Origin of the sequence: Exiguobacterium sp. s149, assembly GCF_018618395.1 — a bacterium.
GTDB lineage: Bacteria > Bacillota > Bacilli > Exiguobacteriales > Exiguobacteriaceae > Exiguobacterium > Exiguobacterium chiriqhucha.
Window position 1 is genome coordinate 1 of sequence record NZ_JACSLZ010000011.1, and the last position, 57671, is coordinate 57671.

General features: G+C 52.7%; 52 protein-coding genes. 13 read left to right on the top strand and 39 right to left on the bottom strand.

Going from position 1 to position 57671, the window contains the following annotated elements; genetic code table 11:
- Positions 1-113 precede the first annotated feature (113 nt).
- Both KNP81_RS12820 and KNP81_RS12825 read right to left on the bottom strand, forming a co-directional pair.
- Positions 114-1583: a catalase gene (locus KNP81_RS12820; protein WP_214720237.1), complete on the bottom strand. Its 1470-nt coding sequence runs from the start codon at positions 1581-1583 to the stop codon at positions 114-116.
- A gap of 108 nt (positions 1584-1691) precedes the next feature.
- Positions 1692-2273: a DUF2238 domain-containing protein gene (locus KNP81_RS12825; protein WP_021066644.1), complete on the bottom strand. Its 582-nt coding sequence runs from the start codon at positions 2271-2273 to the stop codon at positions 1692-1694.
- Positions 2274-2427: 154 nt separating this feature from the next.
- Between KNP81_RS12825 and KNP81_RS12830 the strand changes: the two genes are divergently transcribed.
- Complete coding sequence (locus KNP81_RS12830) at positions 2428-2841, top strand: VOC family protein (protein WP_214720238.1); 414 nt, start codon at positions 2428-2430, stop codon at positions 2839-2841.
- Between the two features lie 218 nt (positions 2842-3059).
- Complete coding sequence (locus KNP81_RS12835) at positions 3060-3608, top strand: GrpB family protein (protein ID WP_214720239.1); 549 nt, start codon at positions 3060-3062, stop codon at positions 3606-3608.
- A gap of 153 nt (positions 3609-3761) precedes the next feature.
- Here KNP81_RS12835 and KNP81_RS12840 read toward each other — a convergent pair whose 3' ends face one another.
- From KNP81_RS12840 to KNP81_RS12890, 11 genes are all read right to left on the bottom strand, one after another.
- Complete coding sequence (locus tag KNP81_RS12840) at positions 3762-4487, bottom strand: class I SAM-dependent DNA methyltransferase (protein ID WP_214720240.1); 726 nt, start codon at positions 4485-4487, stop codon at positions 3762-3764.
- Positions 4487-4834 (bottom strand): ribosome silencing factor, encoded by a 348-nt coding sequence (rsfS, locus tag KNP81_RS12845; protein WP_021066647.1) that lies wholly within the window; start codon positions 4832-4834, stop codon positions 4487-4489. The genes KNP81_RS12840 and rsfS overlap by 1 nt, the downstream gene beginning before the upstream one ends.
- A gap of 10 nt (positions 4835-4844) precedes the next feature.
- Positions 4845-5402 (bottom strand): bis(5'-nucleosyl)-tetraphosphatase (symmetrical) YqeK, encoded by a 558-nt coding sequence (gene yqeK, locus KNP81_RS12850; protein WP_214720241.1) that lies wholly within the window; start codon positions 5400-5402, stop codon positions 4845-4847.
- Positions 5392-5961 carry a nicotinate-nucleotide adenylyltransferase gene (locus tag KNP81_RS12855; protein WP_214720242.1) on the bottom strand — a complete coding sequence of 190 codons (570 nt, stop codon included), beginning with the start codon at positions 5959-5961 and terminating at the stop codon, positions 5392-5394. The genes yqeK and KNP81_RS12855 overlap by 11 nt, the downstream gene beginning before the upstream one ends.
- Positions 5958-6254, bottom strand: a complete 297-nt coding sequence (yhbY, locus tag KNP81_RS12860; RefSeq protein ID WP_021066650.1) for a ribosome assembly RNA-binding protein YhbY — start codon at positions 6252-6254, stop codon at positions 5958-5960. Before yhbY ends, KNP81_RS12855 begins: the two co-directional genes overlap by 4 nt.
- Before the next feature lie 5 nt (positions 6255-6259).
- Complete coding sequence (gene aroE / locus KNP81_RS12865) at positions 6260-7045, bottom strand: shikimate dehydrogenase (RefSeq protein WP_214720243.1); 786 nt, start codon at positions 7043-7045, stop codon at positions 6260-6262.
- Positions 7042-8154 carry a ribosome biogenesis GTPase YqeH gene (yqeH, locus tag KNP81_RS12870; RefSeq protein ID WP_214720282.1) on the bottom strand — a complete coding sequence of 371 codons (1113 nt, stop codon included), beginning with the start codon at positions 8152-8154 and terminating at the stop codon, positions 7042-7044. The genes aroE and yqeH overlap by 4 nt, the downstream gene beginning before the upstream one ends.
- A 134-nt stretch (positions 8155-8288) precedes the next feature.
- Positions 8289-8915: a YqeG family HAD IIIA-type phosphatase gene (locus KNP81_RS12875; protein WP_021066653.1), complete on the bottom strand. Its 627-nt coding sequence runs from the start codon at positions 8913-8915 to the stop codon at positions 8289-8291.
- Between the two features lie 128 nt (positions 8916-9043).
- On the bottom strand, positions 9044-9826 hold the full coding sequence (locus KNP81_RS12880; protein ID WP_214720244.1) for a phosphatidylserine decarboxylase: 783 nt from the start codon (positions 9824-9826) through the stop codon (positions 9044-9046).
- The gene (locus tag KNP81_RS12885; protein WP_021066655.1) at positions 9823-10242 is read right to left on the bottom strand and encodes a thioredoxin family protein; all 420 of its coding nucleotides are present in this window, start codon (positions 10240-10242) and stop codon (positions 9823-9825) included. Before KNP81_RS12885 ends, KNP81_RS12880 begins: the two co-directional genes overlap by 4 nt.
- A 66-nt stretch (positions 10243-10308) precedes the next feature.
- A complete protein-coding gene (locus KNP81_RS12890) occupies positions 10309-10503 on the bottom strand; it encodes a YjzD family protein (protein WP_021066656.1) in 195 nt (64 codons plus the stop codon).
- Between the two features lie 164 nt (positions 10504-10667).
- Between KNP81_RS12890 and KNP81_RS12895 the strand changes: the two genes are divergently transcribed.
- Entirely contained in the window at positions 10668-11480 is an 813-nt protein-coding gene (locus KNP81_RS12895) for a Cof-type HAD-IIB family hydrolase (RefSeq protein WP_214720245.1), read from the top strand.
- Between the two features lie 56 nt (positions 11481-11536).
- Here KNP81_RS12895 and KNP81_RS12900 read toward each other — a convergent pair whose 3' ends face one another.
- From KNP81_RS12900 to KNP81_RS12950, 11 genes are all read right to left on the bottom strand, one after another.
- Positions 11537-12208 (bottom strand): 5'-methylthioadenosine/S-adenosylhomocysteine nucleosidase family protein, encoded by a 672-nt coding sequence (locus tag KNP81_RS12900; RefSeq protein ID WP_214720246.1) that lies wholly within the window; start codon positions 12206-12208, stop codon positions 11537-11539.
- Between the two features lie 74 nt (positions 12209-12282).
- Positions 12283-13131, bottom strand: a complete 849-nt coding sequence (locus KNP81_RS12905; RefSeq protein WP_021066659.1) for a YitT family protein — start codon at positions 13129-13131, stop codon at positions 12283-12285.
- Positions 13132-13276: 145 nt separating this feature from the next.
- Positions 13277-15574, bottom strand: a complete 2298-nt coding sequence (locus tag KNP81_RS12910) for a glycoside hydrolase family 65 protein (protein ID WP_214720247.1) — start codon at positions 15572-15574, stop codon at positions 13277-13279.
- A gap of 210 nt (positions 15575-15784) precedes the next feature.
- Positions 15785-16192, bottom strand: coding sequence for a general stress protein (locus KNP81_RS12915; protein ID WP_214720248.1), 408 nt, complete (start codon positions 16190-16192; stop codon positions 15785-15787).
- On the bottom strand, positions 16189-16998 hold the full coding sequence (locus KNP81_RS12920; protein ID WP_214720249.1) for a YsnF/AvaK domain-containing protein: 810 nt from the start codon (positions 16996-16998) through the stop codon (positions 16189-16191). Before KNP81_RS12920 ends, KNP81_RS12915 begins: the two co-directional genes overlap by 4 nt.
- 87 nt (positions 16999-17085) lie before the next feature.
- Positions 17086-18057 (bottom strand): YsnF/AvaK domain-containing protein, encoded by a 972-nt coding sequence (locus KNP81_RS12925; protein ID WP_251128896.1) that lies wholly within the window; start codon positions 18055-18057, stop codon positions 17086-17088.
- A 235-nt stretch (positions 18058-18292) separates the two neighbouring features.
- Positions 18293-19336, bottom strand: coding sequence for a LacI family DNA-binding transcriptional regulator (locus tag KNP81_RS12930; protein WP_214720251.1), 1044 nt, complete (start codon positions 19334-19336; stop codon positions 18293-18295).
- A gap of 51 nt (positions 19337-19387) precedes the next feature.
- Positions 19388-20899, bottom strand: a complete 1512-nt coding sequence (locus KNP81_RS12935) for an alpha-amylase family glycosyl hydrolase (RefSeq protein WP_214720252.1) — start codon at positions 20897-20899, stop codon at positions 19388-19390.
- Between the two features lie 23 nt (positions 20900-20922).
- Complete coding sequence (locus tag KNP81_RS12940) at positions 20923-21756, bottom strand: sugar ABC transporter permease (protein ID WP_214720253.1); 834 nt, start codon at positions 21754-21756, stop codon at positions 20923-20925.
- A gap of 1 nt (position 21757) precedes the next feature.
- A complete protein-coding gene (locus KNP81_RS12945; protein WP_052090084.1) occupies positions 21758-23110 on the bottom strand; it encodes a carbohydrate ABC transporter permease in 1353 nt (450 codons plus the stop codon).
- A gap of 105 nt (positions 23111-23215) precedes the next feature.
- Positions 23216-24481, bottom strand: a complete 1266-nt coding sequence (locus KNP81_RS12950) for an extracellular solute-binding protein (RefSeq protein WP_214720254.1) — start codon at positions 24479-24481, stop codon at positions 23216-23218.
- A gap of 373 nt (positions 24482-24854) precedes the next feature.
- On the opposite strand from KNP81_RS12950, the gene KNP81_RS12955 reads away from it, so the two are divergent.
- Positions 24855-26639, top strand: a complete 1785-nt coding sequence (locus KNP81_RS12955) for a glycoside hydrolase family 13 protein (protein ID WP_214720255.1) — start codon at positions 24855-24857, stop codon at positions 26637-26639.
- A gap of 155 nt (positions 26640-26794) precedes the next feature.
- Complete coding sequence (locus tag KNP81_RS12960) at positions 26795-28153, top strand: MATE family efflux transporter (protein WP_021066671.1); 1359 nt, start codon at positions 26795-26797, stop codon at positions 28151-28153.
- Positions 28154-28199: 46 nt separating this feature from the next.
- Here KNP81_RS12960 and KNP81_RS12965 read toward each other — a convergent pair whose 3' ends face one another.
- Positions 28200-28934 (bottom strand): enoyl-CoA hydratase/isomerase family protein, encoded by a 735-nt coding sequence (locus tag KNP81_RS12965; protein WP_029595950.1) that lies wholly within the window; start codon positions 28932-28934, stop codon positions 28200-28202.
- Positions 28935-29089: 155 nt separating this feature from the next.
- On the opposite strand from KNP81_RS12965, the gene ybaK reads away from it, so the two are divergent.
- From ybaK to KNP81_RS12995, 6 genes are all read left to right on the top strand, one after another.
- Positions 29090-29554: a Cys-tRNA(Pro) deacylase gene (ybaK, locus tag KNP81_RS12970; RefSeq protein WP_058763054.1), complete on the top strand. Its 465-nt coding sequence runs from the start codon at positions 29090-29092 to the stop codon at positions 29552-29554.
- 20 nt (positions 29555-29574) lie between these two features.
- Complete coding sequence (pssA, locus tag KNP81_RS12975) at positions 29575-30273, top strand: CDP-diacylglycerol--serine O-phosphatidyltransferase (RefSeq protein WP_021066674.1); 699 nt, start codon at positions 29575-29577, stop codon at positions 30271-30273.
- Positions 30274-30360: 87 nt separating this feature from the next.
- The gene (locus KNP81_RS12980) at positions 30361-31113 is read left to right on the top strand and encodes a carotenoid biosynthesis protein (protein WP_021066675.1); all 753 of its coding nucleotides are present in this window, start codon (positions 30361-30363) and stop codon (positions 31111-31113) included.
- A complete protein-coding gene (locus KNP81_RS12985) occupies positions 31079-31777 on the top strand; it encodes a lysophospholipid acyltransferase family protein (protein ID WP_214720256.1) in 699 nt (232 codons plus the stop codon). The genes KNP81_RS12980 and KNP81_RS12985 overlap by 35 nt, the downstream gene beginning before the upstream one ends.
- Complete coding sequence (locus tag KNP81_RS12990) at positions 31774-32841, top strand: glycosyltransferase family 2 protein (RefSeq protein ID WP_029595952.1); 1068 nt, start codon at positions 31774-31776, stop codon at positions 32839-32841. Before KNP81_RS12985 ends, KNP81_RS12990 begins: the two co-directional genes overlap by 4 nt.
- A gap of 14 nt (positions 32842-32855) precedes the next feature.
- Complete coding sequence (locus KNP81_RS12995; protein ID WP_058763052.1) at positions 32856-34322, top strand: phytoene desaturase family protein; 1467 nt, start codon at positions 32856-32858, stop codon at positions 34320-34322.
- A gap of 429 nt (positions 34323-34751) precedes the next feature.
- Here the strand turns inward: KNP81_RS12995 and KNP81_RS13000 are convergent, their stop codons facing one another.
- From KNP81_RS13000 to addB, 9 genes are all read right to left on the bottom strand, one after another.
- Complete coding sequence (locus KNP81_RS13000; RefSeq protein ID WP_214720257.1) at positions 34752-35591, bottom strand: phytoene/squalene synthase family protein; 840 nt, start codon at positions 35589-35591, stop codon at positions 34752-34754.
- Positions 35560-37038: a phytoene desaturase family protein gene (locus KNP81_RS13005; RefSeq protein WP_214720258.1), complete on the bottom strand. Its 1479-nt coding sequence runs from the start codon at positions 37036-37038 to the stop codon at positions 35560-35562. The genes KNP81_RS13000 and KNP81_RS13005 overlap by 32 nt, the downstream gene beginning before the upstream one ends.
- Positions 37035-38561 (bottom strand): phytoene desaturase family protein, encoded by a 1527-nt coding sequence (locus KNP81_RS13010; RefSeq protein WP_125318023.1) that lies wholly within the window; start codon positions 38559-38561, stop codon positions 37035-37037. Before KNP81_RS13010 ends, KNP81_RS13005 begins: the two co-directional genes overlap by 4 nt.
- Before the next feature lie 73 nt (positions 38562-38634).
- Positions 38635-39636, bottom strand: coding sequence for a class I SAM-dependent methyltransferase (locus KNP81_RS13015; RefSeq protein ID WP_021066683.1), 1002 nt, complete (start codon positions 39634-39636; stop codon positions 38635-38637).
- A 102-nt stretch (positions 39637-39738) separates the two neighbouring features.
- The gene (locus KNP81_RS13020) at positions 39739-40119 is read right to left on the bottom strand and encodes a YisL family protein (RefSeq protein WP_029595956.1); all 381 of its coding nucleotides are present in this window, start codon (positions 40117-40119) and stop codon (positions 39739-39741) included.
- A gap of 144 nt (positions 40120-40263) precedes the next feature.
- Positions 40264-42822: an ATP-binding protein gene (locus KNP81_RS13025; RefSeq protein WP_214720259.1), complete on the bottom strand. Its 2559-nt coding sequence runs from the start codon at positions 42820-42822 to the stop codon at positions 40264-40266.
- Positions 42819-43181 (bottom strand): response regulator, encoded by a 363-nt coding sequence (locus tag KNP81_RS13030; protein ID WP_021066686.1) that lies wholly within the window; start codon positions 43179-43181, stop codon positions 42819-42821. The genes KNP81_RS13025 and KNP81_RS13030 overlap by 4 nt, the downstream gene beginning before the upstream one ends.
- Positions 43182-43296: 115 nt before the next feature.
- Complete coding sequence (addA, locus tag KNP81_RS13035) at positions 43297-46899, bottom strand: helicase-exonuclease AddAB subunit AddA (protein ID WP_214720260.1); 3603 nt, start codon at positions 46897-46899, stop codon at positions 43297-43299.
- The gene (gene addB / locus KNP81_RS13040; RefSeq protein WP_214720261.1) at positions 46883-50323 is read right to left on the bottom strand and encodes a helicase-exonuclease AddAB subunit AddB; all 3441 of its coding nucleotides are present in this window, start codon (positions 50321-50323) and stop codon (positions 46883-46885) included. The genes addA and addB overlap by 17 nt, the downstream gene beginning before the upstream one ends.
- Before the next feature lie 159 nt (positions 50324-50482).
- On the opposite strand from addB, the gene KNP81_RS13045 reads away from it, so the two are divergent.
- Positions 50483-50863 (top strand): truncated hemoglobin, encoded by a 381-nt coding sequence (locus KNP81_RS13045; protein ID WP_021066689.1) that lies wholly within the window; start codon positions 50483-50485, stop codon positions 50861-50863.
- A 55-nt stretch (positions 50864-50918) separates the two neighbouring features.
- On the top strand, positions 50919-51275 hold the full coding sequence (locus KNP81_RS13050; RefSeq protein ID WP_021066690.1) for a hypothetical protein: 357 nt from the start codon (positions 50919-50921) through the stop codon (positions 51273-51275).
- A gap of 27 nt (positions 51276-51302) precedes the next feature.
- On the opposite strand, the gene KNP81_RS13055 is transcribed toward KNP81_RS13050, so the two are convergent.
- From KNP81_RS13055 to KNP81_RS13075, 5 genes are all read right to left on the bottom strand, one after another.
- A complete protein-coding gene (locus KNP81_RS13055) occupies positions 51303-51713 on the bottom strand; it encodes a hypothetical protein (protein ID WP_021066691.1) in 411 nt (136 codons plus the stop codon).
- Between the two features lie 130 nt (positions 51714-51843).
- A complete protein-coding gene (locus KNP81_RS13060) occupies positions 51844-54912 on the bottom strand; it encodes an efflux RND transporter permease subunit (protein ID WP_214720262.1) in 3069 nt (1022 codons plus the stop codon).
- 108 nt (positions 54913-55020) lie between these two features.
- Positions 55021-55470, bottom strand: a complete 450-nt coding sequence (locus tag KNP81_RS13065; protein ID WP_251026131.1) for a competence protein ComK — start codon at positions 55468-55470, stop codon at positions 55021-55023.
- A gap of 121 nt (positions 55471-55591) precedes the next feature.
- Positions 55592-56971, bottom strand: a complete 1380-nt coding sequence (locus KNP81_RS13070; protein WP_214720263.1) for a sensor histidine kinase — start codon at positions 56969-56971, stop codon at positions 55592-55594.
- Positions 56968-57630 (bottom strand): response regulator transcription factor, encoded by a 663-nt coding sequence (locus tag KNP81_RS13075; RefSeq protein WP_214720264.1) that lies wholly within the window; start codon positions 57628-57630, stop codon positions 56968-56970. The genes KNP81_RS13070 and KNP81_RS13075 overlap by 4 nt, the downstream gene beginning before the upstream one ends.
- Positions 57631-57671 lie beyond the last annotated feature (41 nt).

Here is a 57671-nt window from a genome sequence, read left to right on the forward strand (position 1 = left end):
CGCAAAAACACCTCCGATGCTAGCACTTTTTTTAAGTGTACCACTGCGAAGGTGTTTTTATATTGTCTCAAAAATTTAGGTTAGCCCAGTGTTTTCCCACTCTGCTTACGTGTTTATTCTGTGACTTGATTCAAAAACGGTGTGATATCGACGTTGAGTGCTTCTGAGAGACGCGCGCCGAGGTCGCGGTCGGCCCGATAGAAGTTGCAGATCAAGAGGAGCACCGTGTTTTCATGGCGGACTTCTTTAATGTGCGCCACCAAGTTGTTCACGAGTGCCGTCTTCTCTTCTTCCGAGTAGCGACGGTACACTTCTCCAGCTTGACCGAAGTCATTTGTCTTCTCGATTTTTTGACGTCCAGCCACTCCTGAGATTGGTTGTTCCGTCTCGATATAAGCCGCGTCCGGTTTCGGTGCGTCCTCATAGCGGTTCGGTTCATAGTTGACCGGGCTCGTCTGTTGTTTGAACGGCATCACGCCATCACGCTGATTGTTCGACACTTGTGCGAACGGACAGTTGATCGGGAGCTGCAAGTAGTTCGCCCCGATACGATAACGTTGCGTATCCGAATAGGAGAACAAGCGACCTTGGAGCATCTTGTCTTCAGACGGTTGAATCCCAGGTACGAGCACGCCCGGGTTGAATCCGACAGATTCCGTCTCGGCAAAATAGTTGTCGACGTTTTTGTTAAGCGTCATCGTACCGACGAGTTGATACGGGATGACATCTTCGAACCAGTCTTTTGTCGCGTCGAGCGGATCGAAATCGAAGTTATCCATATCGGCCGGGTCGAGGATTTGGACGTAGAGATCCCATTCTGGGAAGTCGCCTTCCTCGATGGCGTTGAACAAGTCGCGTGTCGCATGGTTGAAGTCTTCGGCCTGTACTTTCGCCGCTTCTTCCATCGACAAGTTTTTAATGCCTTGTTTCGGGACCCAACGGAGTTTTATGTACACCGTGTTTCCGTATTCGTTGACCCATTTGAATGAGTGGACCGATGAACCGCGCATATGACGGTATGAGGCTGGAATCCCTTCATCGCTGAACAAGTGGATGAGCATGCTCGTCGATTCCGGCGTGAGCGACATGAAGTCGAAGAAACGGTCTGGGTCTTGCAAGTTCGTCCGTGGGTCCGGTTTAAGTGAGTGGATCACGTCTGGGAATTTGATGGCGTCACGGATAAAGAAGACCGGTAAGTTGTTTCCGACGAAATCATAGTTCCCTTCTTCCGTGTAAAACTTGACCGAGAATCCACGTGGGTCACGAAGCGTCTCTGGTGAGCCAAGACCATGGATGACGGTTGAGAAGCGAGCGAAGATTGGAGTCTCTTGCCCTTCTTCCTGCAAAAATTTGGCTTTTGTATATCGTTTCATGCTATTTTTAACTTTGAAGACACCGTGTGCTCCGGCACCACGAGCATGAACGACCCGCTCCGGCACGCGCTCACGGTCAAAGTGGGCGAGTTTTTCAATGAGTTGATAATCTTCGAGAAGTGTGGGGCCGCGGCGACCCGCTGTGATGGAGTTGGCGTTATCCCCGATTGGGACGCCTTGGTTAGTAGTTAGACGACGATGTTGATCCATATTGTTGCCTCCTCTTTATAATCATTCTTACAAAGTTAATGATATTAAAAGATAATAATTATTACAAATAAAACGCTCGAGCAATACTCGGGCGTTTTGCAATCGCTTTCAGTTTTTACGTTTCTTATGTTGTTCTTTTCGGTGAATCTCGGTCACGAGCAAGGCCGCGATGATGCCGCCGAGTGATCCGGCAACGAGATCGACCATCGTGTCGTCGTTCCCGTTCCCTTGCATCGTCGTGTTCAATAGCAAGTCCGATGTGAATTCATACATTTCCCAAAGTGCCGCCCCGGCCATCGCGAAGACGACGATATAGACGAAGACGAACCGCTTCGGCATCTCAAGTCGGATGTCCTCATCAAGTCGACTTAAGAAATCGAAGCCGAGAAACGCCAAAAACACCCCACTCAACACGTGAAGAAACGTGTCCCACCAACCGTTCGAATACAATCCGACAATCGACCCCAAGTACTGCGACGCAAACAAGAATAAGATATAGGCGACTTTCATTTTAGCGTCGAACTCGGTTTTGAACGTCTTCTCGAGGATGAACGGAATCAAACCCGACACGATCCCCGCCCCGGCGACGCTCGCGTCAAACCACTCTCCTTCGATGATCGACGTGACGAGTATGACCGCCATGAACAACACGAACCCGAATTCTAGTAGACGTCCTCGTGTCAGTTTCATCTCCTTACGCCTTCTTTCGTAAGAATGTCTCATCTACTCCATTCCCGTTTCAGCGACCGTTTCAACAACCTTATCCGAAAATTCGTGCTTTTGTCGGATTCTTCCGTCATCCGTTTGTCTCATACTGAAAGAAACGATTCGAGGAGGAACACTCATGCCGATCAACCCTTATCTCAATTTCAATGGCGACTGTCGCGACGCCGTCCTGTTTTATGCCGACGTCTTCGCCGAGCCCGCCCCGGACATCATGACGTTCGGTGCCCAGCCTGGACCGGACGGTGAACCTGTACCGGACGAGCTGGCCGACCTCGTCCTCCATGCCCGTCTGAGCGTCCATGGTACATCGCTCATGTTTTCGGACGCTATGCCGGACGGTCCGGTCACGTTCGGGCAGAACATCACACTCGCCGTCGTGACAGATGACCTCCACGCCATCCGTCGAGAATTCGAGGCTTTATCTGCCGGTGGCCGTGTCCTTATGCCGCTCCAAGAGACGTTCTGGAGCAAGGCGTATGGCATGGTCGAAGACCGTTTCGGTGTCCAATGGCAATTCAGTCACGAGGCTTGACCATGACAAAGACCCCATGCTACTTGCAATGGGGTCTTTCGACTCTTTTTATGATTAGCATTATGACGGGGCCATGAATCAACATTGAATTACTTGTGAACGGAGAAACAAGGCTGTAAGCAAAATGAGATAAAAATTATCTGGTTCTCTATATCGCGTTTAAAAATGAGGTTCTGGGTATAAAGTGAAAAAAACTTTCAGGGAGATGGGATAAACTCATGAAAGAAGACAAACACGAGCACTCAAATATTCCAATTTGGGCTTATGAGACTATTGAAATAGAAGATTCTAACGTGCAGTGGGCACGGTTAGGTCTACAAGAAACAAGAGAGTTGTTCGACTTACTTTCAAAGTTTGACATCAAGGAAGCAGAACACATAGGTAGTACGGCCGTTCCTGGTCTACCCGCAAAACCTATTATAGATGTGATGATTAGTATCGAATCGTTTGAAAAAATCCACGATATTGTTGATACATTAACGTTGCATGATTGGCACTATGTACCACCTGAACTAGATGGACAAACCTGGCGGAGATTTTTTGTGAAAGTAAAAAATGATAAGCGAGTTGCTCATTTACACATCATGAAAGTGGCAGAAGATCGTTGGGGAAAACAGATTGAGTTTCGAGATAAATTACGAGACAATCCTTCGCTTGTAAAAGAGTACGGGCTTCTTAAAAGGCATTTAGCAAAAGAATTTCGTAATGACCGAGAAAAGTATACTCAAGCTAAAGCTGCCTTTATAAGTCAAGTATTAAACACCTGACTTGGAGGCACGGAAACACGAATTGGGCAAACATGACTGCAACAATGCTTCACTTCGGGCAGAACCATCAATAAAAAAAGAATCAGACCGCATGTTGCGATTTGATTCGTTAACAGCTCGAGACCCCATCGCAAATCCGCGATGGGGTCTCGTTTATTTCTGGGCGACAAAAAAGATTCGTTCTGCGTTCGGGCCCGGAGCTTGGTCCGTGAAGTCAGCGGTGACCGATTTCACATGGAAGCCGACCCCGATGAGCCATTGCATATACTGCCCCGACTCATACGTCCGTTGCTCATGCGTCTCCTCGACGCGATCATACGTGCCATCCTCGAGGGCGACGAAGAACGTCAAATCGTGAACGACCGAGAGCGGTGCTTCGCCCGGGTCGGCGAACCAGATATACGAACAATCTTCCCCGTTCGAGGCATACGTCTTCTGATTGAAGAGCGTCTGCATCTTGTTCGGCGAATGCACATCAAAGATGAACATGCCGCCCGGTTTCAATTGTTCGTACACCGCCTCGAACGTATCGATGACATCGGCCTCATCCTCGAGATAGCAAAGCGAGTCACAGAGGATTGTCACGGCGTCGACTGGGTGTGGCAATTCAAGCTCCCGCATATCCTGTTGCCAGAGCGGAAGCATGATGCCTGCCTCGAGCGCTTTCTCTTGGGCGACTTCGAGCATCGACTCAGATAAGTCGAGTCCGATTGTCTCGTAATGCTCCGCCAAGCGAATCGTCGCCGAGCCCGTCCCGCATCCGACGTCAGCAAGCGATGCACCGTCTTTGACATGGCGACGCACGAAGGCGACCCAGTCCTCGTACGGGGCATCTTTCATCAACTCATCGTAGACGTAGGCGAACCCTTCGTACGCCATTAGCCGACTTCTACTTCCACTTGTGGCGCATCTGCCCACAATTTTTCAAGGTTGTAGTAGTCACGGTCATCGCGATGGAAGATATGGACGACGACGTTTTCGAGGTCAGCGAGCACCCAACGTGCCGAGTCCATGCCTTCGAATTTGTGGAGCGGGAGCTCATGCTCGCCGGCCACGTCTTTGATTTCGCGCGCGATTGCTTGGACTTGCTTCTCTGAATTACCGTGGCAGATGACGAAATAATCTGCGACCGGTGAGATGCCTTCCATGTCGAGGACGACGATATCTTCGGCACGCTTATCGTCAGCGGCCTTCACGATCAATTCTAATTCTTCTTTTACAGTCATACTGTACCTCCTAGGGTGTTTTCACAAAATGGTTATACGTCTCAATCGTCAGCGGGAAAATCCGCACCGACTTGTTCAATAAATAAGCAATCGTATGGCGCAACGTCGCGACGACGGCCGCTTCGAGCGAACGATCCGCGAGGTCACGCAAGACGTCGACGCCCGGATACGACCGATTCGGTTCGATCGCGTCCGCGACGAATAAAATCTGGTCGATCCGGGACATGCCCGGTTCTCCTGTCGTATGATTCTTGATGGCCGACACGACGGCCGGGTCAAGGTCGTACGCTCGGTCTAACAGGATGGCCCCGACCGGCGCATGCAACAGCTCGTCATCGAACTCAAGCAAGCTCGGATTGAGGTTCTCCTCGACCACGACTTGCCGCATCATGTCGGCATCCAAATATTTCGCATAGTCGTGCAACATCGCCGCGAGTCGCGCCGCTTCCACATCGGCCCCGTACAAGCGGGCCAACCGGTCGGCCGTCTCGACGACACCGAGCGTGTGGATGTAGCGTTTCTCGGGCAACGTCGCCTCAATCAATGATTGTGCTTCCTCATACGTCATACAAGTCGCGCTCCTTGATATAAGTTTCGACATCGAGCGGGACGAGATATTTGATGGACTTGTCCCGTCTCGTCCGCTCCCGGATATCGGTCGACGAGATCTCGAGTTGCGGCATATCGATCGTGCGCACATCTGCCTGTTTCGGGATGCGGTATCGGCTGCCCGGACGCGCGACAGCCCCGAACGTGACGAGGGTGACGAGCGTCTCGTAATCGTACCACTTTTCGAGTGATTCGAGCGAGTCCGCCCCAATCAAGAAGAAGAATGTGTCGTCCGGATACAAGTCCCGCAACCGTCTCATCGTCTCGACCGTATAGGACGGTTCGTCACGTTCAAACTCAATCAAGCTCAGTTTGAACGCAGGTTGATCCGCAATCGCCCGCCGAGTCATTTCGATTCGGTCTTTAGCCGGGCTGAAGCCCGCCTTGTGCGGCGGAATCGCCGCCGGCAGAAACCAGACCTCATCGAGTTCCAACTGTTCGCGCGCCTGTTCGGCGATCAATAAATGACCGAGATGTGGCGGGTCGAACGTGCCTCCCATCAGGCCGATGCGGCTCATGGGAGTTTGATTTGGCGATTTTCTTTCTCAGTCGCCTGTTTGTACAAGACGATGACTTTTCCGATGACTTGAACGACTTCGGCTTTCGTGCCTTCAGCCAATTCTCCGGCTACGTCTTTCGGCGTATCGGTACAGTTTTGAAGCACTTGAACTTTCAAGAGCTCACGTTTTTCGAGCGCGTCGCTAATGTCTTTGCACATCGCTTCACTCACTCCATTTTTTCCGACTTGATAAATCGGCGAGAGGTGGTGTGCCTCGGCACGTAAAAAGCGTTTTTGTTTACCTGATAACATACTATTTATTCCTCCAATAAGCGTTCAATTAACTTCATTCCGACAAGTTGATCCGGTCTCACACCTGTCCAATATTCAAACGCCAAAGCGCCTTGTCCGACGAACATGGCAGTTCCGTTGACGATTTTCGCGTCTGCTTTGGCGGCTTCCTTTAAAAACGGTGTGACGAGTGGACGATATATGATATCACAAACGACAGTGTTTTGTCGTAAACCTTTTAACGATCGTGGTGAATCGACGCCGTCCATGCCGACCGATGTCGTCTGGATGATGACGTCATACCGTGCGATCTCGACATCTGTGAGCGCCTGCGCCTCAATCCCGAACGCGTCCGCGAGACTCTCCGCCCGTTCCATCGTTCGATTTGTGACCGTAACGTCACGGGTCGGCAAGGCACTGATGATGCCGCGCGCTGCCCCACCCGCCCCGATGACGAGCACATGGCCCGTCCAATCGGTCCAGCGGTCGAGCGCGGCGACGAGGCCAGCCCCGTCCGTATTCGTCCCAATCAGCTTCCCGTCCCGCTTATACACCGTATTGACGGCACCGGCGGCTTCGGCCGCCTGATCAAGCTCGTCCAGGTACGGGATGACAGCCTCTTTATACGGGATGGTGACGTTGAAACCGTCCCAGACGCCGTCACGCATCTTTTGAAACAAGTCCGCGAGTTCGTCCGGGGTGACGTCAAGCGCCTCATAGCGCCCGAAAAGCCCAGACGCTCTCAGCCACTGCTCGTGCAGGACGGGAGAGAGCGAATGAGCAATCGGGTGACCGATGACGGCCAGTCTCATACGAGCGCCTCACGTAATGTGACGGCAACTCCTTTTGGTGCCCACGCGGCGATGCGTCCACCTTTTCCGTGAATCGCGACCCAACCGAGTCCGCTGAAGACGATGTCTGTCTTGACGCCGTCACGGAGACTGAACTCGTGACGCACGAGCGGAGGCAACAATTGCAACGTTTTCTCGTTCGGCGGATTGAGCATTTTACCGATATGGTTTTCGTATAGTTCATCTGCTTTGTCGAGCTTGGTCCGGTGTGTCTTCAACTCGTTCGACATGTAGACAACGAACGAGCGCTTGTTGCCTTCCATGTAGTCGAGACGGGCGAGTCCACCGAAGAAGAGCGTCTGCTGCGGGTTCAACTGGAACACGTGCGGCTTAATCTCTTTTTTCGGGGTGATCGTCTTCAAATCTTTCGCATCGACATAATGCGCCATTTGATGACGGTTGATAATCCCCGGCGTATCGTACAGGTTCGCATCATCGTCGAGCGGGACGTCAATCAAATCGAGCGTCGTTCCCGGGAAATGACTGACCGTGATGATGGCCTCGTCTTCTGCTCCGAAACGCTTGATGATTTGGTTGATGAGCGTCGACTTCCCGACGTTCGTACAACCGACGACATAGACGTCCTTGCCTTTACGATAGTACTCAATTTTCTCTGCGAGCTCGTCGATGCCGTGCCCTTTTTTGGCACTGATCAAGTGCACATCGACCGGGTTCAAGCCGAGCTCTTTCGCTTCAGACTTCATCCAGTTGGCCATCCGGTTCGGGTTGACCGACTTCGGTAATAAGTCGACTTTGTTTCCGACCAAGAGGACCGGGTTCGTGCCGACTGAGCGTTGAAGCCCTGGCAACCAGCTACCGTTGAAGTCAAAAATATCGACGATTTTAATGACGAGCGCTTCTTTAGCACTGATGCCGTTCAAGATGCGCAAGAAGTCGTCATCTGTCAATTCGACGTCTTGAATTTGATTGTAGTGCTTCAATTTGAAGCAACGTTGGCAAATGACGATCTCGCGATCGAGTGCCGATTTTGGTGCATAACCGGCACCGGTCGGGTCTTCCGTTTGAATAGCGACACCGCAACCGGCGCAATAACGTGTTGTTTCTTCCATAATGTTGTCTGCTGTCATTTAAGTTGCCTCTTCTTCATTCACTGTAGCGCCTCGCCGCTACTCCTGAAGCGTTAATTCCGACGCCTTACGCGCCGTACATGGACAGCCTCCTTCTTCCTGTGCGTTCGAGGTCCTTATTCATCTTTTTTATGTGAATCTTCGGAACGTGAGTGCATCGCTTCACCGATTTTCTCGGCGACGGCCACTTTGGCGCGCTTCGCATCGACGGCGAGCTCCTCAACTTTTTTCGTGATCAACACGTACTTTCCGCGACGTTTCATATGGGCGAACACGACTTTTTCAAGCATGCGATTGAACTTCGTGACGAGTCCGTCCGTCTTGACGACCGGTTGCACGTGGATGACATGAATCCCGGCCATGTTGGCACCGAGTACGTCCGTGAACAATTGATCGCCTAAGAAAATGGCTTCTTTCGTCGAATAGCCATATTTTGCGAGCGCCTGTTTGAATCCAGACGGTAACGGCTTTTTCGCACGTGCCACATAGTGAAGGCCGAGCGGTTCCGTGAACGTACGTACGCGGTTCTCGTTATTATTCGAGACGACGATGACATCGAGGCCGTGTGACTTCACTTTTTCAAGCCATAGCAAAAGAAGCTCTGGTGCGTGCGGGACATCCCAGGCCACGAGTGTATTATCAAGGTCCGTCAAAATTACACGTACCCCACGGTCTTTCAATTCTTCAAGGTCGATGTCAAATACTGACGCGACGAACTGTTTCGGATAAAGTCGATTAAACACGGTTAAATTCCTCCAATTAGCTAAAGCGATTCAACTACTATACATGTAGTGATATCCCTTCTATGGTAAACGAAAACCGACCAAACGACTAGTGTATCGTTCGGTCGGCCTGAAAAAGTTTTAAAAAATCAACCGTTTTGCATCGTCCCGATGACTTCTCCGAGTCGAACCGGGCCGATTTTGGCTGGGTCGATGGTGACGCGGCCTTTCTCAAAACAAAGGATGACGGTCGAGCCGAATGAGAAATAACCGACCTCGTCGCCTTTGCCCGCGTGTTCGCCTTCAAGCGTCCATTCGATCGTATTGACGTTCAACGCCCCGACCATGATGTGCTCGTATACTCCAACGGCCGTCTCGAAGCGCGTAACGCGACGATAGTTGCGTGAGAGCGGACGAACCGTCTTCGTCAACCCGATGTCATTCACCGGTGCCGAACGGTCACCGAGTTCATAATGACTGAGCACCCGCCCGGCGAGCGGGACGTGTACGCGGTGATAGTCACGCGGGCTCAAATAAAGGACACAGACCGTACCGCCGGCGTAACGTCTTGCTTCTTGTTGCGAGCCGAGCAGCTCGGCGAGCGTGTACGACTGACCTTTGACCTCGAAGCGGCTGTCGTCCGTAATATCGGCCACGATGGACAGTTTGCCGTCGCATGGTGAGACGACCGAGTTCGGGTTGGCGTCAATCGGCCGGACCCCGTCTTTCAAATGACGTGTGAAAAAGGCGTGCAGGCTCGGATAAGCCTCAATCGGTTCCGCCGCTTCATCAACGTTGATTTGATACGTTTTCGCAAACGACGGGATGAAAGCCCGGCTCGCTGACGATTCAGCGAAGGCACGGAGTCGCTTGGCAATGACCGGGGTCGCGTTCAATTCAAACAAAGTCTGATATAAGCGGCTTTTGATCACTGTGTGCCCTCCTCGTTTTTAAAGAACGTTTCATACTGTTGCTCAGAGACCGCTCCTTCAACACGTCCGACTTCTTTTCCATCTTGGAAACGAATCATCGTCGGTGTCCCGTTGATGCCATAAGTCGTCCAGACGTTGTGGTCGGCCAAGTTGATGGAGACGGCGTCATTCTCTTCGATGAGTGGCTCGACGTATGGTTTGACTTGCTCACAGTATTCGCAACCTGTCTGCCAGAAGTAGACGACGACTTCCTCTTCTTCTGAAATCTTCGTCTCGAGCTCGTCAGGTGTGACGGCGTTGACGCCCGTCTCCTCGTTCGCGTTGTTCAAGAAGAACAACAAGCCGAGACCGATGACGATGATGACTCCGATGATGGCGAACGTGATGAAGTTCGCCCGTTTGGCATTGTTTTTCATATTCGATTCCTCCTAATAATATAAAAAGAACTGACTCGGATATGAGCCAGCTTGGTTGTAGACGTCTTACTTCTCTTGTGCGACGTCGCTAATCCCCATATCTTGGTTAAGCGTGTCCAAGAGTACAATAAAGATCGTGATGACGACGCCAAAGAATGTCGCGAGCATCGCGTTGAACGTCACGCCATCGACAGCAGAAATGATAAAGATTGCTGTATTCGAAAGCAAGATCGCCCAGAACAATGTGACTAAGTAACGCATCGATAGTCCCCTCCATCTCACAGATGATTCATGAAAAATTCATACGTCCTTAGTATAGCATTGTTACCGTAAAATGTGCGACCTCGATTGTATATTCTTTCCGTCGAAACGGGAAATATGGTACGGTTTGAGAAATAAGCAACTCGTAGAAAAGAGGAAACCCTATGTCACGTTATTTAATCGCAGTCGATTTGGATGGAACGTTGTTGCGCGATGACAAGACGATCAGTGAGCGCAACGTGCGTGCGCTTCAAGCAGCCCGTGAGGCGGGTCATGAAGTGATGATCGCGACCGGTCGCCCACAACGCCACTCGATCATATATTACGAAAAGCTCGGCTTGACGACACCGCTCATCAACTTCAACGGCGCGCTCGTCCATCACCCGAAAGATCCGTCATACGCAGTGACGCACCGGCCGATTCCGCTCAAGACGGCGCACGAAATTATCGAGGAAGTATCGGAAACGAAAGCGCACAACATCGTCGTCGAAGTGACCGACCACGTCTATTTCCATAAAGATCCGCAAGAGTTTTACAGCCCGTACGCCGAGCGCGCGCTCAGCGTCACCTCGGGCAACTTGCTCAAACACTTGCAGGAAGAACCGACATCGCTCCTCATCCACGCGACGAAAGAGCACGTCGACAACGTCCGCGCTCGTTTGAATAAAGTCCACGCCGAGGCCGTCTTGAACCGCCAATGGCGCATGCCGGAGCACATGATCGAGGTCATGAGCCAGAACACGTCGAAAGCACTCGGGTTGCGCGAAGTATCGAAACATCTCGGTATCAACCGCAAAAACATCATCGCGTTCGGCGACGAGGAAAACGACCTCGAGATGCTCGACTACGTCGGCACCGGCGTCGCGATGGGCAACGCCATCAGCCAGTTGAAAGCCGTCGCGGATGAAGTGACCGCGTCGAACATGGAAGACGGCATCGCCATCTACCTTGAAGAAAAACTCGGCATCAAAGCATAATCCACACACCGGCTGTTCATGCAGTCGGTGTTTTTTGCGTTCAATTCTGACCTTGGTCAAATAAAGCGCCACAAATAGTCGTCAAAAATCTTGGTCATCACTTTCGGGGTGTTTGCGATGTACACATTGATTTGTTCTACGTTCGAGTCGACTGGATTCGCGTCGCGTTCATCCGTCGGGAAGTCAGAGATTCCTTTGACAATGATACACTCGACGCCATTTTTCTTGCAGATATACGCGATGGCGCCTGCTTCCGTATCCGCGATGGTGATGTCGTGTCCTTTCAGTTCCCGGTAGTCGTTCCACATCACGACCGCCCGATCGGCCGTCGCAATGGTACCCGTCAAAAAATCGTCCCCGTAGTTCGCTAGTTCAATGTCGACGATGAACGATTGCTTGATCAGCGGCTCTACTTCTTTGACCGTGCAATCGTATTGAACAGCGCGATGAGGGATGAGGATATCCAACTGGTTGAACGTATCGTCGATTCCGGCGCACGTGCCAGCCACAATCACTTTCATTAAATTGAAACGAGACATCATATATTGATTGGCACCGACCCCGTTCGCTTTCCGCACACCGGTGCTGTAGAAAACGAGTTCGACATCATCAAGCGTCCTCTTGAAATACTCGCCATACGGGTAACTGAACCGTTCATCCACGCTAACGTCATAATACTCCAATGTCGCTTCATACTCCCATTTCGTCGCAATACTGACTCCAGTCATCACACGTCCCCCTCACACTCGTTTGATCTCTACCTATACAATAACCCCCGCTGAGCGTTCAGCGGGGGTTTATTTTAGCGTCGGAACGCACCTTCGACATCTTCAGTCGGGACCATATTGATGAAGACGCTTGGATCGGCGTCTTTACAGATGCGTGTGATTTCACGCACTTCGTGTCGTTGAGCGACCATCATGAGCGTCGCTTTCTCGACTTTCGAGTATGTGCCGATCGCCGGCATGAGCGTGATGCCGCGGAAGACGTGCTGGTGCAACTCCTTCGTCACTTCGTCCGGATGACTCGTGACGATGAAGAGCGTCTGGCGCTGCGTATTCGTATAAATCTCATCGATGACTTTCGACGTCACATATAAGAAGACGATCGTATAAAGCGCGGTCTGCCAACCGAACAACGCACCGGCCCAAAGCGCGATCATCATGTTCATGAGGAACAGATAGACGCCGACCGAGTTGTTCGTGAACTTCGCTAAGATCAGGGCGACGATATCGAATCCGCCGGTCGAGGCACCGAAACGAATCGTAATCCCCGAACCGATGGCGAGCAAAACCCCACCGAACACAGCGTTCAAAAGCGGGTCGTCCGAAATGATTGACGACTGCGGAAGCACGCGAATGAACACGGTGACTGCCGCGACGCTGATCAATGTATGAATCATCATGTTCTTGCCGAGCATGAAATAACTGACGATCAACAGCGGTACGTTCAAGACGAAGAACCAAATCCCTTCCCCGAGCTCAAACGGTGTCCCCGCAAACAGTTGCGTAAAAATTTGGGCGAGCCCCGTAAATCCGGTCGAGTATACCCCCGCCGGGATTAAAAATAATGTCATGGATAATGCAACGAACACTCCCCCGATAATCGAAACGATTCCGATGCGAGCGTGTTCTTTAACGGCTTCCGTCAAGTTTTGTCTCCCCTTTCAAAAATGGCTAAGAATCAAGATAACATAGTTTTCTAGTGCTGCCTACCATAAAAATAATGGGATGTGTCTACGCTCTTCATAAAAAAACAAGCCGGCCGAGGCCGACTTGTTGAGCTGATGCGTTTGGTCACGCTTTCACCGTCTCGATTGTCACGGCATCATTTGCCGGGACCGTGACGACGTTTCCGTATACGCGGATGGACACGTCCGTGCCACCTGTCTGTTTGATCGTCACTTGTTCACGCGTCGACGTGACCGTCAAGTGATGACCGCGCCAGAGCATGTTGAACGAGTACCCGTTCCAGCCCTTAGGAATCATCGGGCTGAATGTGAGCTCCGACTCAAGGGCGCGCATTCCTGCGAAACCGTGAACGATCGACATCCATGAGCCGACCATCGACGTGATGTGAAGCCCGTCTTCCGTATCGTTGTTATAGTTATCGAGATCGAGTCGTGCCGAACGTTGGTACAACTCGACCGCCTTGTCTTCATAGCCGACTTCGGCTGCGATAATCGAGTAGACGCAAGGCGACAAGCTCGACTCATGGACCGTACGCGGCTCATAGAAGTCGAAGTTGGCCCGCTTCTGTTCGACCGTGAAGCGATCGCTGAACGTATACAGTCCTTGGAGCACGTCCGCCTGCTTGATGAAGTTCGAGCGGAGGATGCGGTCCCACGACCAGTTTTGGTTGAGCGGCAAATGTTTCGGATCGAGGTCTTTCACCAAGATTTGTTCTTTATCCATGAAGCCGTCCTGTTGCATGAACACGTCTGGGACGAGGTCATCTTTCGGGTAGTACATCTTCGTTTGGATATCGTTCCACTTCGCGAGTTCTTCGTCTGAAAGACCGAGTGTCGCAATCAGTTCTTCAAGACGCGCCGGCTCTGCTTCTTTCAAATAGTTGTACACTTCTTGCGTGTACTCGAGCGTCCAAGCGGCAATCAAGTTCGTATACCAGTTGTTGTTGACGTTGTTGTCGTATTCGTTCGGACCTGTGACGCCTAGAATCATATACACGTCTTTGTGCGGGACAAAGTTGACGCGGCTCGCCCAGTAACGCGAGATCTCGACCAATACTTCAAGTCCGTATTGACCTAGGTATGACTTGTCGCCCGTGAAGTTCGTATAGTTGAAGATGGCGTGGGCGATCGCACCGTTCCGGTGAATCTCTTCATGCGTGATTTCCCACTCGTTGTGGCACTCTTCCCCGTTCATCGTCACCATCGGATAGAGGGCGCCTTCCATGCCGACGTTCTTGACCGAGTTCTCTTTTGCTTGCGGCAATTGGTTGTGACGATATTTGAGCAAGTTCCACGATACTTCCGGTTTCGTCGTCGCCAAGTAGAAGTGGAGGCAATACGCTTCCGTGTCCCAGTATGTGGCGCCGCCGTATTTCTCGCCAGTGAACCCTTTCGGTCCGATGTTGAGGCGCGAGTCCTCGCCCGTATACGTCTGATACATGTTGAAAATGTTGAAGCGGATACCTTGCTGCGCTTCAGCGTCGCCGTCGATGCGGACGTCCGCATCTTCCCAACGAGCGAGCCATGCTTCCGTCTGCTCGGCGAGAAGCGTTTCGAAGCCTTTTTCGAACGCCATCTCGACACGTTGCATCCCTTCCGATTGTAACGCCTCGACTTCATAATCACGGTTCGTGACGACCGAGACGTACTTGTACGCCGTCGCCGTCTCACCAGCTGGTGCCGTGACCGTGAACTTGTTGGCGACGTAAAGGTCCGTCGCTTCGAGCACTTCGCAACGTGCCCCCTCAAGGTCAGCAATCATCGATGCCGTGACGTGCCAGTCGAGCTTCTTCGTTTTCGTTGTCACGAACCCAAAACGCTCTTCGACCCCGTGTTCGACCGGCAACCAGAACTTCTCATCGTAGTTTGAGTCTTCGTTGACGACATCGCCGTCCAAGAAAGGTGTGAATTCGACTTTCGCTTCGTAGTTGACCGGAGTGACGTTGTAACGGATCGCCAAAATCTCTTTGTCGACGATTGAGAAGAACCGGACGACTTCGACGTTCGTCTCTTCCGTCCCGTTCACGAGTGTGAACGTCCGCGTCAAGACACCGCGCTGCATATCAAGTTCACGCGTAAAGTCTTTCACTTCCCACTTCGCCAAATCGACCGGCGTCCCGTTGATGGCGACACGAAGCCCAACGACGTTCGTCGCGTTCAATACTTTTGCGAAGTATTCTGGATAACCATTCTTCCACCAACCGACACGTGTCTTATCTGGGTAATAAACACCGGCCACGTAAAAGCCTTGATGTGTATCGTTTGAATACTCTTCTTCAAAGTTGCCACGCATCCCCATATGCCCATTCCCGAGCGAGGTAATTGATTCCGCCAGGCGATTTTCTTCCGGATGTAGGCCTTTTTCCGTTACTTTCCATTCGTCGACTGCAAACAATCGTTTCATCTGTCTGCCACTCCTTTTTCTCTACAAGGCTACTCGTCATTAGACAATCGAATCATGCAACCGTTTGTCTATGAAAGCGCTGTATTTCAATCTCACCTCTCATTTTACACGACTCGCACGAGAATGCAATCGTTTGCATAAACTTTTTTCTTACTTTTTGGAGCAAACAAAAAACCTACCACCTTTTCAAGAAGGCAGTAGGTGCTCTAGTCACTTGTCTTGGTCGCGCCCGAACGCCGCGTTCGCTTCGTGCCCTTCGAACGCCGGGTTGTTTCCATCATTGAACCCCGTGTCCGGTTCATCGAGAACCAAGGCGTAGCCTCCGTTTAAAATATCGCCATACGCGCGGTTGACGTCGTCGTCAGCGAGACCGAGGTCGAGCAACGCCCGCTTCACTTCCTGCTCACCTTCGGCCACACCCGCGAACTTTTGCATCCAGTTCGCGCTCGCTGCTTCCACTTTTGCGTCGGTGTTCCGTTTGACGAGCGAGACGTCATCTTTGTCTCTCGCGACGACATATAAGTCGCTCTCCTCATAACCTTCCTCGGTCAATTGATCGATTTTGGCGACGAGGGCCGCCTCGTCTTGGTATGTGTCTACAAATCGACGTTTGCTCATCGTGTCTCATCCTTTCGGGTTGTCTGGTCATGAATCGTGACGTCGGTCTGACCGACCTCGGTCACTTTAATTTCTTCTTTACGGAGCGTCTCCGTCATAGTCTTCACGTCTTCGGTCACTTGTTTCCGGACGATAATCTCTTCGACGACGACAGGACGTTTGACGATGAACGCCCGTTCCTCGATGACTTGAATCCGGAGATGGTCCCCTTCGTCAATCGTGCGAATGCCGGGCTGATTAAAGTCATAGTCCTCGAGCACGTCTTCTGACCCTGGTGTCCGCTCCACATGAACCTGTTCCCTGCGGACCGGGACTTCAATCTCTTGAACTGTCTCCGCGACGTGTCGATTGATGACGACCTCGCCCGTTTGAACGGCTTGTTTCTCGACGGTCAAGCGCTCCTCGTGCAAGGCAAGCGTCTGTTCTTCCGTCTCCGGTTCTGATTTCATTTTCGGGCGGCCGGCCTCAAGCGATTGGTCGCCACGGTCGGCATCGACGTACAAGAAGAGTCGTCCCTGCTCGACTTCCTGAGCGAAGCGATCCTGTTGCTCCTTCGTGAGCCGCATGCTACCAAGCCAGCGTTCAATCGGTCGCTCGCTCGATGTGACGAGTGAGGCGACCGTACCCGGTTCGTCGGTGACGAGCACATATAACTTCGACTGGCGTCGGACCGCGTCCGCGACGTCGGCTCGTTTGACGAGGACGTACATGTCCTCTTCGGCGTATCCTTCTCGTTTCAAATCGACCGTTCGATTGAGCAGCGCCTCCGGCTGGTCAAATACTTCAGAGATAATCGCATGTTTCATGGCATTGATTCCTCCTATGGTTACTTGGCGAAAAAAAGGATGGTCCCTCAGAGAGAGCCATCCTTGTCGAGGTACTTGGTCAATCGATTACAGGCGGTCACGCTCGTCGCGACGTTTGCGATCGAGCTCATGATCGCGATGGCGAACGTCGTCTTCCCCTTCGATATGCGCTTCTTCTTTACGCAACGTCTCACGTACCGTTTCCGTATCTTTGACTTTCTCTTTGCCGACGATGATTTCTTCGGCAACGACATCTTTCTTCGTCACATCGACACGTTCTTCCGTGACCGGTACGCGAATCTCATCGCGGTCAGTCGTCGCATCGAACGAATGCCCTGTCGCTTCACGGTCCCCTTCGACACGGCGACGTTCGACATACACTTCATCGTGCTCGACTTCGACATCGACGCGTTCTTCGCGTTCGACGACATCTTTCTCGACGCGAACTTCACCAGTCTGCACACGTTCCTTGTTCACAAGGAGACGCTCTTCGTGCAACTCGAGTTTCTGTTCGTCCGTTAAGTCTGTACGGTTACGGATGTCCTCATCCATATCGTTGAAGCGGTTCGAGTTGACGCCTGCACCTGTTGCACCGATGCCGGCACCGGTTACGCCAGTCCCTGTTCCGAAGTCACGCGCGGTCATATTGCCCGCTTCGTTACCTTCTGATCCGTACCCAGCTGATGTGCGGCCGCCTTCGAACGTATCGTTACGTCCGTCGTCAAACACGCCGTCATTCTTGTCGAGTAAGAGGACCATGCCGCCGTTCTCGATATCTTGGTGATGACGCGCTGTTTCTTCTTCTGAGAAGCCGAGTTTATCGAACGTGTGACGTACTTCGTCTCCGCCGTCTGCTACTCCGAAGAAACGATCGAGCCATGAAGCTTTCGTTTCTTTTACTTCTGCATCCGTTTCGCCGCGAACCATCGAAAGGTTCGACTTATCTTTCACAACGACGTACAGATCGTCTTCGCGATGCCCTTGGGCGCGAAGCTCATCAATTTTTGACACAAGCTCTGACTCCTGATAGTAAGTGCCTACATAACGTTTGTTATCCATGATTGTATCTCCCTTTCAAATTCTTTATTTTTTTGGTTATTGGCTGGGCGGATTCGTAATGATCTGCCATTCGGCCGGTAATGTAGATGTTCCCTTGCAACTCCGTTTCATGCATTTCTTTCACGATTGTAATCTATTTGTAACGATATGACTTTTGACCGATTGATTCCGCTTCTATTATATGCATCCTGATTGAACATAAAAAAACCTCCCGCATGAAACGGAAGGTTTGACCTCATTCAACGATTTCAGTTTTCTTTTTCTGACCACATGACTGACGAACGACCAAATAATGCGGAACGATGACGCGTTTCCCGTAAGGTGGCGCGCTGTCTCCAATCTGTTCAATCAGACAGTTCGTTGCCTCGAAACCGAGGCCGAAGATGTTGATTTCGACCGAAGTGAGCGGCGGATTCGAATGTTCGGCGATGTAGACGTTGTTGAAACTGACGACGGCGACGTCCTCAGGTATCTTAAGCCCCATCTCACTGAGCGTGCTGATGACGCCGAGCGCCATCATATCGTCACTGACGACGACGGCTGTCGGTGGTTCCTCTAACTGGAGCAACTCCCGCACGGCTTTGGCCCCGCCCTTCGTCATGAACTCGGCACGAGCGATATAGTCTTCCCGAACCGGGATGCCCGCCTCCATCAACGCTGTCGCGTACCCGTTGCGACGATCTTGTGTGACGGCGAGTTTATCGGATCCCCCGATAAAGGCGATGCAACGATGGCCGAGGTTGTATAAGTGTTTCGTCACTTCACGCCCGGCCAAATAGTTGTCCGTGTCGACGTACGTAATCGACGAGGCATCTCCAAACGGCTTCCCGACGACGACGAACGGGAATTTTGTCTGACGTAAATATTGAACGACTTTGTCGTCTTCACGTGAGTACAAGACGATGACGCCGTCAACGCGACGGCCTTGGACCATCTCGATGACCCCCGACAAGACCTCTTCTTCGGTCACGCCCGTCGTCATGTAAAGCGAGTAACCGTTTTGGTGGGCTTTCGTACTGATTCCACGCAATACTTCAGGGAAGAATGGATTTTGAAGCGTTTTCGTCGCTGCGCTCGGCATGACGAGACCAATCGACTGTGTCGAGCGGTTGGCGAGACTTCGCGCGTGAATGTTCGGATGGTACCCGAGTTCTTCCATCGAACTGCGTACACGCTCTTTCGTTTTCTGACTGATACGCGGACTGTTGGCGATGACGCGAGACACGGTCGACGGTGCGACATTGGCGTGTTTGGCGACCTCTTTAATCGTGATTTGCATGATGCTCCCCCTTGCTTCCGTTAATTCATAATTCCCTATCACAGGGTATCGTCAGCTCGCGCTCTTGCGACGCTTCCACATGACCAATCCAGTCAAGAAAATCGGGATGGCGATGACAAGTAGACCGATCGTCCACATGTTCACTTCCGATTCCTCGACGATGTAGGCGTTCGCGCTTTCTCCTGCGAGCTTGATGGTGAACGTGCCACGTTTGTCGGTGACAAGTTGTGAGAACAAGAGACCACGAAGGCGTGTATCTTCTCCGACTTCGCTTACCTCGAATTCAATCTCTCGGTCCTCGGCGTTCATATTGATAGCGTACAAAGCGACATCGTCGCCGTCACGACGCTCGAACACGGCCATGCCGTCTTTCGAGGCGATCATGCGTTGTTCGCCGGTCGCGAAGACGGGATATTCCTCTCGCATCCGGTTCATCATCGTGACGTATTCATGGAGCTCTTCATTTCCAGGGAAATCGGTCATGGCCCGGTTCGCCGGATCGGCTCCGCCCTTTTGTGCGTTCTCCGTCCCTTGGAAGACGATCGGCATGCCTGGAGACGCATAAAGGGCGAACAATCCGAGGCGTAGGCGACGCTCGGCCGACTCGGCCCCGCCGAGTTCCGCGACGTGCATGAATCGTTCTACGTCGTGGTTATCGAGGAACGTCGCCATTTGGTTCGGGTCGTTGAAGAACGTCTCGGCGTAGCTGGCGGCCACGTCGATTTCGTCTACACTCGCCGACTTTTGCGTCATCGTCTTCGAGACGCGGTCGTAAAACGTGAAGTTCGTGATGCTGTTGAAGCCTAGGTCATCATATTCCGCGATGTACTGTGGATCCGGATCGAACACTTCGGCCAACAGATAAAAGTCGGGGTCGACGGCCCGCACCGCTTTAACGAAGTCTTCCCAAAACGGTTTGTCGACGTGACGTACCGTATCGAGACGATAGCCGTCAATGCCGGTCTCTTCAATCCAATACGTGGCCGCCTCGAGTAAGTAGTCTTTCACTTCCGGGTCTTCCGTTTTGAAGTCCGGCAAATCGAATAGCCAGTGCGTCTCGACTTGTTCTTGATCGTTCCAAAGCACGATCGGCAACTCGTCATGGAACCAGTCCGGTCGTTCTTCGACCCACGGATGTTTCGGACCGACGTGGTTGACGACGAAGTCGAGGATGACTTTCATGTCCCGTTTATGGGCCTCGTCGACGAGTTCTTGCAAATCTTCTTTCGTCCCGAATTGAGGATCAATGTTATAAAAATCTTTAATCCAATATCCGTGATAGCCGTCCGGCATGTTTTCAAACACCGGTGTCAACCAGACTGACGTGAATCCGAGCGACTCGATGTAATCAAGTTTTTCAATCACGCCTCGGATATCGCCCCCATGAAAGGCTTTCGGGTCATTCTGATCGACCTGGTCATTGTTGTCCGGATTCCCGTCAACGAACCGATCGACCATGATAAAGTACATGCGTTCCTGTTCCCACGATGCTGCTTCTTTCGCTCCGACGACTGTTGGAAACAAAAGAAGCGACAGAAGAACGAGCACGACGCCTCGCCTCATATCGCTTCCCCCTTAAGTGAGTATTATCCTTTCGTACCACCGGCAGTAAGACCCGAGACGAAGTAGCGTTGGAACATGAAGAACAAGAGAACGATTGGGAGGGCCGAAAGGACGGCGCCTGCCGCGAACAACGTGAAGTTGTTGTCGAACTGTCGAGAAATCATGTTGTAAAGACCAACCGCGAGCGTCTGTTTCTCTGGTGTCCGAAGGACGAGCGATGCCAAGATGAAGTCGTTGAACGGGCCCAAGAAGTTGAAGAGGGCGATCGTTGCGACGATTGGCTTCGCGAGCGGCAAAATGATTTGCCAGAAGATACGAAGGTGACCGGCACCATCCATCCGAGCGGCTTCATCGAGCTCTTTCGGAATCGTATCGAAATAACCTTTTGCCAAGTACGTATTCATCGGAATCGCGCCACCGGCATACAGCAGAATGAGCGCTGTGTGCGTGTCGAGAAGACCGAGCATGTTGAGCAATACGTAGATGGCGATGATGGCGACGAATTGCGGCACCATTTGCAAGACGAGGAACAAGACGAGCGAGTTCTTCCGTCCGACGAAACGATAGCGCGAGAACACATAACCAGTGATCGTCACCAAGATGACAGCGAGCGCCATCGTAATGAAAGCGATTTTCAACGTGTTCACATACCATAAACTATAATCCGAAATCGTTAGATCGAACAAGTTTTTATAGTGAATGAACGTCGGATTTTCTGGAATGATTTTTGACGTGATGGTACGACCCGGGTTGAATGACGTCCCTACCACCCAAAGCATTGGATAGAGAATGATGATCGACGCAAGCGTCAAGATGACATAAGAGAACGCCAAATTGATTCGTTTTTGTTTTTTCATATCAAATCATATCCTCGTCTTTGAAAGATTTTGTCCGACGGAACTGGATGACGGCAAGTGTCATGATGAAGAATGACAAAATGAGCGTGATCGCAGCCGCAAGTCCGTATTGCGGGTTGGCTCCGAGAGACAATTTGTAAATCCATGAAATCAAGATATCGGTACCACCGGCAGTTTGTCCCGGTACAGCCGGCCCACCGCCGTTAAAGAGATAGATGATGTTGAAGTTGTTGAAGTTGAACGTGAACTGCGTGATGAGAATCGGTGCTGTTGCGAACAAGAGCATCGGTAACGTAATCAAGCGGAACTTGTCAAAGATGGTCGCACCGTCAATCGTTGCCGCTTCATATAAGTCGCCAGGGATCGATTGCAATACCCCAGTCATGAGCGTCATGATGAACGGGAAGCCGAGCCACCATTGAATCAAGATGAGCGCGCTGCGTGTCGCCGTCGGATCGGTCATCCAGTTGATCGGATCAAGTCCGAACGCTGGAAGGATCGTCGTGTTGAACACACCGAACGATTCGTTGAACATCGAACGGAAAATCAAGATTGTGATGAACGCTGGAACGGCCCATGACAAAATCAAAATCGAGCGGAACAAGCGGCGGAAGCGAAGGCCTTCTTGGTTCAAGAGGACCGCGAGGAAAATCCCGATCGCGATGACACCGACCGTCGAAGCGACCGTCCAGACGAGTGTCCAACCGAGAACGCCGACGAATGTGTCGCGCCAAATGTCGATTTCAAAAATTCGTGTGAAGTTCTCAAACCCGATCCACTCGACAAGTTTTGCCGGTGGTGCGTTGTTGTAACGATAGTTCGTGAACGCGATCAAGAATGTGAAAATGAGTGGTAATACGACTGTGAAGACGAGCAAGATGAGCGACGGGATCAACATCAAGTATGGGAATCCATGGTCGCGCAAGTTGCGGAGTTGCACTTGGAACGTTGGGACGTTTAGGTGCTGATCACGAATGCGACCGACTCGGTAGGCGTCACGAATGTTCCAGATGTAGAACGCGATTCCGAAGAAAAGTAAGATTAATGCGACAATCCCTTCTACCATCAAGAAGATGGAGTGGTCGTTACGAGGTCCTGCCACTTCGCCAAGCGTGATCAATCCCCAAAGGCCACCACGGTCGCCAGGTCCTGCGCCCGCTCCTTTGAAAAAGAGATCGTAGTTTACTGCAAAATAAGACATGATGACGATAAAGAAAGCGATCGCTTTCGCTTTTTGATTGTTATAGAATTGACCGGCTCCCGGAATGATCGAAAGTAATGCGGCGTTCCGAGCATGATTGGTCGGTTTTTCCGGACGTTGTTCCGGCGTTTTAGGGTTCGCGATTGAAGCCATCCTCAATTTCTCCTTTCAATTTGAGCAAATCAATCGAGCAAGCGTTTGCTCAATTCTAGAAAATGAGGGGGAACGCCAGTCGGCGTACCCCATCATTTCATATCCTTATTGGTTGTTTGCTTGGATTTGTTGCTCGATGACTTTAACAGCATCGTCAGCTGATTTTTGTGCATCTTGCTTGCCAGTTGCTACGAGCTGAAGTGCTTGTGCCATTGGCTCCCAAACTTGTCCCATTTCAGGAATGTTAGGCATTGGGATTGCGTTCGTCGCTTGATCGAATACCGCTTTCGCAACTTCGTTCGACGTGATTGTCTCGTTCGACTCGAGTGCTGCTACTGGTGGGATCTCGTTGTAAGCTTCAAACATCTTCAATGCGTTCTCTTCGTTCGTAAGTTCTGCGAGGAACATTTCAGCCCACTCTTGGTTTTCTGTGTAAGCAGAAAGTGCGTATGTCTTCACGCCCATGAACGTCTTGATTGGCTCACCGTTTGGAAGTGTCGGCAATGCAGACGCTCCAAGGTTGACGCCGGCATCTTCGTAACCATCTACGGCCCATGGTCCGTTCATGACTGTGTGTGCTTTCTTCTCAGTGAAGAGTTGGTCCATCGCTTGGCCACCAGACTCGCCGATCAACCCTTTAGGGAAGAGGCCTTCTTGGTACCATTTGCCGATGTAGTCGAAGCCTTCAACTGCGCCTTCGTTGTTCAATCCGATGTCGGTTGGGTCGAGCGCGCCGCCGTCTTCTTTGAAGACGTAACCGCCGAAGCCAGCCACTACACCGTGAGCGAAGTAGAAGTTATCCCAAAGACCGAGGAAGCCGTACTCGCCTTTATCTTTAAGATCTGTAGACAACTTGTACAAGTCGTCCATTGAAGCAGGAGCTTCTGATACCAAATCCTTGTTGTACATGAGGACTGGTGTTTCAACTGATTTCGGATAGCCGTAAGCTTGTCCGTCGAACATAACAGCCGATTTCGAAGCGTCTGTGAACGCTTCAAGTGCGCCTTCATCCGTAAGTGGAGCCAAGTGACCTTGATCAGCGATCGTTCCGATTTGGTCGTGTGGTACGAGAACGATATCAGGACCTTTACCAGATGGGCCATCAAGCGCCAACTTGTCTTTTTGATCCGTCATTTGAACTTCAACGACTTCAACTGCGACGCCGTGTTCTTCTTCAAACGCCTTCGCAACTTCTTTCGTCGTTTCCGACTTATCAATATCTTCCCAAATTACGATTTTTTCTGGCTTGTTCTCGCTAGAAGAACCGCCTTCGTTAGTAGAACCGTTGTCCGTACCGCCACCACATGCAGCAAGTGCACCGAAAGCGAATACTGCCGTTGAAAGTCCTGCTACCATTTTTTTCATCTTCATGATGAAAAACCTCCCCAAGGAATAGTATGGTCAGATTTGCGCAATCGCACTGGCCTACTGATTTTAAACAACTCCGCTACAGAATCAGTAGGTTAGTGAAAACGTTTGCATCCTCACCTCAATTTTTATTATACAGTTGTGTAAGCGTTTTACAAGACTTTTTTTTTAGGAATTTTTCCTGCTGTTGTCCCATTTATCTCTTTTTGAACTTTTTGTAGGTGTTTTTCTTATGAAACAAGGAATCGAACGATTGACAAAATGTAAACGCTTTATTACCCTTTGCTTGAGCAAACGTTTTCACAACTGTTGTTTCTTTTCTGAACAGACAGTGTAAAATGGTTATAACTCTTAATAGAGAAAGGAATTCAAACCCATGATCAAAGAAGCCATCTACCACCGCGCCATGTCCCCTTTCGTGTACAAGTACGACCGAGAAACGATACATATTCGATTCCATACGAAAAGAAATGATATCCAATCTGTTGACTTAATTTGGAACGACCCGTACGACTGGCATTCGGAAGACCCGGCCATGTGGAACTTCGATCCGGACAAGCCGAGCTTTTGGCGCACGTTCGAGACACCGATGGAAAAGATCGGACACGACGACCAATACGACTATTGGTTCATCGCCATCAAGCCGCCATTCCGCCGGCTCCGTTACGGCTTCCGTCTCCATGACGGCAATGAGACGGCCGTCTATACGGAAAAAGGTTGGTTCGAAGATAAGCCGCTCGATGACACGGGCTACTATTTCTGCGTCCCGTTCATCAACCCGGTCGACATCTTCCACGCCCCATCGTGGGTGAAGGATACGGTCTGGTATCAAATCTTCCCGGACCGGTTCGCGAACGGTGACCCTTCTAACGACCCCGAAGGCACGCTCCCATGGAATAGTACCGAGCCGACGGTCACCAACTTCTTCGGTGGCGACTTCCAAGGAATCATCGATCATATTGACCACATCGTCGACCTCGGCATCACCGGCATTTACTTCTGCCCGATCTTCAAAGCGACGACGAACCATAAATACGACACGCTCGATTATATGGAAATCGATCCGCAGTTCGGAACGAAAGAGCAGTTCAAACAACTCGTCGATCTTCTGCACGAGAACGGTATCAAAGTCATGCTCGACGCCGTCTTCAACCATGTCGGCTACAACCACCCTTGGTTCTTAGACGTCGTCGAAAAAGGACCACAGTCAGAGTACCGGGACTGGTTCTATCTTCGTGACTTCCCGATCGAGACGACGCCGAAGCCGAACTACGACACGTTCGCGTTCGAAAAAAACATGCCGAAAATCAATACGGAGCACCCGGCGTTGAAAGCTTATCTATTAGAAGTGGCCCGCTACTGGGTCGAAGAATTCGGCATCGACGGATGGCGGTTAGACGTGGCCAACGAGGTTGATCACGCGTTCTGGCGCGATTTCCGTAAAACGGTCAAACAAGCGAATCCGGATGCGTACATCCTCGGTGAGATTTGGCATGACGCGCAGCCGTGGCTTCAAGGCGATCAGTTCGATGCGGTTATGAACTACCCGTTCACGAACGCGAGCCTTAACTATTTCGCGCTCGACCGGACGTCCGCTTCCGAGTTCCGGGATGAATTGACGCGCGTCGAGATGATGAACACGACGAACGTGAACGAAGTGACGTTCAACTTGATCGACTCGCACGACACCCCGCGCGCCCTCACTCGGGCAAAAGGGCATAAAGGGAAGTTCAAGTTGCTCATGACGTCGATGCTCACGTACACGGGCAGCCCATGTATCTATTACGGTGATGAAATCGGTCTCGAGGGTGAACAAGACCCGGGCTGCCGCCGTTGCATGCCGTGGGATGAGACGCAGGAAGACCGTGAACTGTTCCGCTATATCCAAAAATTGATTCGCCTTCGTAAAGAGCACCCGGTGCTCGCCAACGCCGGCTCGTATCGTTTCAACCTCGTCGATGACGAGTCGAACGCGCTCATCGTCGAACGCTGCACGAAAGACGAGACGTATTTGATATACTTCAATAACTCAGAGACGGTATCGAAGCTGAACCCGCTCTGGCATACAGGAAGCGCTTACGATTTGCTTCACGACCGCGATGTAGACTCACTCGAAGTCGAGCTCGCACCGTTCAGCGCGACGATTTTGAAAATGAAATAAATTCGGTTTTGCACCCGTCTCGGCGGGTGTTTTTTTGTTGAAAATAATTTGCTAAATCCCTTTCTTTTTCATTTCAAAAGGAGTAACATGACCCTTGTGATTTTGACAACGTAAATATTTCATAGAGAGAATTGTAGAAACAAGGGAGAATACACATGCCGAATAAAAACACCGAACAGCTCAGTTTATTTAAAATATCGTGGCCAATCTTCATCGAGCTCGCGCTCCATATGGGGACCGGGATTATCGCCACGCTCATGCTTGCCCATTACTCTGATGCCGCCGCTTCTGCCGTCGGCGTCGCCAACCAAATTTTGAACGTCTTCTTAATCGTCTTCAGCGTGACGTCGGTCGGCGCGACCATCTTAATTGGTCAAGCCATCGGCGCCAATCGGATGAAGAAGAGCCGTGACTTCGCCCGTTCTGCCGTCAGCTTGAACATGTGGCTCGGTGTGATCATGGTCGCCGTCGTGTTCTTGTTCGGTGAGACGTTCCTTCGCCTGTTCGGTCTATCGGATGAGCTGTTCGACCACGGTCTCTTGTTCTTACAAATCGTCGGGTTGTCGCTCTTCACCGAGGCGCTCATCATGGCGCTCAGTTCCGTCCTCCGGAGTCACGGGATGACGAAACATGCGATGCTCGCGACTCTTCTCATCGATATCATCACGGCCATCGGAGCCATGATCGCCGTCATGGGTTGGTTCGGCCTCCCGGTGACAGGTGTCGCCGGTGTCGCCTGGGCCATCGTCATCGCCCGTTTCTCGGCGATGGTACTCTTGTTCTGGATCGTCAAGAAGCGACTCATGCTCCGCTTCCCGCTCAAAGAATTGATTAAGCCGCAACGCGATGATATCCGTGCCTTGCTCCAAATCGGGGTACCATCGGCCGGAGAGAACTTGTCGTATCAGTTCTCACAAATCATCATCACCGGTTTCATCGCCACGATGGGTGAGGCGTCCCTCGCCGCCCGCGTCTACGTCATGAACCTGTCGATGCTCGCCTTCTTGTTCACGGTCGCCGTCGCGCAAGGGACGCAGCTGTTGATTGCCCGTGACATCGGCGGGAAACGGTTTAAAGAGGCGTATACCCGCGCCGTCAAGACGTTGAAGCTCGCCATGTTCGCATCACTCGTGGCCTCACTCGGACTTGCCGTCTTCGGTAAGTCGTTGCTCGGCCTGTTCACGTCGAACCCGGACATCATCGCCGTCGGCGTACCGATTTTATGGGCGACGCTCATCCTGGAGCCAGGTCGTGCCATGAACATCGTCTTGATGGGCTCGCTCAAGTCGGTCGGCGACGTTCGCTTCCCGGTCATGATTGGAATCGCCTCGATGTGGGGCGTCGCCGTCGTCTTCAGTTATTTGTTCGGTCTCCAGATGGGGCTCGGCGTCCTCGGGATTTGGCTCGCCTTCTCACTCGACGAGTGGTTCCGCGGTTTCTTCGCCTTCCGGCGCTGGAAATACGGGACGTGGCAACAAAAAGGCTTCCAGTTCGAACCGAAGCCAACTTCATAACCAATCAAAAAGAAGCGGTCGCTGTGACCGCTTCTTTTTTTATCGATTATCGATTTAAGAATGCCTGCATCGCCTGGCGATGAACGTCCGTCTGCCCACATTTCCGTTGCCAGATAATCTCTTGCTCGAGCCCGTCCTCGAACGAATCGGCTCGGAACAACGCCTTCATGCCTTGCACCGCTGTCGGTGACTTGGCTGCGAGCGTCTCGGCGTATGTCGTCAACCGCTCCAAGTATGCCTCATCCTCGACGAGCTCCGTGACGAGACCGAACGTCTCGGCCTGTTCGGCGTCAATCGTGCTGCCGCTCCACATCCAAGCGAGCGCGAGATCTGGTCTCATCAAGCGTCGTAAATGGTATGGTCCCCCGGCGTCGGCGACGAGACCGATTTTGATGAACGCCGAACTGAACTTCGTCGACCTTGCGACGAGCCGGACGTCCGCGGCGAGCGCCAGACTGAGACCCGCCCCCGCGACGACCCCATGAATGCCGGCAATGATTGGTTTCGGACAGTCGGCAAGCGCCCGCACGAGCGGATGATACACCTCTTCTAAATACACTCCATAGTCGGCGTCACTCTCAATCGTCAAGTCCTGTCCCGATGAGAAGGCACGTCCTTGCCCGACGAGCACGATGACGTGGACGGCCTCATCCGCCACGAGCTGCTCCATCGCTTCCCTCGCCTCGCGAAGCAACGTCTCATTTAATGCGTTCAATTTTTCCGGCCGGTCCCATTTCAGCCAGCCGACCCCGTTCCGCTGTTCCAGTTGAATCGTTTCCATCCTAATTTCCCCCTTCATGATAAAATGAATCACTATTCATTTCTCTATCATGGATTCTGTTTCCTTCTTGTCATGAAAACTTTCCGAGTTCGATTGCCCGACGCTACCACTATTTGCTATTCTTAAAAGAGTCGTTCAACGAAAGGGTGGGACCGATGCAACTGACAAACGCCGCAAGACAACTGAAACAACGGAACGTCCCGTTCACGTATCACACATATGAAGTGGACGAGTCCGACGTCTCGGCCAAGCATGTCGCCGCATCACTCGGTAAACCGCTCGACCAACTGTATAAAACGATTTGTCTCGAGAACGAGCAACGCCGATTCGCCTTCTTTTTGATTTCAGGAGAGCTCGATATCGACTTAAAAGCGGCCGCAAAAGCCTGGGGCGCCAAAAAGGCTTCGCCCGTACCGGTGAAGGAACTCGAGGCACTGACCGGGTACATCCGGGGCGGGGTCTCGCCGATTGGTGCGAAGAAACGATTCCCTGTGTTTCTTCACGACAGCGCCAAACAAAAAGACACGATTATCATCTCGGCCGGAAAACGCGGCTATCAACTCGAACTCGCTCCGGCTGACTTGCTCGGATTCACGGACGGTCGCTGGTTCACTCAATAACAAAGATGGAGGCAATACCTATGTGGAAAGAACGAATCCGCTCGTGGATTCCTAACTCATTTACGTTCGGCAACTTGTTCTGTGGCGTCTTGGCCATCGTCTATGCGGCGCGCGGCGACTTTTCGAACGCGACGTTACTGATTATCATCGCCATGATGCTCGATAGTCTCGACGGACGGCTGGCCCGTATGCTCGGAGTGGCCGGTGACTTCGGGAAAGAACTCGACTCGCTCGCCGATGTCGTCACGTTCGGGGTCGCCCCGGCGTTACTCGCCTACTACACGTTCTTTATCGATTACGGCAATTACGGCCTCTTCTTCGCCGCCCTATTCCCGCTGTTCGGCGCCTACCGCTTGGCCCGCTTCAACTTATCGGCGACGAACGTCACGGCCAGCTACTTCTCAGGCGTCCCGATCACCGCGGCCGGCGGACTGCTCGCCGTCGTGACGACGTTCGGGGACCAGATTAATGAACTGCTCACCCCAATCTTTTTCACGGGTCTCGCCCTGCTCATGGTCAGCCGCGTGCGTATCCCGAGTTTCAAAGATGTGCCGCTCCCGCGCCATTCGTTCATCATCACAGTCAGTCTCATCTACTTGACGTACATGATTTTCGCCCGGTGGAAAGAATGGCCGTCGTTCTGGTTCATCGCCGTCACATTCTACGTCTTATTCATCGCCTTCTCGTTCGTCAAGAAACGAAAACGGATGGCGAATTGATGGGTCCCTCTCGAGGGGCTCTTTTTTTGCATGCATTTATTAGACGGATGTCACAAACCTCTCTAGAATGGTAATAGAGGTGATGAAATGAAAGTGTATCCATGGATTTGGAAATGGTTTTTAGTTTGGTATGTCATCGGGGTCGTCCTCGTTGGCTTTGATTTGTTGCCGAGTTGGCTCGAATGGGCAAACCCGGTATTCTTATGGCTCGCTGGGGCCATCGGTGGTTGGGTGATCGCGGACGGCGTCCGCCACGCCCGCTGGATTGTCCCGTTCATCTTCTTCGGCTCAATCGCTGTCGAGACGCTCGGTGTCAAAACCGGGTTCCCGTTCAGCGAGTATATCTACGCCGAGGCGTTCGGTCCGACCGTGTTCGGTGTACCGGTCACAATCGGTGCAGCCTGGCTCGCCGTCATCGGCTCGAGTTTTGCCGTCGCCCGCTTGTTCTCGTTCAAGAACCGCACGCTCTGGCTCGTCCCATTCCTCGCTGTTTGGCTCGACATGGCAATCGATCCGGTCGCCGCGAACGTGAAAGGCTATTGGGAATGGGCCAATGACGGTTTGTATTATGATATCCCGACGCAAAACTTCGTCGGCTGGTTCGGACTGTCTCTCATTTTCTCTTGGTTACTCGACCGGTTTGAAGTCGAGGCGGAACCGATGTTGCTCGGGCACGGCCGTTATTTGTTCGTCATGCTTCACGCCTTGTTCGGAGTCACGGCCGTCAACGCCGGTCTCTACGGGATCGGTGTCCTCAGCCTCGTGACCGCCGCAGGTCTCATCTTGATAGAACGGAGGAGCCGTCATGATCGAAGCGAGCAAAAAGAAATGGTTCAATAACCTGTTCTCGACGTTCGTCAAAGAGCGTCAAATCCGTCCGTTTTTCCATACGATTCACGTCCGGACCGATGACGTGCCGACACCTGGATTGTTTTTGAGCACACACAGCTCGTGGTGGGACGGGATGATTCTGCTCATGTTGAACGAATATTATTTGCGTCACGACGTCCACGTCTTGATGGATGAGGATGGACTGCGCCGCTTCCCGTTCTTCCGCCACTTAGGTGCGTTCTCCATCAAAAAAGGCAAACTATCGGACGTGCGCGCCTCGCTCGACTATGCTAATCGGCTGTTACTCGCTGGCAAGTCCGTCTGGGTGTTCCCGCAAGGACGTGAGTATCCACAGGAGCATCGCCCGCTCGAGATCGGTTCCGGTGCAACGATGCTGATTCACAATCCAGAAGTCCGGTTGTGCGCCATCTATTATACGTTCGCGTCCCACGCCGCCCCGCTCGTCTATGTGCGGTTCCGCAACCATACGGTCGTCTCTAAGACGCGACGTGACCAAAAACAAGAGCTCGCCAAAGCACTTGAGCGACTATATGACGATACGCGCGACGACGTGATCGCACAATCCGACCGCTATATCGAGCTGTTCCCTCCGAAGCGCAGCTTGGCGGATTGGACAGAGCACGTGCTCCAACTCGGAAGAGGCCGCTCATGATTCTGTTCGTCATCACGTCCCTGATGCTCGTCTTCACGCTGGTGAACTTGCTATTCCTCCGGCCGCTCACCGCTCCGGCCCCTGTCCCTTCGACCGCGATTTGCATCCCGCTTCGGAACGAGGAGCGGAACGTGCCGAAACTCGTCACAAGTTTAAAGGCAGCCTTGACGGATGAATGTCACGTTTATTTGTATGAGGACCGGTCCGAGGACGGTACATATGAGGCGCTCGTTCAAGCGATTGCGGGCGATTCCCGCTTCACCATCTTCCGTGGGGTGCCGCTCCCGGAAGGCTGGGCCGGTAAAGTCCATGCATGCCATCAGTTGGCGACCCGGACGACCGAGCCGTATGTATTGTTCCTCGATGCCGACGTGACGATCGACCCGACGTTCATCGGTCGACTTCACGGCACACTCGCCCGCGAAGGAGCGGTCTTCTTGTCCGGCTTCCCCCGTTTCCCGACACCGACTTGGCTCGGCAAACTGTTGATTCCGATGCAGCACGTCTTAATCGCCCAGCATTTGCCCCTGTTTTGGCGAAAAGTCCGTCATCCTGCCTTCGCCGCGGCCAACGGGATGAACGTCCTCGTCGAGCGGGCGAGCTACGAGGATGTCGGAGGGCACGCCTCGATTCATGATTCATTGATTGACGACATCGATCTCTGCCGCGAGTTCAAACGTCGGAAAAAGATCACGTCGCTCGTCAACGTCTCGCCGTATATCACGTGTGACATGTATGCAACGAATGAAGAAGTCTGGAATGGGTTTTCAAAGAACGTATTCAAGGGAATGAATGAAGCAGTGGGCATCGCCCTTTATTTCTTTCTCTACTACGGCATCCAGCTGTCTGCTTTCATCGTCTTTCTCGTCCGCATGGACTGGATTTCATTCTTGGCGTGCGCGTTCGTTTTGCTCGCGCGCCTCGCCATCGATGTCAAATCGGGTGGCCGCCAGTTTTGGCTCCACCCGTTCAGTCTCATCGCCTACTTGCTCCTCTTGTCGAGCGCGGTCGTGCGCAAATGGCGACGGAAGCCGATTTCATGGAAAGGCCGGACGTATCAATAATTAGGAGGCATACTATGAAACATATCGCCATTATCGGGGCCGGTCTCGGCGGCTTGAGTGCCGCCGTCACCTTGGCCGCCCGCGGTTACGACGTGACCGTCATTGAAAAGAATGAGCATGTCGGTGGGAAGCTCATGCCGATTATCACCGATGGACACCGCTTCGACTTCGGACCGAATACGATTACGATGCCGGACGTGTTCCGCTCCGTCATCCGCAACAGCGGCGCCAACCCGGATGACTATTTTGAGCTCGTCAAACTCGAGTCGCACACGGTCAACCACTTCTCCGACGGTTCGACGTTCACATTCGATTCGGACCGCGAAAAAATGGAAGCTGAGGTGCGCCGTCTGACCGGCGATAAAGCCGATAAAAATCAATTGGCCGCTTACTTAGACGAGGCGGAAAAACTGTTCGAGATTGCCAATCACCGCTTCTTCACGCGGATGGACTCGAAAATCGATACCGGTCTTTGGGCCGACATGATGAAAGTGCATCCGCTCAAGAGCCTGCATGCGCTCCATAAAAAATACTTCAAGGACCCGCGCATCATCCAAGCGCTCGACCGGTATGCGACGTATATCGGCAGCAGCCCCTACGTCACACCGGGCACGTTCGCGCTCATCTCGCATCTCGAGCTGAATGACGGCGTCTATTTCGCCAAAGGCGGGAACTGGACAATCGCGAAAGGCTTCGCGAAACGGGCGAGCGAGCTCGGTGTCGAGTTCCGGCTCGGCCATGAGGTGACGAAAATCGAAGTGACGAACGGGAAGGCCCATGCGGTCGTCATCGACCACGAAGAGGTCATGTCTTGCGATGCCGTCCTTCTGAACGGGGAACTGCTCACGCAATATCCGCGTCTCGTCGACGCCATGGACCGTCCCTCGTTCCCGGTACCGACACGCGACACGATCGAGCCATCGGTGTCCGCTTTCGTCATCATGATCGGCTTGAACAAACGATTGAACCTCGCCCACCACAACGTCTATTTCTCAGACGACTACGAGGCCGAGTTCCGGGCCTTGTTTGAAGAGGAACGCTATGCCGATGAGCCGACGATCTATATCTCGAACTCGGCCCATACCGACCCGTCAATGGGAGAAGCAGGCGATAACTTGTTCATCCTCGTCAATGCGCCGGCCCATATGACCGATATCGATGCCGAGACGTATGAGCATTTGATTCGTCGACGGCTCCGCACGTTCGGTGTCGATTGGGAAGACAGCGATGTCTTGTTCCATCGCCGCGTCACTCCACTCGATTTGACCCGTGATTTTTACGCCTATTACGGAGCGTTGTACGGGACGTCGGCCAACTCGAAAAAAGGAGCGTTCTTCCGTCCGTCGGCCCGTTCCGAAGACGTCTCAAACATCTGGTTTGCGGGCGGTTCGACCCACCCTGGTGGCGGTAGCCCGATGGTGACGCTTTCAGGACAATTCGCGGCGCGATCGATGTTAGAGGACATACCTCTGACAATTTGAACATTTTGTGAACAGAGGATTCGACACTTGTCGACACGGGACAGACGTGATAATATCATATTCGAGTTCAAGCAGTTTTGTAACGTTAGTTACACCTGTAGCGATCGAATGGCTTCCCCGAGCCTATCGCGTTTTGAACTTGTCACACCCGAGAAAAAAGTGATGAGCGAGTTTCCCCACTCGTATCCCGCAGCTGGAACAGCATGCATCTGATGTTCCCCCTTAGTCCATCAAGCATCCTGCTTCAGCGAAGATGCCCCATTGTTTCATTCCCCATGAAACGAGGCACATCTTTAGGGTTCATCACGTCCGATTCGTTCGTTTCCCCGATGAACGAATCACATAACGCTTACACCACTTTTGGTCCCCCGCCAAAAGTGGTTTTTTTGTGCGCAAAAAAGGCAGCCGTCTCAAGACGACCGCCCTTGCTTATAATCTGGTCAACAGTTTGCCTTTTTGAATCGTCGAGACATACGCCCGCTTCGTGAAGACGTCATGCCCGTTCTGCCGGGCCGCATCTAAAATTCCTTCATAGAGGAGCGCTGCCGCCGCGACAGGCTTCCGGCTCGTCACAGGATACAAGTGATGCGTCTCCCGGGCGCTGCTGTATAACGCTTCCGCGCGACGGGCCACTGTCTCCCAGACGTCGATGAACGCCGGAGTCACTTGCCGCGCAAACAAATCGGCTTCCGCGACACCGAACTCGGCGAGCAACGATTGGGGCACATAAATCCGGTCCCGATCGAGGTCTTCCCCGACGTCGCGCAAGATGTTCGTCAACTGCATGGCAATTCCTAAATCGATGGCGCCTTGCTTCAATTGCTGGCGTCCAGCCGCATCGGCGTCCGGCGCGAGAATCGGTAACAGCATCAAGCCGACGGTGCTGGCCGCGTAATAGCCATACTGCTCCGTCTCCTCGAGCGTCGCATAGCGCGTCTTATGTAAGTCCCATTTCATGCCTTCGGCCAACTCGAAGAACGGTTCGACGTCCATGTCGTATCGCTTCCAGACATCCTCGAGCGCCACCCAAAGCGCATCCGGCAATGGTTCGCCCGCCAAGAAAAGATCGAACTCGGCCAAAAAATGCGTCAAACTTTCCTCGGGGCTGTCAGATTCGTCGACCGCGTCATCGAGTGTCCGACAAAACGTATAGACCGCAGCCACGGCTTGGCGGTCAGGTTTAGAGAGCAGGGAAAAGGCCCGATAGAACGTGAGCGAGCCTTTTTTCATTACGTCTTCACATTGACGATACGCTTCTTGTGTCGTCATGGTACAATGCCCCCATTTCTTCTTCCATTCTTTTCACTAACAGTTGCGAGCCGATCATGACGATCGGAACGCCTCCGCATGGATGGACCGATGCCCCGACCGCATAGAGACGGTCGATCTGGGCATACGGACGGGCCTGCGGTTTGAACGCGGCCGATTGGGCCAATTTCGGGGCGATGCCGAAGCTTCCACCCTCGAACAAGCCGAATCGTTCCGCGTCCATCGGCGTCCGGACTTTCATTTCCAAGACACGGTCTCTGAAATCGGGCACCATCCGTTCGATGCGGCCGATCAAATGCTCGATCGCACCGCTCGCTTCGAAGTCTTTCCGTTCCAATTTACGCGGTACCGGTACGAGTACGTACAGCACACTCGTCCCCGTCGGCGCGAGCGAGTCATCGATGAGGGACGGATTGAACGTATACATCGCTGGATACTTGCTCAGTTTACCATCTTCGAAGATGGTCCGCATCGACCCGGCGAAATCAGTCGGCAAATCGAATTGGTGGACCGGCAAGTCGATGTCCCCGTTCACGGTAAAATACAACAAGAGCGTCCCACTCGACGGTTCATACGACTTTGGCTTGACGCCATCAATCAAGCGTTCCATGAGCGGGAAGTCGCCGTTGACGACGACCGCATCATACGGATGGACGACTCCGTCGACGACGACCGCATCCGCCCGACCTTCGGCGACGCGGACGCGTTCCACGTTCGCGTTCAGCTTGAACGTGACGCCCCGGCGCTTCAACTCTTGTTCTATTTTCGTCGCCAGCGAGAAATATCCTCCTTTGACGTACCAAATCCCCTCTTCTTGCTCCCGATACGGAATCAAGCCATAGAGGGATGGCGTGTCATACGGGTTGCCGCCGATGTAGAGCGTTTGCAGACTATAGGCGACACGAAGACGTTCGTCCTTAAAGAAGCGTTTCATGTTCTCGTGGGCCGTCTCATACGCCTTCAAGCGCATGAGGAGCATCAATAACTTCGGCTCGAACAAATCTGTCTTGCTCTTATAGCCCCGGTCCAAGAACGCGTCGAAGCCGAGGCGATACTCTTCTCGTTTTTGGGCCATATATTTTTTGAATCCGGCACCCTCGTTGAAAAGACGGTCGATTTCGGCCGCCTGGCGCTCGATATCGCGATATTTATAGAACGTCGTCCCATCCTCATAACGGAGGCGATAGAGCGGGTCGACTTCAAGCAGTTCGAGCTCACGTTCCGGGAACCCGGCTTCTTGAAGCTGACTTTTCAGTTTCCCGGGTAACAGGACGATGGTCGGCCCCTCATCGACGCGGGCGCCGTTCTCGAATTCGACATAATTGAGTCGCCCCCCGACGCGGGATTCTTTCTCATAAATGGTCACGTGTAGCGACGGATATTTATGGGTCAGGAGCAAGGCCGCGTAAAGCGACCCGATTCCGGCACCGACGAAGCTGATGTTCATTGGCCGACACCTGCCCGGTCACGCAATAGGTTCGCCGTGATCCGCGCCGACTCAAAAATCGTCGGCAGTCCGCTGCCTGGATGAGTGCCCCCTCCGACGAGCCAGACGTGATCGAGTTCCTCGAACTGATTGTGCGGACGGAAATACATCATCTGCGATAAGTTGTGTCCGAGATTGAACGTGGCTCCTTCATATACACCAAACGCTTCCCAGTCGTTCGGCGTGAGCGGCTGCATGACCTCGATATGGTTACGAATGTCGCGATACGGTGAACGCGTCTCAAGCGCATCGAGGACACGTTCCGTCATCGTCGCCTCGAGCTTCTCCCAAGGCAAGTTCGACAGATTATTCGGGACCGGCACGAGGACGTAGAGTGACGATTTACCGGCTGGTGCCAGCGTCGGATCAATGTTTGACGCGTTCTGCACGTAGAAGGAGAAGTCTTCACTCAGCTTCAAGTCTTGCGTCATCTCTTTCACGTTACGCTCGTAGTCGTCTGCGAAATGAATCGAGTGATGGGCGACGTCGTCATAGACGCGATCGAGCCCGAGATAGAGCATGAACGTCGAACACGAGTAGCGCTTCTTCTTCAGTTGTTTCGGACTCCAACGCGTGAGCGCATCGCTCGGGACGAGCGTCGTCATCGCATGGGCGAAATCGGCCCCGACAATCACTTCATCGAACGCGTAATGCACGTTGTTCGCCACGAGACCGTTGACACGCTTCCCATCGAGCAAGAGACGGTCAACGCCTTCTCCGAGACGAATCTCACCGCCCTCTTCTTCGATGACGCGCGCCATCGCTGTACATAGTTGGTTCACGCCGCCAATCGGATGATGGACGCCGTAGGCATGCTCCATATACGACAAAATCGAGAAGCCGCCAGGGCAATCCCAAGCCGACATCCCTAAATATTTGGCTTGGAACGTGAAGGCGTACTTCAGCTCCTCGCTCGTGAAGTATTCCGATAACACGTCATATAACGATTTACCAATCGACAAGAACGGCAACGCCTTCAAGACGCGTGTAGCCACGTAATCCGTCAGCTTGTCATGCGCCGTCTGCAGGACCGGCATCAACTTCGACAGCTTGATGGCTTGTTCGGCCATGAAACGTTCATAGCCTTCCCCGTTCCCAGGGAATTGCTCTTCAATCGCCTGATGCATTTGATCACGGTCGGTCGTCATCGACAGTACCCGGTTCCCTCGATCGAAATAAAGGTCGTACATCGGTTCAAGGCGTTTCATCTCGACGTAGTCATGTAAATCGCGACCCGTCTCTTCGAAAATCTCTTCTAAAATATACGGCATATTTAAAAAAGTCGGGCCACGATCGAACGCGAATTCTCCGACTTGAAGACGAGACGTTCGTCCACCGACGAACGCCTGCTTCTCAAATACTGTTACCTTCACACCACGGCTTGCGAGCAGCATCGCAGCCGCAAGTCCTCCTGGTCCGGCACCGATCACGGCGACTCTTTTTTCCGACACGTTGAACAACTCCCTATGTGAATAGTCTCTTATGCTTCTATCTCATTATAGAAATGACTGGAGACAAGTTCAAATTTGAATCGGCTCGTCGTGTGTCCGCCATGTGTCAATTGCCGCGCTCGGCAATGACGATATACCATGATCCTTCCGGGATGAATGGGATAAAGCGAATATTTTCAAAGCCGACTTGCTGCATTTGACGGCGCAACTCTCGAATTGTCGGTAACGGATGCAAGTTGTCGTGGAGGGTCATGAACGCATTGAACGCCGAGGCAAACCGAGAGCCGAGCGGCGTCTCTGCGAGCGGAGTGACGAGGACGGCGACACCGGACGCCTCGAGGTTCTCGAGCATCCGTTCGAGCAATTCGATTCGTTTTTCTGGCGAGAAGTAATAGAGCATGTTATTCATCATGACGGCATCGAACCGGTCCTCATGATCCCATTCCATGAAATCGGCCACTTCGTAACGAATATCGCCTGACTCATCCTGCTCCCGGGCTTCGGCGATGACGTCCTCTTCTAAGTCAATCCCGGTCAACTTCCACTCTGGTTCGAGGCCATGCAGTTTACGCAAGTAACCACCGTGCCCGCATCCGATATCGAGCATCGTCTTCACGTCGGCCTGACGCAACAGTTGTTGAACGACTGGGAAAGCGACCGTCTCGACGAGCGTCGACGTCTGTGCAACGACCTGTCCATGCGTCGCCCCATCGAACGTCTTCTGTTTGCCCGACTCTAAAAAGTCAGGGTAAGCGATGAGCGCCGGGATATGCAGCTCCATCATCTCTTGCAGCATGAAACCGATACTGCGCTCATCCTCATGCGACAATTGATATTTCAAACTACGTGTCGGGAAGTAACGCCAGCCTCTCTTCTTCAAATGACGAACGGCGACCCCCACTTCAAGCCAACGCTCCAGCGCGAGCTTCGTCAACGGTTGCTTCAAGCGAAGCGTCATCTCCGCAAAGCTGGCACCGCCTTGGAGTGCATCGAACAATCCATATTTATAGCCGATATATCCGTGCCAAAGCGGCAGGAACGATTCCGTTTGTTTCATCCATCTTCGCGCGTGCAAGACGCGTGACCATTCATTCATTTGTTGTTCCATCATTTCACCTCATCATCGTTATCACTGATTTTTTTATTTTCCCCTAATAATTTACGGACAAACAAAAAAATCCCACTCCAATGTGCGGAATGGGAATCAACCTTAAATGAAATTGCTAAAGAACGACTGTCCGTATGGCAACGCATAGCCGATGAAAATCGTCACGAGTGCAAGTACGACGAAACCGCCGAACATCGCGTTCGCTGGTTTTTTCTTCTTCACACGGATGAGCGTCATCTCACCGAAGATGAGCGTGAGCAGTCCGACCGTGATTTTCACGTGATAGAACATGCCACCACCGTTCAATTGTAAATACAAATAAAGTCCTGTGCCGAACGCGACGAGCAACATGAGTCGAAACACCATGTGGGCAATCTTCCCGCTCTTGTTCGCGTTCTTATAGCCGACGTAGGCGACAGCGAACAAGACGAGTAATAAAATCCAGCTCGTGACGTGCGTGTGTAGGAATGCAGTCAATGGCATTCAAAGTCCCCCTTTCCATTATGTACAATCTCTATTGTACACGAGTCGCTCGCTTTACGGTCAAGCAGGTGATTGAAAAATCTTCGCTTCCACCAAAAAGGCGCCCCATCGATGATCGATAGGCGCCTTGCGTTGCTGACGTGATTAAGCTGTCGTCGTTTCTTGTTCACGGACGGCGTATTCATAACTTGGAATGACGACCGTGAACGTCGAGCCTTGATGCTGCACCGACTCGACATGAATCTGACCGGCGTGACCGCGGACGATTTCCTGACAGATCGGAAGGCCGAGTCCGGTACCGCCGATTTCACGGCTGTCCGAATTGTCGACACGATAGAACTTGTCGAAGAGTCGGTCGAGCGCATCGCTCGGAATCCCGATTCCTTGGTCTTTCACTTTAATCGAAATGGATTGGTCGTGATGGGCCAGTTCGACTGTGATTTTCCCGCCACGCGGCGAATACTTCACGGCGTTCGAGAGCAAGTTACTCATCAACTGTTTGAACTTCTGACAGTCGGCGAACAGTTCGTACGGGCGATCATCGGCCGTGACGAGCTCGAACTGGTGTTTCAACGATGACGCCTCATAGAACGTCATCATATCGCGAATGACCGGCTCGACGTCGAGCTGTTCGCGGTCATACATTTGACTGCCGGCTTCCATCCGTTGTACGTCAAGGAAGTCGTTGACGAGATGCGTCAAGCGCTCCGTCTCGGCATGAATCGTCTGCAAGTATTTCGCTTGCTTCTCGTTCGGCAACTGCTTCTTGACCATGAGCTCGGTGAACCCATAAATCGAAGAGAGCGGGGTACGTAATTCATGGGAGATGGTCGAGATGAACTCGCTCTTCAAGCGCTCCGCCTCGGTCTCGCTCGTGATGTCACGGAAGACGAGTAACGTTCCTTTCGATAACCCGCCGACGACGATGCGTTCCGCATACATCTGTAGGTTCATCTCCCCTTTACGAATCGAGAAACTCACGCTGTCATGCGGGAAGTCGTCCGTGAACAAACGATCGGTATACTTCAAGAAATCGTCTTCTTGATCGACTGTCGTTGAAATCGTCTCGCGCCATTCGTTCCATGAGAGTTCCGCGAGTTCGCTCGACGTGATCTCGTCAAGCTCAGGGAACATCTCATAGAGCGGACGGTTGACGAAGACGTCATCGGTCGATTGTTCGACGTAAATGACCGCCTCGCGAATCGAGTCGAGAATCCGTTCCGTCTTCCCTTTCTCACGGGTCATCTCTTCAAACAGACGCATCCGGAGAAGTGAGAGCGACAACTGACGGGCGAACGACATGATGTCGCCCATTTGTGTCTGCGTGAAGCGGTCTTTATAACGAACGAGATAGATGAACGCGATAATCGAGTCATCCGTCGGATCATGGACCGGCACGGCCGTCTCATACATATAGTATGGATACGGGAGCGGATGGTCGCTCGCGACTTGTTTCGACGAATGGACGGTCGTCCGCAGTGTCATCGCCCGCGTCAAGACCGAATTCTCGCTATCGAGCAATTGACGCGTGAGCGTTTCGTTCAAGCCGTGGCTCGTGATCGAGAATGAGCCTGTCGCATCGAGGAAGACGAGCGCCCCGACTTCAGAGTCGGTGATGGCGACGAGCTTCTCGATAATCTCTGGATAGGCCGTCAATGAGTCGCGGGCCGCGAGCGTCTCGGTCAATTCGTTGCGGTAAGCCAAGTGCTGCTCGTTCTGTTGCGTCTGCTCCAAGATTTCTTCAAGCTCTTGCTGCTGTGCCTGAAGCTCTTCTTGTTGCGCAATCAACTCTTCTTGTTGCGCTTGCAGCTCGTGATTTTTCTCAATCAAGTGACGTTCATTGTCACGAAGCGTCTCGGCCATTTTGTTGAACGACCGTGACATGATCCCGATCTCATCTTCGCGTTCCATCTGATCACTCAAATCGACGATTTCGCCTTTCAACAAGCGATCAGACGCGACTGAAAGTCTCGAAATCAAACGCGTTTGACGGCGCAAGAACGGTTGGATGAACAGTAAAATCAATGCCGCGAACGACAAAATGCTCGCAATCCAGAGGAATTGAAGAATATCGTTATTCAATTTCCAAGCATCGTACACTTTTTGTTTCTCGCTATTCATCAAAGATTTATAATCTGACAATGATGTCTCAATCTGTTGAATCGGTCCGAGCGTATCAATCCCGCGCTCTGGGCTGTACGGGACGACGCCCTGCTCAATCAAACGCTGGGCTGTCGGCAACGCCAACACCGTCTCTGGGTCGATGGTCGTCTCGGTGATTTCACCTTCTGCCCGCAATTGACCGTACTCCGTCGTCACCGGAAGGATGACACCGAAATAGAAGTCATGAAACTCTTGCAAATCCTCCGCGAAAATCTCACCTTGTTTCGTCTGGACGACGCTCTTGAACCAGTTAATCTCTTGTTGGAACTCGTTCTCTTTGGCACGGGCCCGCTCAAGCGCCTCGGTATCCCCAAACAAGAGGAAGCCGCGGGAATCATATTGAGCGCCTTGCCAGTCGTCCCAAAGCACGTTCAACCGGTCAATCCGCTCATCGACATCTTGTAACCGTTGTTCGTTCGCCGCAACTCGTTCTTCCATGTACATGTACATGAAAATCGAGCCGACGAGCGCGAGCGCGAGGAACGAGTAGAGGACGACCATGAGTTCGCGCCCGAGTTTTTGTTTAAACCATCTGTTCAATTCACGATGCCTCCTATAATCTTCACCAATTCAAGGGGACTGAACGGCTTCGAAATAAAGTAGTCGACGCCAATCTCATTCGCGCAATCACGATCAGATTGTTGGCTCTTCGCCGTGAGCATCATCACTTTCGTATGTTGGCGTCCTGGCAGTTTTCGTACTTTCTCAATGACCTCAAGACCGGTCATGCCTGGCATCATATGGTCGACAATCACGAGGTCGTACTCGTTCTGTTCGATTAGCCGATAGGCTTCAAGGCCGTCTGGCGCTTCATCAATGTCATATCCTTCATCTTCTAATGTATCTAAAACAAGCATGCGTAATACTTCTTCATCTTCTGCTAGTAAAATTTTTACCATGACGATTCCTCCATTTTTTATCCCATTCCATTATTTTAACGGATTCAGTTCGTAATCACAAAAAATAAGGGTGTACGGTGTATAACCGTACCCCTTTTTCTTCACAACGTCTACATTATAATACAACAATTTCCTGCAATTCGAGCGAATAAATGAGCATCTGCCCGACCGTGATTCCCCAAATCGCCTCAATCGCCTCACGATAAAGCGAGAGTTGGACGTGATAGCGGTCACGTAACATCTGTTTTGCCGCGTCACGGGAGTCGCTCGAGAAAAGCACAGAGTCCGATTTATAATCGAGAAGTACATACGTCTCTCCGTCATAAAACAGACAATCGATAATCCCTTGGATCAGCACGTGCTCGTCGGTGAACGTCCCCGTTGGATTGACTCGCTCGGCCGGGACCGTGTACGTGAATGGTAGCTCACGCCAACCTGTCCCAGTTTGAAGCGCTGCTGTCAACGCGCGTCCCGTTTCCGAGGCAAAGAACGCCTCGATTTCAGGACTCGCAAGCCGTGCCGTTTCGGCCTCGACCGGGCTGAGCATGCTTTCCGCTTCCCAGCGGTCGATTTGGACATCGAGCGGCTCGGACGGGTCGATCAATTGGAAGACGAGATGTAGCGTTGTCCCCCGTTCGGCTCCTGTCTGCGGAGATTGCTTCCATTTTGGTTCTCGATACGGGGTGTCCGTCGCCCGGTACGTCTCTTCGAACGCCGCCTGTTCAAGCTGGAGCGCCCGCTTCAATTCGGTCACCGTTTGTTTGGCCGCTGTCTCCGTCGCAGCCTGTGCCGGATAGGCGTAGGCGAACGCCTTGTGGACGAACTCACTGACGTTCGCTTCGTCTTTCACCGGAAAATCGATCGCCTCGAACTGTTTGACGTGATGGAGCTGCGCCATCATCTCTTGGAGCGTGGCGACTTCTGCCAAATCTTCCTCACCGATGATGCGATACGTCCACGGTGTCGCTTCTTGTTGCGGAGCGATAACCGGCAAGCCCTGTTGTTCTAAGAACGAGGCAGCCCCTTCAAGTTTCAGGAGTGCCGGAGCGACCCAATCGAGATACGTCTTCGCGTCACGACGCGACTCGGCCGATAACGTCGTCCCGGTCTGCTCGACGTGCAGCCACTGCTGAATCTGTTTCCCCGGTTCTTTAATCGTCCCGACCAAAATCAATTTCTCTTTGGCACGGGTGAGGGCGACATACAGGACGCGCATCTCTTCGGCTTTCATCGTGGCATCGAGATCGCGGCGAATCATCTCTTTGACGAACGTCTCCGTCTTCGTCCGGGTGACGACATCGATGGCGTCGAGCGAGATGCCATACCGTTTATGGAAGATGACGCGCTGCATTTGGTCGCGTTTATTGAACTGCTTTCCAAGCTGGGCGACGATCGTGACCGGGAATTCCAGTCCTTTCGACTTATGGACCGTCATGATTCGGACGACGTTCTCTTCTTCGCCGAGCGAACGCGCCTCTGACAAATCCTCACCGTTATCTTGCAGTCGGTCCATCACGCGGAGGAAGCGATACAAACCGCGGTATCCGCTCCGTTCATAGGACAAGGCCCGATCATAGAGCGCCTTCAAGTTTTCTTGGCGTCCTTTCCCACCTGGCAAGCCACCGGCGAAATCGTAGAAGCCGGTGTCGTTGAACACTTGTTGAATCAGCTCCGACAAGCTATGGTTCCGTGCGAACGTGCGCCACGCTGACAACGCGTCGAGCACATCGCCGCACTTCAGACCGAGGTCATCCTCATCGTCCGCTTTCGCTTTGAGCGCCTCGAAGAACGAGTCCTCCGATTCAAGACGAATCTTGGCCAGTTCTTGGTCACTGAAGCCAAACATCGGTGAACGGAGCGCTCCCGCGAGCGGGATGTCTTGAAGCGGATTGTCAATCAGTTTCAACACGGCGAGCATCATGCGAATCTCGGTCGCCTGGAAATAGCCGCCGTCTGAATCGGTATAGGCCGGGATGTTGTACTGTGTCAAAATATCCATCAGCTGTTCGACGCGCTCTTTTTTTGAGCGGACCAAGATGACGATATCGCGATATTCGCACGACCGCAGCAAGCCGGTCGCCTCATCGGTCACTTTGAACGGTTCCTCGCCCGAGACAAGTTCTAAAATCCGGGTCGCGATGGCGCGTCCTTCGAGCTCTTGTTTCGAGAGATCACGACTCTCACCATTGACGAGAATCAGCTCAGGTCTCGCCTCGAGCTCCTCATACGCCCGGCCTGGCACGAGTCGGGCCGCCTCATCGTATTCGATCTCACTTACTTCCTCGTCCATCAACCGGACGAACAAGTCGTTGATGCCATGGAGCACTTCGGCCCGGCTCCTGAAGTTTTGGGACAGGTCGATCCGTTGTCCCGAACCACCTTGTTTGAACCGGGTCGCCTTTTCGATGAACAGACGCGGCTCGGCATGGCGGAACCGATAAATCGATTGTTTGATATCGCCGACCATGAACAAGTTGCCGACGTGTTCGGCTTCGTGGCTGACGAGTCCGATAATCGTTTCTTGGATCTCGTTCGTATCTTGATACTCATCGATCAACACTTCGGCGAAGCGCTGTTTATAGAGCGATGCGACCGAGGACGGTCCGTCCCCGTCGCGCAAAATCGCGAGCGCATAATGTTCAAGGTCGCTGAAATCGACGAAAGCGCGGTCCCGCTTCGCCTGCTCATAGGCAGCACCGAACGTCCGGACGGTCTTGACGAGCGTCTCGACGAGCGGACGTTGCGTCATCAAGACCTCTAAATAGTCCGCTCCGCTCGTGCCGGCCTGTGCGGTCGCTTCGCTCAACTTCTTCTTCGCCTGGTCGTAGGCCGGTTTCAACACCGTGTGGTAGACATGATGTTCCTCTTTCTTTTGGACGGATTTCATCGTCCCGAATTTGACGGCGCGGGAAGCCGTCTCGAGCTCGCTCCACTTGAACGAGTCCGGATCAAGGTTCGCGAACGGCAAAATCGCCTGTTGCACGTTCTCGGATTGCGTCTCATAACCGGCGAGCCGAAGCTCGATGGCGACGCGACGAAGTTGACGCAACGCTTTCTCGATGTCTACCCAAAGCAGGTGACCGAATTCGATCAGCAATTGCTCATCGTCCGGGTCCCCATCAAATTGATATAACGAGACGAGCTCATCCAGATAGGCTTCCGGGTCAGGCAGTGTTCGCGCATAGTGATAAAGTCCGAGAATCAACTCCTCAATCTCACTGTCCCCGCGGTCGGACGTATAGGCGTCAATCAAGGCGAAGAACGCTTGGTCTTGTTCGCCATAAGCGTCTTCGAGCACGTCTTCGAGCACATCGTCCTGCAAGAGCACCAAATCACGCTCTTCAGCGATTTTGAACGCCGGGTCGAGGTCGAGCAAATAGTAATTCTCTCGAATCACCTCGAGACAGAACGAGTGAATCGTCGTGATGAGTGCTCGGTTGAGCATTTGGCGTTGTTTGCGAATATATGCGTTCTCCGGGTCGTCACGAAGCGCTTGATCGAGCGCTTTGGCGATTCGCCGCTTCATCTCGGCCGCGGCCGCATTCGTGAATGTGACCACGAGCATGCGGTCGGCCGTCAGTTCGTCCGTCTCATCCAAGAGACGGCTCGCAAGTCGTTCCACGAGGACTGCCGTCTTGCCGGAACCGGCTGCCGCCGAGACGAGCACGTGCGATCCTCTGGCATCAATGGCCGCTTGTTGGTCATTCGTCCACTGCATCGACGTCACCTCCTAATCTTGACAAGACGTCATCTTTTTCTAGCTTTTTCAATTGCCGTGCCTCGTTGGACAACGCCTCATCAAAGTGACAGACACTTTGGAACGGGCACGTCTGGCATGGCCGGCGTTCTTTATACTCATACGGTTCGACCCCGATTTCACCGTCATACATCGCCTCGGCGCTCGATTGGGCCAAATCGATGGCATGGTCCATCAACTGTTCGAGTTGCGGTGGCGAGACGACTTTTTTCGTCGTGTTCGCATCGAGCGTCCCGTCTTTCTTGTACTTGACCGGGATGACGATTGATTTTTTCTGGTCGAGTTTCGCCGTCCGGTCCATCATCTCTAAAATGGCCGGATCATCGACGAGCAACCCTTGCATCTGATACGACTCGAGCACCTTGCGTTCGGTGTCGGTATCCGTCTCGGCCGGAGCGACGAGCGGGCGATGGACGTGGAAATAGAGCGCGGCCGCTGGGGCGACGTTCTCTTGCGTCCAGGCGTTCGCCTGCTCAATCAACACTTTCAAATAGATGAGCATCTGCATCGCGAGCCCGTAATAAATCTCGGCGAAGTCGATCTCTCGTTTACTCGACTTGTAATCGACGATCCGAACGTACAATTGGTCGTGAATCGAAGCCGTATCGACCCGGTCAATCCGACCGACGAGTTCGCACGTCGCCCCGTTACTGAGCGTGAACGATACCGGCGGGAAATTGCCGCTGCCGAAAGCGAGCTCAAAGGCGACCGGATCGAACCCGTCTCGTTTCGACTGCTCGATTAACACTTCCGCAGTCTTGCTGACGACGTCGGTCAATTTCTTCTTCAAATAGCCATACCGGTTCGAACTCATCAAAATCGCGTTTTGAATCTCTGGTGTGACGAGCTCGACGGCCGCCTCAGCGAGAGAAGAACATTCCTCCCGGCTCACATCACGCCATTCTTTCCCTTCCATCTGCACGGTCTGCGACATGTGCTCGATGGTGCGATGATACAAGTTGCCGATATCTGGCGCCTCTAAGCGATACAAACGGCGCTCTTTTAAACGAAGGCCGTAACTGGCGAAGTGACGGTACGGACAGGCTTGGAACGTCTCCAGCCGCGAGACGCTCGCCCGAATCGAGTTCGTGTACAGCGACTTGGCGACGTCTTCCGGTAACGGCTTGGGCACGTTTTGATAGAAGAGCGCGCTTGTCAATAACCGGATCCGCTCGCGGCCTTCCGGATGTTTCAACAGCTCGTTATATACCGTGAACCACGTGTCTTGAATCGGGTAGTGGCGACTGAGCCGCTGTAATTCGAGCGCCGTGACCGCTGCCGTCTGATTCACGTTCGTGATGAACGACAACTGGTCGCTCGGGCGATGTTCCCCGGCTTCTGCGAAGTGGGTCGTCACGACCTTGCCACCGCCAAGCCGCGCCTTCAGGTCCGCGATGAAGCTGGCCGGCTGAATCGCCTTGCCGGCGCGGTCGACGAGGGCGTAGCTGACGAACAGCCGATGACTCGGTGCAGTGAACGCCTTATACAAATAGTACGTCTCATCGTCAAACAAGTGCTCGGTCGCTTTCCCAGCCCGGACGCCGTTCTCGTGCATGAAGTCGAGGTCCTGGTCGGTCAATAGTTTCGACTGGGTCGAGACGAGCGGGATTTGATCTTCGTTCGCTCCGAGCAGGAAGACGACTTTCTTATCAAGCAACCGGCCCCGAACATAATCGGTGACCGTCAATTGATCCAAAGAAGGCGGGACGAGCGCATAGCGCAGACTATCGAGCCCGGTGTCCATCATTTGGAGGAACAGCTCGGTCGAAAGCGTCTCGTCCGGTGCGGCCGCCTCTAGCTGTTCGAGCAAGTGCAACACCGCGTCCCATACTTGCGTATGTTCGCGCGCCTCGAGCAAGCGTGCCTCTTCGAGCGCCTCATCTCGCCAATGGGCAAGACAGGACGCCACGCCGACTCGTTCCAAGAATGCGTAGATGGCATGCGTGTAAGCCTGCATCGTCTTCGCTGCCTTCAAGTCATCCAACAACGGGTCGAACGTGTCGACGACGGTTTGCCGATAGCGATTGAGCGCCGTCTCTACGTCGAGTTCTTCCCCGGTCAACCGTGCCTCTTCCTCGGCACGACGTTTCAAGTACCACGCGTCATGCCAATGGTAATGTTTAATCCCCCGTTCAATCACGAACGCCTCGAGCCGGTCGACCGATGTGCGTCGATGCTCCTCATCGAGCAGAATCAATTCCGTCTTCAGTGCGCGAAACACCGGCTCTTCCCGGTATCCACGGAGTGCGACTTCAATCGTCGCCTTCAGTAATTCGACGACCGGATGATCGAGCATCGGTTTTCGCTCATCGAGGAAGAACGGCAAGTTCATTTTTTGTAGCGCCTGCGTCGCCAAATCGCCGTACGCTTCAAGCGAACGGGACACGAACGCGATATCGCGGTAACGGAAGCCTTCCTCACGAACGAGACGCACGACTTCACGGACGGCGGCCTCGACTTCCACCGACCGGTCGACGGCCGCGTGTAACACGACGTTCGAATCGGGACGGGTATACGGGGCTGCCGTCACTTGCCCAAACGTGGCCTCGAGATAGGCCAAGCTCGGATGTTGGAAGCGAGGCGCACCCGTATGAGGCGTGTCACTCGACGAGATACCCCGTTCGGATAACAGCTCTTTGAAGCGCATGAGCGTACGCTGTGTCGGTCCGAACGACGGATGGGGCCGGTAGAGCGAATCCGGGTCGATCGTCAACAGGACATCGAGCGGCGCCTTCTCCGCCAAAGCGACCAGCACTGCCAGCTCCTGCTCGGAAAATTCATTGAACCCATCGATGTAAAACCGGGTCCCGGTCAAGTCGATGTCCGGTAACAGTTGCAGCAGCACGTTAAAGTAATCTTCGGCGTGCAGCGATTTCCCCGCTGTCATCGTCAAGAAACCTTCATACAGGATGGACAGGTCCTGCAGTTTCAGCGAACGGTGTTGGTCTTGTTCGCTCAAGCGGAGCAACTGCTCCGGATCGACGAGTCCTCGTTTGAGGAGCGTGATCAACGCATTCAATTCCTCATAGAAACCGAACTGATTCATCGTCCGGCGGAACAAGGTCAAGCGTTCCTCGTTCATCTCGACGACACGGCGCAACAGCAAATGTGTCCCCGTCTGGTCCAAAAACTGTTCGGTCGCGACGCCACGGTCGCGCATCATCAAAAAGGCGAGACGGCGCATCGATAAGACTTGAATCCGGGTCGACCCGTTCAAGCCGTCGGTCATCGCCATCTTCCGTTCCATTTCAAACGACATTTGGTCTGGGACGAGCATATAGATGGTCGGTCCGCTCGGGTCACGCTTCAGCTCTTCGATGACTTGTTTCGTCATCCATTCGCTTTTTCCGCTCCCGGAACGCCCGACGTGAAAAGTGACCGTCATTTAGGCGAACACCCCTTCCCTTTTTTCTTTATTATGACCCATTCCGCGCAGTTTGTAGAGGGAAATCCTTCGAGACCCCAGCAAGAAAATTGACCAGCCCGCATCCTTCCCAATTTCAGCGAAAATCGATTAGACTGGACGTATGAGGGGGAAATGAACATGAGTGCATATGAACAATTCGGCGGCGAGCGTGGAGTCCAACAGCTCGTAGACGCCTTTTATGATCTCGTCTACGCCGACCCGGTCTTGTTGCCGTTGTTTCCGGACGACAAAGAGCGGGTCAAAGCGCATCAATTCGAATTTTTAACACAGTTGCTCGGGGGACCGAAACTGTATACGGAACGTCGTGGTGGCGGTAACTTGGCGATGATCCATCGTGACCACCCCATCTCTGAGACTCATGCCGGACATTGGCTCGGCTGCATGGAGCAAGCGCTCAAAACGGTCGATGCGCCCGAGTCGATCAAACAACAGCTGTTCCATCGCTTGATCATGTCATCCTCGAACGTCGTCCGCGTCTGCTCGCACCATTTTGAGTAGTCAGCCTTTCGAAAAGCGGGTATGATAAGAAAGTAAGTAAAGGAGGTCGTTTTTCATGACAGAAGAAGAAAAGAAAGAGGCCGTTTCGTCTGAAGAAGAAACGGAAGAAGTAGAACCGACGGCAGTCCTCGCCGACGCCCTCGAAGAGGACGAAGAGGAAGAAGACCAACCCGAAGAAAAGAACATGGACCACATTAAAGGTGTGTTCAACTATATGCACGAGAACGGACGAGAGTACCGCGTCGTCTTTTATCAGGACCGCAAAAACCTCGTCTTCCGTGAACTCGGCAACGGGAAAGTCGAATTCGTCGGACGTTTCACTGACGAGGCATACGATGAAGAGAATGAAGCAGAGATGCGCGAACTCGGCGAGCAACAGCTCGAACGGATTCTTGCGGATCGTCTCAAATAAAAAAATCGCCCGAGTTGGGCGATTTTTTTATTTTCCTTTGTTCCGCTTTTTCTTGCGCAGTGCATAAATGACTCCGGCAATCCCACCAGCGACGGCAATCCCGGCCATGGCAGGCACGAGGATTTTCTTCGTCGGAATCATCTCTTTGACCCGCTCGTACGGTGTCGGCACCGACAACTCGAGTTGAACGGCCGACTCACCATGACCGTTGGCCCGCGCTTTGCGTGCCGCATCGGTGATGACGACGCGCCCCGTCGTATAACGGCGATTTCCATGCTCATCCGTATACGGACGACGTACGCGTTTGACACCGCGAACCGTCTTCCCACGGGCTGCATCCGGACGAACGACGCGTTCGCTCGTCCACGCCCGGCCCCCTGTCGCACTGTAAGCCGGGCGAATCGTCCGGCGGTTTAACCATGTGTATGAATCATTCATCTTTGATTCCCTCCAATATTGTGAAGTCCTTCTCTTATTATACCCATAGAGCATCTCACAAAAACATACGTCTCCCGACGTAAACGAACAAAGGATGGCCCACCTCGGGCCATCCTTTGTCGTCATGCAATTACTCTGTGAACGGTTTATCCCGGTGGCGACGTTTCGCCAAAATCAAGTAGTAAGCCGGAACGAGCACGAGCGTCAGTACCGTCGAGAACAGAATCCCTGACACGATACAGATGGCAAGTGGTTTGAAGAGTGGGTCTTGTCCGAACGCGACCGGCAAGAGGGCGACGACGGCGGTCAAGGCCGTCAACAGGATCGGACGAATCCGGGCCCGCCCTGCCTCATAGACAGCGGTCGTGACAGCCATGCCGTCCCGAATCCCTTGCTCGATGAACTCGAACAAGACGACGGCGTTCCGAACGACGATTCCGGCGAGCGAGACAATCCCCATCGAAGCCATGAAGCTAAATGGCGTCTGTGTGATGAACAGTCCGACGACAGCTCCGGCAATCGCCAAGTAAATCGTGAACAGGACGAGCATCGGTAGTGACAATGAATTGAACTGGAACGCGATAATCAAGAAGATTAAGAACAAGACGACGACGAACAACGTGGCGAGTTCAAGGAAGAACTCGTTTTGTGTGTCACTTGCCCCCGATTGATCAAAGGCAATCCCGTCATCGGTCAATGCAGATTCTGCATCGGCGAGCACGCGGTCGACGTCTTGTTTGAACGCTTCCTCGTCCATACCTTCGCTCGCAAAGATTTGGAGCGTCACGGTCCGTTCTCCGTTTTCACGCGGAATCTGTTGAATCTGTTCCGTCGTCGTTTCGGTGACGAACGTGCTGAGCGGTGCGACCGGTGGGCCGGCTTCCGTTTCGACTGGGACGAGAATATCGTCTAAAGCGAGCGCCTCACGGTTTGCTTCCGCATCGACGACAATTTTCACATCGCGCTGTTCGACACCATCATCGAACGTTCCGATCGGAATCCCGTCCGTGACGAGGCGAATCTGGTCACTGATCGCTTTCGCGGTCACGCCAGCGGCCGCCATCGCGTCACGGTCGAGCTCATACGTGAGTGTTTGGAACGGCTCTTTAATGTTATCGAGGACGAGTGCGCCGTCAATCTCTTCGAGGTCTGCTTTCACGGTATCCCGTGCCGCCACGAGCTCGTCGATTGTCTCGCCGCGCATCGTGAACTCGACAGGTGCCGAAGTCGGCGGTCCTTGTTGTTGCGTATCCAAGAAGATTTCAGCGTCCGGGTTGTTTTCCCGGATTTGTGTCGTATACTCATCAATCAATTGAATCGCATCGATTGTCTCGTTATCGACACGGACGACGATTTGGCCGGTGTTGTCACCTGTTTGGTCGAGACCACCCGTGAACAGGCTCGGTAACCCGCTCCCGGCAAAGATGGACGTCTCGGTGACGCCATCGATGCTTTGGAACTCTTCCTCGATGGCTTGAAGTCTCCGTTCCGTCTCTTCCAAGTCGGTCTGGACCGGTAATGTGACGCTCGTCACGACTTCTGGTCGGTTCGCGGCCGGGAAAAATTCGAATGGTGTCAATAGAATCAATCCGTACAAGGCGGTCGTGATGACGAAACCGACGAGTCCGAACGTCCATGGACGCTTCGCAACTTTTGGCAACAACGTGTCCGCATAGAAATTACTGAGACGGTTGAGTGGTTTCCCTAACCAACCCGGCTCTCGTTTCGAGACTTTGACTTGTTTCCGGTTCAACCAGTATTGGGCAATCGGGACGAGAGTCAAACTGATGACCATCGAAGCGAGCACCGATAACGCCAATACGGTCGGCAAGGCGCGGATAAAGTTCCCGTTCGCACCTGACAAGAGGGTCAATGGCAAGAAAGCGAAGACGACGGCGAGCGTCGAAGTGACGATCGAGCCCCACACTTCTTTCGTCCCGCGTACGGCACCTCCCATCGCCGTATCCCCTTTCCGGTAACGACGCAGGATGTTGTCGTTGACGACGATGGCGTCATCGACGAGAATCCCGAGGGCGATGATGGCACCGATGATGGAGATTTGGTTCAAGTCGACCCCCGTGAAGCGAAGCGGGATTAACGCGAGCAAGAACGATAATGGAATCGCCAAGCTGACGATGATGGATCCTGATACCGTCAATCCAATCGTCGTGACGACGATGACGGCAATCATGGCGACGATGAACTCTTTTGTCAACGACGAGAAGATCGCGTCGACCGCTTTGGCCTGCTCGTAATAAGGGACGAGCTCGACGCCAGAGACGTCTCCGACTTCTGCGGCGACGACTTCATCGACGCGTTCTTGCAGCGTCGGGATATCTTGTCCCGACTCGATTGTGACCGTCAAGGAAATGGCGGGCATCCCATCGAGCGAGACGAGGTCGGTGACCGCTTTTTCCGTCTCTTCGACCGTACCGACGTCTTCGAGTAGAACGGGCGTCCCGTCTACCGATCCGACGACGACTTGGCCCATATCATTGACGTTCGTCAAACTGTCGGTCGCCAACTGATAGATGCCCTCTTCCGTCGACTGGCGTCCGAGCGGTGTCGTCTTATATTCTTCATTGATGGCCGTCAAAACGTCCGGGAAGGCGAGTTGACGCTCCCCGAGTTCGGCCGAGTCGAGCGAGACGACGAATTCGGTTTCTGGCAATCCTTTGATTGTCACACCGGTCACGCCTTCGGTCCGCAACAATCGTTCCTCCAACCGCTCGACATCTTCTCGAGCCGCTTGCAACGTTTCGCGGTCGTCCGAAGTCAACAAATATGAAGCGACCGGCAATTGTCCGATCGAATCATTGACGGTCGGTGCCAGCGCATTCTCAGGCAAGCGCGGTGCGGCATCCGAGATGGCTTGGCGCACGTTCGCCTGGAGCTCACTTCGGTCGAAGCCGTCTTCATACTCGACTGTGATGTTTGAGAACTCGGATGCGGATAATGATGACACATTCTCGATTCCTTCGAGTCCTCTCAATTCAGTCTCCAAAATATTCGTGACGTTCCGTTCGACCGTCTCTGCGGTCGCGCCTGGATATGGCGTCTGAATCAAGATGATATTGACACTCGTCTCCGGAATTTCACGCTTCGGAAGTTGGAAGAACGTGAGCACCCCGACAACGACTGCGACGAGTAAAAACACGATGACCAGTTTTCCTCGTTCAATCATTTTTTGAAAAAACATGTTGACCCCTCGCTTTCAGATAATGTGCAAATACACATATGAACTATTCTTCTTCATCATAGAGGGGGTTGTCATCGATTTCAATCTTTAAACCTGACTGAATGTGTTTCAGTGAAAGCGTTTCTGGAAGGAGTACGATAATTGGATGGCGCGTTGTTTTTGTTTGTCGACCGTGTGACTGGATACCGGGACATCGACCGTTTCTCCCGAATGGAATAAAATTTTGCTCCCTTTTCCACTTTTATTCGCCTTGTGCACATGTGAAAAATTGATCCAAGCACAGTCCGGGCTTTCTTTGGCGATGGTCGGGAAAAAGATTGTATCTGCGTGCCAATCCATGATGACGGGCGTTTTCCGGTGCGGGCCGAGTACGCCACGGGCCGCTTCAATCCGTCCTTGGATACTTGAACCGTAATATAGACAGGCGGATTCGAGTAAGTGAAGGGGTGAGCCTTTCAAGCGTTGAACCCCATCGGATTGATAGACGAGCGTCTCCGCCTCCCCGTACTCATTAAACACCGGAATCAAAGCTCTTGTTTCATTCGTCAACTTAGTCATCTGATCTGCCTCCATCATGGATGTATTGCCTTACCTCTCATTCATAACAAGGAATCATCGTTTTCACAAATCGAACTCCAATATTTCCCATTAAAAAAATCAGCCAACGAGTGGCTGATTTTTAATTTCGAGAATCTAACTTTAGTTTTTTTATCGAATTCGAGGGCGGAAAGTGAAAATGCACAGCAACTCCGTCACTTGTATTTCCCAATGCGACCGTCCCCTCATGGAGCGTCACAATCCGTTGAACGATGAAGAGACCGAGCCCAAACTTTCCTTGTTTTCCGCGTGAGAATTGATGGAACAAGTCGAGGTTCTCATCGACAGGTGGGCCATCGTTCTCAATCGTGATCTCGACGCCTGCCTCAGTGTGCGACAGACGGATATGAATCCTCGATTCGGCGTAACGCAAGGCGTTATCGAGCACGTTCTCGAACGCGACGCGAATCTGTTCCCCATCACCGAGCATCTCACCGGCATGTCCTTCGACCGTCCAGTCCAAGTTGCCACGCAATTTGAACCGGCTGACGAGCAGCTCCACCAATTTATCGAGATTGATTGGTTCAAGCCGCATCTCTTGGCCTTTGAAATATTCCAGCTTGGTGACGTACAACAAATCGACGACTTTCTTCTCGAGACGCGATGCCTCTTCATCAATGACTTCGGCCGACCCTTTCAAGTCTCCGGTCGGATAGATGCCGTCCCCAATCGATTGGGCGTAACCACGGATGACCATGATTGGCGTCTTCAAGTCGTGGGAGATGTTTTGAAGCAACGCCTGTTGGGCCACGTCCTGCTCTTGCAGCTCTTGCCGCATCGCATCAATCGAGCGGGCCAATTGGCCGAGCTCGTCTTGACGGGCGAGCGGGAGCACCGTCTCCCATTGACGGTTCGAGATTTTTTCGACCGCCCGTTCCATCTCGACAATTGGCTTCGTCAGCTCACGCGACATCCATAAGGCCGGAATCAACGACAGTAAGCTAATGACCCCGATTAAAATCGAGATGCGCCAGTAGAGCGTCGAAACGAGCTCACGGCGATAGGCGTCCCACGCATAAGATGCCTGATAGATGAGCTCCCCGTCGTACTCGTTTTGACGGATGATATAGTAGACATCCTCTCCGTCAATCGTCGTCTGATATTTAGCGACCTCGCTCGTCTGTTCGATCGCCTCTTGATACATCCGGTTCGTCAGTTCGAGCGGGGCCGACCCATAAATGATTCGTCCGTTCGGCAGAAAGATGAGCTGGTTGACCGAACGGGACTCTTGTTGCCGCCGATCATATTCAATCGGATTTTGCGGGATATTTTCCAACTCGTTCGTATTACCCAGGTAATAATCGACATCTTGCAACGTCTCATACACTTGTTCATCGATGAACTGCGTGATCGAGGAACGAATCGTCAATAAAATCATCAAGGCGAGCGTCACGATGATGAGGAGAATCAACACCCAGATTTTCCACATGAGCCGCTTCGGCTGAAGGTGATCGAGCTTCATGGCTTAACGAGTCGATAACCGACGCCATAGAGCGTCTCGAGCTCCAAGCGATGCAATTTCTTCCGCAGGCGCCGCACCAAATCATCGACGACGCGGTCCGAACCGAAATAGTCATGGCCCCAGACACCTTCGAGAATCTGTTCACGCGACAACGCCGAACCCGGATGTTCGAGGAAGAGGAGCAATAAGTCGAACTCTTTCGACGTCAAATCGATTTCATCCTGTTCGTGTCGGATGAGACGTTTCTCGGGATAAATCGTATATTCCCCATACTCGATATGTTCGTTCGATTTTGAGCCGTACACCCGGTCAATCAACTTCTTCACCCGGATGACAAGCTCGCGCGGCAAGAACGGTTTGGCGATGTAATCGTCAGAACCCATCTCGAGCCCGATGATTTTATCGATGTCTTCGTCACGTGCCGAAATAAAAATCGTCGGCGTGAAGGCGTTCGTCGCCTTGATTTGTTTCAACAGTTGGAACCCGTCCAAGTCTGGAAGCATGATATCGAGCACCCATAGGTCCGGCTCGTCCTTGATGGCAGCTTGAGCCGAGATTCCGTCCGTGAACGACCGAACGCGATACCCTTCCTGCTCCAAATATGTGACGAGCATTTTGTTCAAATTGATTTCGTCATCCACTAAATAAACTGTGTACATTCGAGTCACCTCTGCAACGTTTTTACATATCATATCAAACA

Bases quoted from the DNA above. Each gene is read 5' to 3' on its own strand.
- KNP81_RS13060 (WP_214720262.1), bottom strand. From the start codon at position 54,912: ATGTTTTTTCAAAAAATGATTGAACGAGGAAAACTGGTCATCGTGTTT.
- pssA (WP_021066674.1), top strand. From the start codon at position 29,575: ATGTGGAAAGAACGAATCCGCTCGTGGATTCCTAACTCATTTACGTTC.
- KNP81_RS13075 (WP_214720264.1), bottom strand. From the start codon at position 57,630: ATGTACACAGTTTATTTAGTGGATGACGAAATCAATTTGAACAAAATG.
- KNP81_RS12920 (WP_214720249.1), bottom strand. From the start codon at position 16,998: ATGAAACATGCGATTATCTCTGAAGTATTTGACCAGCCGGAGGCGCTG.
- KNP81_RS12950 (WP_214720254.1), bottom strand. From the start codon at position 24,481: ATGAAGATGAAAAAAATGGTAGCAGGACTTTCAACGGCAGTATTCGCT.
- KNP81_RS12945 (WP_052090084.1), bottom strand. From the start codon at position 23,110: ATGGCTTCAATCGCGAACCCTAAAACGCCGGAACAACGTCCGGAAAAA.
- KNP81_RS13070 (WP_214720263.1), bottom strand. From the start codon at position 56,971: ATGAAGCTCGATCACCTTCAGCCGAAGCGGCTCATGTGGAAAATCTGG.
- KNP81_RS12885 (WP_021066655.1), bottom strand. From the start codon at position 10,242: ATGAAAAACAATGCCAAACGGGCGAACTTCATCACGTTCGCCATCATC.
- aroE (WP_214720243.1), bottom strand. From the start codon at position 7,045: ATGAGACTGGCCGTCATCGGTCACCCGATTGCTCATTCGCTCTCTCCC.
- KNP81_RS13065 (WP_251026131.1), bottom strand. From the start codon at position 55,470: ATGACTAAGTTGACGAATGAAACAAGAGCTTTGATTCCGGTGTTTAAT.
- KNP81_RS12825 (WP_021066644.1), bottom strand. From the start codon at position 2,273: ATGAAACTGACACGAGGACGTCTACTAGAATTCGGGTTCGTGTTGTTC.
- KNP81_RS12895 (WP_214720245.1), top strand. From the start codon at position 10,668: ATGTCACGTTATTTAATCGCAGTCGATTTGGATGGAACGTTGTTGCGC.
- KNP81_RS12980 (WP_021066675.1), top strand. From the start codon at position 30,361: ATGAAAGTGTATCCATGGATTTGGAAATGGTTTTTAGTTTGGTATGTC.
- yhbY (WP_021066650.1), bottom strand. From the start codon at position 6,254: ATGTTATCAGGTAAACAAAAACGCTTTTTACGTGCCGAGGCACACCAC.
- KNP81_RS12985 (WP_214720256.1), top strand. From the start codon at position 31,079: ATGATCGAAGCGAGCAAAAAGAAATGGTTCAATAACCTGTTCTCGACG.
- KNP81_RS12960 (WP_021066671.1), top strand. From the start codon at position 26,795: ATGCCGAATAAAAACACCGAACAGCTCAGTTTATTTAAAATATCGTGG.
- KNP81_RS13020 (WP_029595956.1), bottom strand. From the start codon at position 40,119: ATGCCATTGACTGCATTCCTACACACGCACGTCACGAGCTGGATTTTA.
- KNP81_RS13050 (WP_021066690.1), top strand. From the start codon at position 50,919: ATGACAGAAGAAGAAAAGAAAGAGGCCGTTTCGTCTGAAGAAGAAACG.
- KNP81_RS13055 (WP_021066691.1), bottom strand. From the start codon at position 51,713: ATGAATGATTCATACACATGGTTAAACCGCCGGACGATTCGCCCGGCT.
- KNP81_RS12855 (WP_214720242.1), bottom strand. From the start codon at position 5,961: ATGAGCCGCATCGGCCTGATGGGAGGCACGTTCGACCCGCCACATCTC.
- KNP81_RS13005 (WP_214720258.1), bottom strand. From the start codon at position 37,038: ATGAACATCAGCTTCGTCGGTGCCGGAATCGGGTCGCTTTACGCGGCC.
- KNP81_RS12965 (WP_029595950.1), bottom strand. From the start codon at position 28,934: ATGGAAACGATTCAACTGGAACAGCGGAACGGGGTCGGCTGGCTGAAA.
- KNP81_RS12940 (WP_214720253.1), bottom strand. From the start codon at position 21,756: ATGAAAAAACAAAAACGAATCAATTTGGCGTTCTCTTATGTCATCTTG.
- KNP81_RS12910 (WP_214720247.1), bottom strand. From the start codon at position 15,574: ATGAAACGATTGTTTGCAGTCGACGAATGGAAAGTAACGGAAAAAGGC.
- KNP81_RS12915 (WP_214720248.1), bottom strand. From the start codon at position 16,192: ATGAGCAAACGTCGATTTGTAGACACATACCAAGACGAGGCGGCCCTC.
- KNP81_RS12955 (WP_214720255.1), top strand. From the start codon at position 24,855: ATGATCAAAGAAGCCATCTACCACCGCGCCATGTCCCCTTTCGTGTAC.
- KNP81_RS13030 (WP_021066686.1), bottom strand. From the start codon at position 43,181: ATGGTAAAAATTTTACTAGCAGAAGATGAAGAAGTATTACGCATGCTT.
- KNP81_RS12835 (WP_214720239.1), top strand. From the start codon at position 3,060: ATGAAAGAAGACAAACACGAGCACTCAAATATTCCAATTTGGGCTTAT.
- KNP81_RS12990 (WP_029595952.1), top strand. From the start codon at position 31,774: ATGATTCTGTTCGTCATCACGTCCCTGATGCTCGTCTTCACGCTGGTG.
- addA (WP_214720260.1), bottom strand. From the start codon at position 46,899: ATGCAGTGGACGAATGACCAACAAGCGGCCATTGATGCCAGAGGATCG.
- yqeK (WP_214720241.1), bottom strand. From the start codon at position 5,402: ATGACGTATGAGGAAGCACAATCATTGATTGAGGCGACGTTGCCCGAG.
- ybaK (WP_058763054.1), top strand. From the start codon at position 29,090: ATGCAACTGACAAACGCCGCAAGACAACTGAAACAACGGAACGTCCCG.
- KNP81_RS13015 (WP_021066683.1), bottom strand. From the start codon at position 39,636: ATGGAACAACAAATGAATGAATGGTCACGCGTCTTGCACGCGCGAAGA.
- KNP81_RS12935 (WP_214720252.1), bottom strand. From the start codon at position 20,899: ATGAGGCGAGGCGTCGTGCTCGTTCTTCTGTCGCTTCTTTTGTTTCCA.
- KNP81_RS12890 (WP_021066656.1), bottom strand. From the start codon at position 10,503: ATGCGTTACTTAGTCACATTGTTCTGGGCGATCTTGCTTTCGAATACA.
- KNP81_RS13045 (WP_021066689.1), top strand. From the start codon at position 50,483: ATGAGTGCATATGAACAATTCGGCGGCGAGCGTGGAGTCCAACAGCTC.
- KNP81_RS13000 (WP_214720257.1), bottom strand. From the start codon at position 35,591: ATGACGACACAAGAAGCGTATCGTCAATGTGAAGACGTAATGAAAAAA.
- KNP81_RS12925 (WP_251128896.1), bottom strand. From the start codon at position 18,057: ATGGATAACAAACGTTATGTAGGCACTTACTATCAGGAGTCAGAGCTT.
- KNP81_RS12840 (WP_214720240.1), bottom strand. From the start codon at position 4,487: ATGGCGTACGAAGGGTTCGCCTACGTCTACGATGAGTTGATGAAAGAT.
- rsfS (WP_021066647.1), bottom strand. From the start codon at position 4,834: ATGACTGTAAAAGAAGAATTAGAATTGATCGTGAAGGCCGCTGACGAT.
- KNP81_RS12820 (WP_214720237.1), bottom strand. From the start codon at position 1,583: ATGGATCAACATCGTCGTCTAACTACTAACCAAGGCGTCCCAATCGGG.
- KNP81_RS12830 (WP_214720238.1), top strand. From the start codon at position 2,428: ATGCCGATCAACCCTTATCTCAATTTCAATGGCGACTGTCGCGACGCC.
- yqeH (WP_214720282.1), bottom strand. From the start codon at position 8,154: ATGGAAGAAACAACACGTTATTGCGCCGGTTGCGGTGTCGCTATTCAA.
- KNP81_RS12995 (WP_058763052.1), top strand. From the start codon at position 32,856: ATGAAACATATCGCCATTATCGGGGCCGGTCTCGGCGGCTTGAGTGCC.
- addB (WP_214720261.1), bottom strand. From the start codon at position 50,323: ATGACGGTCACTTTTCACGTCGGGCGTTCCGGGAGCGGAAAAAGCGAA.
- KNP81_RS12930 (WP_214720251.1), bottom strand. From the start codon at position 19,336: ATGCAAATCACGATTAAAGAGGTCGCCAAACACGCCAATGTCGCACCG.
- KNP81_RS12900 (WP_214720246.1), bottom strand. From the start codon at position 12,208: ATGACTGGAGTCAGTATTGCGACGAAATGGGAGTATGAAGCGACATTG.